Annotated in this window: 54 protein-coding genes and 1 tRNA gene (2 of these 55 cut by a window edge); 19 read left to right on the forward strand and 36 right to left on the reverse strand. The window is 66.7% G+C overall.

What is annotated here, in order from left to right; genetic code table 11:
- Positions 1 to 538 carry the 5' portion of a hypothetical protein gene (locus OH768_RS45125; protein ID WP_406462565.1) on the reverse strand. Its footprint begins 158 nt before the window's first position, so 538 of the gene's 696 nt are visible here — the first part of the coding sequence; the start codon lies at positions 536 to 538; its stop codon lies off the left edge, out of view.
- Positions 539 to 726: 188 nt separating this feature from the next.
- On the opposite strand from OH768_RS45125, the gene OH768_RS45130 reads away from it, so the two are divergent.
- Together OH768_RS45130 and OH768_RS45135 are read left to right on the forward strand one after the other, a co-directional pair.
- On the forward strand, positions 727 to 1,653 hold the full coding sequence (locus OH768_RS45130; protein WP_406462567.1) for a LacI family DNA-binding transcriptional regulator: 927 nt from the start codon (positions 727 to 729) through the stop codon (positions 1,651 to 1,653).
- A 161-nt stretch (positions 1,654 to 1,814) separates the two neighbouring features.
- Complete coding sequence (locus OH768_RS45135) at positions 1,815 to 2,147, forward strand: DUF2218 domain-containing protein (protein ID WP_200711347.1); 333 nt, start codon at positions 1,815 to 1,817, stop codon at positions 2,145 to 2,147.
- A gap of 19 nt (positions 2,148 to 2,166) precedes the next feature.
- Here OH768_RS45135 and OH768_RS45140 read toward each other — a convergent pair whose 3' ends face one another.
- The 6 genes from OH768_RS45140 to OH768_RS45165 form a co-directional block, all read right to left on the reverse strand.
- A complete protein-coding gene (locus OH768_RS45140) occupies positions 2,167 to 2,703 on the reverse strand; it encodes an NUDIX hydrolase family protein (RefSeq protein ID WP_200711346.1) in 537 nt (178 codons plus the stop codon).
- 15 nt (positions 2,704 to 2,718) lie between these two features.
- A complete protein-coding gene (locus tag OH768_RS45145; protein ID WP_406462569.1) occupies positions 2,719 to 3,858 on the reverse strand; it encodes an amidohydrolase family protein in 1,140 nt (379 codons plus the stop codon).
- Positions 3,859 to 3,860: 2 nt separating this feature from the next.
- Positions 3,861 to 5,264, reverse strand: a complete 1,404-nt coding sequence (locus tag OH768_RS45150; protein ID WP_406462571.1) for a glutamine synthetase family protein — start codon at positions 5,262 to 5,264, stop codon at positions 3,861 to 3,863.
- Positions 5,265 to 5,300: 36 nt separating this feature from the next.
- On the reverse strand, positions 5,301 to 6,113 hold the full coding sequence (locus tag OH768_RS45155; protein ID WP_406462573.1) for an SAM-dependent methyltransferase: 813 nt from the start codon (positions 6,111 to 6,113) through the stop codon (positions 5,301 to 5,303).
- 112 nt (positions 6,114 to 6,225) lie between these two features.
- Positions 6,226 to 7,071: a hypothetical protein gene (locus OH768_RS45160; RefSeq protein ID WP_406462575.1), complete on the reverse strand. Its 846-nt coding sequence runs from the start codon at positions 7,069 to 7,071 to the stop codon at positions 6,226 to 6,228.
- A gap of 96 nt (positions 7,072 to 7,167) precedes the next feature.
- Positions 7,168 to 7,515 carry a hypothetical protein gene (locus OH768_RS45165; protein WP_406462577.1) on the reverse strand — a complete coding sequence of 116 codons (348 nt, stop codon included), beginning with the start codon at positions 7,513 to 7,515 and terminating at the stop codon, positions 7,168 to 7,170.
- A gap of 170 nt (positions 7,516 to 7,685) precedes the next feature.
- On the opposite strand from OH768_RS45165, the gene OH768_RS45170 reads away from it, so the two are divergent.
- On the forward strand, positions 7,686 to 8,153 hold the full coding sequence (locus OH768_RS45170) for a potassium channel family protein (protein ID WP_406462578.1): 468 nt from the start codon (positions 7,686 to 7,688) through the stop codon (positions 8,151 to 8,153).
- Between the two features lie 28 nt (positions 8,154 to 8,181).
- Here the strand turns inward: OH768_RS45170 and OH768_RS45175 are convergent, their stop codons facing one another.
- The 4 genes from OH768_RS45175 to OH768_RS45190 form a co-directional block, all read right to left on the reverse strand.
- Entirely contained in the window at positions 8,182 to 9,735 is a 1,554-nt protein-coding gene (locus OH768_RS45175; RefSeq protein ID WP_406462580.1) for a carboxylesterase/lipase family protein, read from the reverse strand.
- A gap of 115 nt (positions 9,736 to 9,850) precedes the next feature.
- Entirely contained in the window at positions 9,851 to 11,332 is a 1,482-nt protein-coding gene (locus OH768_RS45180) for an MFS transporter (RefSeq protein ID WP_406462581.1), read from the reverse strand.
- Positions 11,333 to 11,418: 86 nt separating this feature from the next.
- A complete protein-coding gene (locus tag OH768_RS45185; RefSeq protein WP_406462583.1) occupies positions 11,419 to 12,630 on the reverse strand; it encodes a sensor histidine kinase in 1,212 nt (403 codons plus the stop codon).
- A gap of 91 nt (positions 12,631 to 12,721) precedes the next feature.
- Positions 12,722 to 13,759, reverse strand: a complete 1,038-nt coding sequence (locus OH768_RS45190) for a zinc-binding dehydrogenase (protein WP_406462584.1) — start codon at positions 13,757 to 13,759, stop codon at positions 12,722 to 12,724.
- Between the two features lie 251 nt (positions 13,760 to 14,010).
- Between OH768_RS45190 and OH768_RS45195 the strand changes: the two genes are divergently transcribed.
- The gene (locus OH768_RS45195) at positions 14,011 to 14,520 is read left to right on the forward strand and encodes a MarR family winged helix-turn-helix transcriptional regulator (RefSeq protein WP_406462586.1); all 510 of its coding nucleotides are present in this window, start codon (positions 14,011 to 14,013) and stop codon (positions 14,518 to 14,520) included.
- Positions 14,521 to 14,561: 41 nt separating this feature from the next.
- Here the strand turns inward: OH768_RS45195 and OH768_RS45200 are convergent, their stop codons facing one another.
- Positions 14,562 to 15,374: an SAM-dependent methyltransferase gene (locus OH768_RS45200; RefSeq protein ID WP_406462588.1), complete on the reverse strand. Its 813-nt coding sequence runs from the start codon at positions 15,372 to 15,374 to the stop codon at positions 14,562 to 14,564.
- Between the two features lie 67 nt (positions 15,375 to 15,441).
- Positions 15,442 to 16,266 carry an alpha/beta hydrolase gene (locus OH768_RS45205; protein ID WP_406462589.1) on the reverse strand — a complete coding sequence of 275 codons (825 nt, stop codon included), beginning with the start codon at positions 16,264 to 16,266 and terminating at the stop codon, positions 15,442 to 15,444.
- Between the two features lie 120 nt (positions 16,267 to 16,386).
- On the opposite strand from OH768_RS45205, the gene OH768_RS45210 reads away from it, so the two are divergent.
- The gene (locus tag OH768_RS45210) at positions 16,387 to 17,160 is read left to right on the forward strand and encodes a sulfite exporter TauE/SafE family protein (protein ID WP_388110327.1); all 774 of its coding nucleotides are present in this window, start codon (positions 16,387 to 16,389) and stop codon (positions 17,158 to 17,160) included.
- A gap of 33 nt (positions 17,161 to 17,193) precedes the next feature.
- Positions 17,194 to 17,946 (forward strand): cobalt-precorrin-6A reductase, encoded by a 753-nt coding sequence (locus OH768_RS45215; protein WP_406462591.1) that lies wholly within the window; start codon positions 17,194 to 17,196, stop codon positions 17,944 to 17,946.
- Here OH768_RS45215 and OH768_RS45220 read toward each other — a convergent pair.
- From OH768_RS45220 to OH768_RS45235, 4 genes are all read right to left on the reverse strand, one after another.
- Positions 17,930 to 18,394: a hypothetical protein gene (locus tag OH768_RS45220; protein WP_406462593.1), complete on the reverse strand. Its 465-nt coding sequence runs from the start codon at positions 18,392 to 18,394 to the stop codon at positions 17,930 to 17,932. The genes OH768_RS45215 and OH768_RS45220 overlap by 17 nt on opposite strands.
- Positions 18,395 to 18,437: 43 nt before the next feature.
- Positions 18,438 to 20,516: an MDR family MFS transporter gene (locus OH768_RS45225; protein ID WP_406462595.1), complete on the reverse strand. Its 2,079-nt coding sequence runs from the start codon at positions 20,514 to 20,516 to the stop codon at positions 18,438 to 18,440.
- A 67-nt stretch (positions 20,517 to 20,583) separates the two neighbouring features.
- Complete coding sequence (cobF, locus tag OH768_RS45230; protein WP_406462597.1) at positions 20,584 to 21,357, reverse strand: precorrin-6A synthase (deacetylating); 774 nt, start codon at positions 21,355 to 21,357, stop codon at positions 20,584 to 20,586.
- Positions 21,358 to 21,414: 57 nt separating this feature from the next.
- A complete protein-coding gene (locus tag OH768_RS45235; RefSeq protein WP_406462598.1) occupies positions 21,415 to 21,936 on the reverse strand; it encodes a DUF309 domain-containing protein in 522 nt (173 codons plus the stop codon).
- Positions 21,937 to 22,036: 100 nt separating this feature from the next.
- Here OH768_RS45235 and OH768_RS45240 point away from each other — a divergent pair.
- A tRNA-Pro gene (locus tag OH768_RS45240) sits at positions 22,037 to 22,110 on the forward strand.
- A 116-nt stretch (positions 22,111 to 22,226) separates the two neighbouring features.
- Here OH768_RS45240 and OH768_RS45245 read toward each other — a convergent pair.
- From OH768_RS45245 to OH768_RS45265, 5 genes are all read right to left on the reverse strand, one after another.
- Complete coding sequence (locus OH768_RS45245) at positions 22,227 to 23,429, reverse strand: tyrosine-type recombinase/integrase (protein ID WP_406462600.1); 1,203 nt, start codon at positions 23,427 to 23,429, stop codon at positions 22,227 to 22,229.
- A 91-nt stretch (positions 23,430 to 23,520) separates the two neighbouring features.
- Entirely contained in the window at positions 23,521 to 23,811 is a 291-nt protein-coding gene (locus tag OH768_RS45250) for a helix-turn-helix domain-containing protein (protein WP_406462601.1), read from the reverse strand.
- A 1,448-nt stretch (positions 23,812 to 25,259) separates the two neighbouring features.
- Positions 25,260 to 26,012, reverse strand: a complete 753-nt coding sequence (locus OH768_RS45255) for a ParA family protein (protein ID WP_406462603.1) — start codon at positions 26,010 to 26,012, stop codon at positions 25,260 to 25,262.
- Positions 26,013 to 26,142: 130 nt separating this feature from the next.
- The gene (locus OH768_RS45260) at positions 26,143 to 26,994 is read right to left on the reverse strand and encodes a helix-turn-helix domain-containing protein (RefSeq protein WP_406462604.1); all 852 of its coding nucleotides are present in this window, start codon (positions 26,992 to 26,994) and stop codon (positions 26,143 to 26,145) included.
- Between the two features lie 12 nt (positions 26,995 to 27,006).
- The gene (locus OH768_RS45265; RefSeq protein ID WP_406462605.1) at positions 27,007 to 27,759 is read right to left on the reverse strand and encodes a DUF6879 family protein; all 753 of its coding nucleotides are present in this window, start codon (positions 27,757 to 27,759) and stop codon (positions 27,007 to 27,009) included.
- Positions 27,760 to 27,933: 174 nt separating this feature from the next.
- On the opposite strand from OH768_RS45265, the gene OH768_RS45270 reads away from it, so the two are divergent.
- Positions 27,934 to 28,140 (forward strand): hypothetical protein, encoded by a 207-nt coding sequence (locus OH768_RS45270; protein ID WP_406462607.1) that lies wholly within the window; start codon positions 27,934 to 27,936, stop codon positions 28,138 to 28,140.
- A gap of 576 nt (positions 28,141 to 28,716) precedes the next feature.
- Here the strand turns inward: OH768_RS45270 and OH768_RS45275 are convergent.
- The 7 genes from OH768_RS45275 to OH768_RS45305 all read right to left on the reverse strand — a co-directional run bounded on the left by OH768_RS45275 (position 28,717) and on the right by OH768_RS45305 (position 39,035).
- Entirely contained in the window at positions 28,717 to 29,130 is a 414-nt protein-coding gene (locus OH768_RS45275) for a hypothetical protein (RefSeq protein ID WP_406462608.1), read from the reverse strand.
- A 731-nt stretch (positions 29,131 to 29,861) separates the two neighbouring features.
- Entirely contained in the window at positions 29,862 to 31,259 is a 1,398-nt protein-coding gene (locus OH768_RS45280; protein WP_406462610.1) for a type IV secretory system conjugative DNA transfer family protein, read from the reverse strand.
- A gap of 98 nt (positions 31,260 to 31,357) precedes the next feature.
- Positions 31,358 to 32,299, reverse strand: coding sequence for a replication-relaxation family protein (locus OH768_RS45285; protein ID WP_406462612.1), 942 nt, complete (start codon positions 32,297 to 32,299; stop codon positions 31,358 to 31,360).
- Positions 32,300 to 32,429: 130 nt separating this feature from the next.
- Entirely contained in the window at positions 32,430 to 34,778 is a 2,349-nt protein-coding gene (locus OH768_RS45290) for a type IV secretory system conjugative DNA transfer family protein (RefSeq protein ID WP_406462614.1), read from the reverse strand.
- 880 nt (positions 34,779 to 35,658) lie between these two features.
- Positions 35,659 to 36,606, reverse strand: a complete 948-nt coding sequence (locus OH768_RS45295; protein ID WP_406462616.1) for a single-stranded DNA-binding protein — start codon at positions 36,604 to 36,606, stop codon at positions 35,659 to 35,661.
- A 101-nt stretch (positions 36,607 to 36,707) separates the two neighbouring features.
- Positions 36,708 to 37,124 carry a hypothetical protein gene (locus OH768_RS45300; protein ID WP_406462618.1) on the reverse strand — a complete coding sequence of 139 codons (417 nt, stop codon included), beginning with the start codon at positions 37,122 to 37,124 and terminating at the stop codon, positions 36,708 to 36,710.
- 12 nt (positions 37,125 to 37,136) lie between these two features.
- Entirely contained in the window at positions 37,137 to 39,035 is a 1,899-nt protein-coding gene (locus OH768_RS45305; RefSeq protein ID WP_406462620.1) for a hypothetical protein, read from the reverse strand.
- A 186-nt stretch (positions 39,036 to 39,221) separates the two neighbouring features.
- Between OH768_RS45305 and OH768_RS45310 the strand changes: the two genes are divergently transcribed.
- The 4 genes from OH768_RS45310 (at position 39,222) to OH768_RS45325 (ending at position 42,268) form a co-directional block, all read left to right on the forward strand.
- Positions 39,222 to 39,899, forward strand: coding sequence for a DUF5677 domain-containing protein (locus OH768_RS45310; RefSeq protein WP_406462622.1), 678 nt, complete (start codon positions 39,222 to 39,224; stop codon positions 39,897 to 39,899).
- Positions 39,900 to 40,458: 559 nt separating this feature from the next.
- The gene (locus tag OH768_RS45315) at positions 40,459 to 41,130 is read left to right on the forward strand and encodes a hypothetical protein (protein ID WP_406465698.1); all 672 of its coding nucleotides are present in this window, start codon (positions 40,459 to 40,461) and stop codon (positions 41,128 to 41,130) included.
- 56 nt (positions 41,131 to 41,186) lie between these two features.
- On the forward strand, positions 41,187 to 41,600 hold the full coding sequence (locus OH768_RS45320; protein WP_406462624.1) for a DUF6153 family protein: 414 nt from the start codon (positions 41,187 to 41,189) through the stop codon (positions 41,598 to 41,600).
- Positions 41,601 to 41,668: 68 nt separating this feature from the next.
- Entirely contained in the window at positions 41,669 to 42,268 is a 600-nt protein-coding gene (locus OH768_RS45325; RefSeq protein WP_406462626.1) for a DUF305 domain-containing protein, read from the forward strand.
- Between the two features lie 53 nt (positions 42,269 to 42,321).
- On the opposite strand, the gene OH768_RS45330 is transcribed toward OH768_RS45325, so the two are convergent.
- Positions 42,322 to 43,449: a DUF5954 family protein gene (locus tag OH768_RS45330; protein WP_406462628.1), complete on the reverse strand. Its 1,128-nt coding sequence runs from the start codon at positions 43,447 to 43,449 to the stop codon at positions 42,322 to 42,324.
- A gap of 165 nt (positions 43,450 to 43,614) precedes the next feature.
- On the opposite strand from OH768_RS45330, the gene OH768_RS45335 reads away from it, so the two are divergent.
- Positions 43,615 to 44,277: an NUDIX domain-containing protein gene (locus OH768_RS45335; protein ID WP_200714301.1), complete on the forward strand. Its 663-nt coding sequence runs from the start codon at positions 43,615 to 43,617 to the stop codon at positions 44,275 to 44,277.
- Between the two features lie 87 nt (positions 44,278 to 44,364).
- Positions 44,365 to 45,363: an aldo/keto reductase gene (locus OH768_RS45340; protein ID WP_406462630.1), complete on the forward strand. Its 999-nt coding sequence runs from the start codon at positions 44,365 to 44,367 to the stop codon at positions 45,361 to 45,363.
- Here the strand turns inward: OH768_RS45340 and OH768_RS45345 are convergent.
- From OH768_RS45345 to iolC, 6 genes are read right to left on the reverse strand one after another with little or no spacing between them, the layout of a single operon-like run.
- Positions 45,353 to 46,138: a GntR family transcriptional regulator gene (locus OH768_RS45345; protein ID WP_307783379.1), complete on the reverse strand. Its 786-nt coding sequence runs from the start codon at positions 46,136 to 46,138 to the stop codon at positions 45,353 to 45,355. The genes OH768_RS45340 and OH768_RS45345 overlap by 11 nt on opposite strands.
- Before the next feature lie 33 nt (positions 46,139 to 46,171).
- Entirely contained in the window at positions 46,172 to 47,665 is a 1,494-nt protein-coding gene (locus OH768_RS45350) for a CoA-acylating methylmalonate-semialdehyde dehydrogenase (RefSeq protein WP_406462633.1), read from the reverse strand.
- Between the two features lie 29 nt (positions 47,666 to 47,694).
- A complete protein-coding gene (gene iolD, locus OH768_RS45355) occupies positions 47,695 to 49,572 on the reverse strand; it encodes a 3D-(3,5/4)-trihydroxycyclohexane-1,2-dione acylhydrolase (decyclizing) (protein ID WP_406462635.1) in 1,878 nt (625 codons plus the stop codon).
- Positions 49,572 to 50,468, reverse strand: a complete 897-nt coding sequence (gene iolB / locus OH768_RS45360) for a 5-deoxy-glucuronate isomerase (RefSeq protein ID WP_406462637.1) — start codon at positions 50,466 to 50,468, stop codon at positions 49,572 to 49,574. Before iolB ends, iolD begins: the two co-directional genes overlap by 1 nt.
- A 14-nt stretch (positions 50,469 to 50,482) precedes the next feature.
- Positions 50,483 to 51,361: a deoxyribose-phosphate aldolase gene (locus OH768_RS45365; protein ID WP_406462639.1), complete on the reverse strand. Its 879-nt coding sequence runs from the start codon at positions 51,359 to 51,361 to the stop codon at positions 50,483 to 50,485.
- A gap of 39 nt (positions 51,362 to 51,400) precedes the next feature.
- Positions 51,401 to 52,369 carry a 5-dehydro-2-deoxygluconokinase gene (gene iolC, locus OH768_RS45370; RefSeq protein WP_406462641.1) on the reverse strand — a complete coding sequence of 323 codons (969 nt, stop codon included), beginning with the start codon at positions 52,367 to 52,369 and terminating at the stop codon, positions 51,401 to 51,403.
- 289 nt (positions 52,370 to 52,658) lie between these two features.
- Here iolC and OH768_RS45375 point away from each other — a divergent pair, with 289 nt between their 5' ends.
- The 5 genes in view from OH768_RS45375 to OH768_RS45395 are tightly spaced (at most 53 nt apart) and all read left to right on the forward strand, a layout consistent with a single transcriptional unit that may run on beyond the window.
- A complete protein-coding gene (locus OH768_RS45375; protein WP_406462643.1) occupies positions 52,659 to 53,678 on the forward strand; it encodes a sugar ABC transporter substrate-binding protein in 1,020 nt (339 codons plus the stop codon).
- Complete coding sequence (locus tag OH768_RS45380) at positions 53,678 to 54,754, forward strand: ABC transporter permease (RefSeq protein WP_406462645.1); 1,077 nt, start codon at positions 53,678 to 53,680, stop codon at positions 54,752 to 54,754. Before OH768_RS45375 ends, OH768_RS45380 begins: the two co-directional genes overlap by 1 nt.
- Before the next feature lie 5 nt (positions 54,755 to 54,759).
- On the forward strand, positions 54,760 to 55,674 hold the full coding sequence (locus OH768_RS45385) for an ATP-binding cassette domain-containing protein (RefSeq protein WP_406462647.1): 915 nt from the start codon (positions 54,760 to 54,762) through the stop codon (positions 55,672 to 55,674).
- Between the two features lies 1 nt (position 55,675).
- Entirely contained in the window at positions 55,676 to 56,584 is a 909-nt protein-coding gene (locus tag OH768_RS45390; protein ID WP_406462649.1) for a sugar phosphate isomerase/epimerase family protein, read from the forward strand.
- A gap of 53 nt (positions 56,585 to 56,637) precedes the next feature.
- Positions 56,638 to 56,809, forward strand: partial view of a Gfo/Idh/MocA family protein gene (locus OH768_RS45395; RefSeq protein WP_406465700.1) — the 5' portion only. It continues 848 nt past the right edge of the window; 172 of the gene's 1,020 nt are visible here — the first part of the coding sequence; its start codon is at positions 56,638 to 56,640; its stop codon lies beyond the right edge, outside the window.

Consider the following 56,809-nt stretch of genomic DNA (forward strand, 5'->3'; position numbering starts at 1 on the left):
CCAGGCGGTTGGCCTGTGCGCGGGCCGGGTCGCTGACCCGGTGTCCCAGGGAGGCGGCCCTGGGCAGGCGGTCGAGCTGATGTCGACGGAACCCGGGTGTCGGCACCATGACGACCATCCGACGCGGCGAGTCGACGACGGACGCGACGAGTTCGGGACGCAGGTCCCAGCCCTCGGCGAGGATCGGGCGGCCCGAGACGAGCGCGCGCAGGTCGTCCAGGGCCCATGCGAACCGCGCCGGGAACTGCGCCAGGGTCTCGGCGGCCATCTCCTCGGGGGTGGTGCGGACCCACACCTTGTCCGGGCCGGGGTCGGTGACCGGCTCACCGAGGGCGAGACGGCGGGCGATCCTGCGGTCGTTGTGACCGCGGGCGTCGTGGAAGTCGTAGTGATACGCGGTGATGCCGTATCGGACGGCCAGCAGGCGGGCCACGGCCGACTTGCCGGCCCACTGGCCGCCACCGATCCACAACGCGCGGCTCAGAGTGCCGAAGGGGTCCCAGATCCCGCTGTCGGCAGCGGAGTCGGGGCTGGTCATCCGATGCCCTCCTCGGGTCAGCGGCGGCAGGGGTGGCGGGGACGATCGGGATCAGGCGTTGCGACGGTACCGGACGCCGGTAGAGGCGCTCCGGCATCGGCGAGAGTCGTGCGGCGATGACCCGGAACGAACCGGGGTGCGCTGGATTAGGGTGCGCACATGCGAGGTTTCGGCAGCGGGGAGTGGTGATGGGCGGCGCGCGGCGGGTGACGCTGAACGATGTCGCCGCGGCGACCGGGGTGTCGCGGGCCACCGTCAGTTTCGTCCTGAACGACGACCCGAATCAGACGATCTCGGCGGCGACCCGCGAGCGGGTGAAGGGTGCGGCCCGCGACCTCGGCTACGTCCCGCACGGCATCGCGCGCGCCCTGCGCGAGGGCTCCTCGCGGATCGTCGTGCTGAACATCGACTGGGGTCTTGAGGGCAACTACTCGCGCAGCTACGTCCGCGGTCTGGACGACGAACTCGCCGCGCACGACCACGTGTTGCTCGTGCGGCACGGCCACTCGGCGCCGCACTCGACCCAGCAGGTCCTGGACACCATCGCGCCCCGTGCCGTACTCCGGTTCGCCGAGGCCTACTTGAGCGGCCACGAGCCCGACGAGGAGGACTGGAAGAACGGCTTCGCCGCCCATGCCGCCCTGCAGATCCGGTACTTGGCGGGCCGCGGCCACATCCATATGGCGATGGCCCTGCCCGGCGACGACACGCAACTGACCGAACTGCGCCTGCGCTTCGCCCGCGCGACCACGGACCGGCTCGGGCTGCCCCCGCTGATCCCGTTCGCCGTACCCCGGCCGAGGGACGCCGGAACCGCGGCCGTCAGGGCGTTCCTCGCCGCGCACGACGAGGTGACGGCGGTCGCCGCCTTCGACGACGACATCGCCCTGCGCACCCTGACCGCCCTGCTCGACCTGGGGCTGAGCGTCCCCTCCGACGTGGCCGTCATCGGTTACGACGACACCGAGTACGGCGCCCTGGTCACGCCCGCGCTCACCACCGTCCGCATCGACGCCGAGGCCCACGGCCGGCTCGCCGCACGCGTCGCGCTCGGTCTCGGCACGGGCGGGATCACCAGGGCGCCGGGGCATGTGATCGAGCGCGGATCGGCCTGACGGATGGACGGGGCGGAGGCGGGGCGATCGCGTCCGGCCCGCGAAGGCGACCGGGACGGCATCCATACGTTGCGGATCGTGCCGGGTGTCGTGTGCGTGCGGTCGGTCCGACTCTCCGGCACCATCGAGTCGTTGCGCACCCCCGTCACCCTGGAGCCGTCATGTCCCGATCGGAAGCACGCGTCGTCACCGACCGACCGCAGCGCTACGCCAAACAACTCGCCTCCCACCTGGGCCGGCGCAGCGAGACCAGCTGGGACGAGGAGACCGGGGAGGGGCGTCTCGTCTTCCAGGACGGCACAGGATCGCTGACCGCCACCGAGGGGGCGTTGCTGCTCGCGGTGGAGGCGGAGCCCGAGTTCCTCGATCGGCTGGAAGACGTGGTGGGCCGGCATCTGGTCCGCTTCGGTACCAAGGACGAGCTGGTCGTCGAGTGGCGGCGCGACAACGGCGAACCCGGCAGCAGTCAGCGCAGCCCGGGCGACACTGCCTGAGCCGCGGTGGCCGTCCCGGTCAGGACACGCAGCCCACGTGCGCCAGCGCCTGCTTGAGCAACACCCCGTGCCCGCCCGGCATCTCGCTGCGCAGCGCCTCCGAGGCGGCCTCCTCCGGGCTGAACCACACCAGGTCGAGGGCGTCCTGCCGGGGCCGGCAGTCACCGGTGACCGGTACGACGTAGGCGAGGGACACCGCGTGCTGCCGGGGGTCGTGGTACGGGGTGACCCCGTGGGTGGGGAAGTACTCGGCGACGGTGAACGGCTGCAGCGAGGCCGGGATGCGGGGCAGCGCGACCGGGCCGAGGTCCTTCTCCAGGTGGCGCAGCAGCGCGTCGCGGACCCGCTCGTGGTGCAGTACGCGGCCGGAGACGAGGGTGCGGTTGACCGTGCCGTCGGGGCCGATGCGCAGCAGCAGGCCGATGCTGGTCACCTCGCCGCTGTCGTCTACGCGGACGGGCACCGCCTCGACGTACAGGATCGGCATGCGGGCGCGTGCCTGTTCGAGATCGTCGGCGGACAGCCAACCGGGCGTGGTATCGGTCATGTCAGACATTGCTTGATCATACTTTCAGTGTCCGTCGGATAGCCGGTAGACCCGGCGGGCGTTGTCCGCTCCCGCCCAGCGCGCCAGTCGCAGCGCGTCGGGCAGGCCCAGTTCGCCGGCGTCCACCCGGTCCTGGAGAAGATCCCCCAGACCCCGGCGGAACGCCAGCGCGCCGAGCCCGTAGAACTCGGCCAGACCATAGGCGTCGGAGCTGTACAGCAGTTTGCGGAAGGGTGTGATCTCCAGCGCCTCAGCCAGTACCGCCCGAGCCCGGACCGGACCTACATGATGCAGGGTGAGTCCCACATCCAGGTACACCCGCTCGAAGACGGCCGCCAGGTAGCCGGCCTGGCGCTGGTACGGCCAGCAGTGCAGGAGCAGCACCGGGATGGTGCCGGCGGTCAGGTGCAGCCAGTCCGTCAGCAGGGCGGGGTCCGTGCGGTGCAGCCGGATGTCGTTGTCGCCGAAGCCCGTGTGGAGCTGGAGGGGGAGTCCCAGGTCGACCGCGGTCCACAGCAACTCCCGCGTCAGCACCGGGTCTTCGAGCCGTCCGCCGCGGGCCAGCCAGGCGCGGGCCGCCCGGGTCACCTCCGCCTCCGATGGCCGGGCCGGGTCGAGATCGAACCCGGTCCGGTACGCGGCCACCGACTTCACCCCCACCACCCCCGGCCGCCGCACCGCGTCCAGGGCGGCGGTCCGAAAGGCGTCGGCATACCCGTCCGGCTCGACACCCCGCGCGGCCACACCCTCCGCGACGGTTTCGAGCCGTACGACCTCATGGGCGACCGCGCTCGTGGCCCCGGCGAGTTCGGCGGGTGTCGTGATGGCATGCGGGGCGAACCCCGTGTCGACGCAGAACACCCCGGTCCCGGCCGCGGCGAGGAAGCGCCGGTTGACCTCGACCGGCCCCAACTCGGCGCGCCGGGCGAGGTATTCGTCGGCCGGCGCATGCCGCTCCAGGTCCAACAGGGGTGCGCAGTAACGGCGTACGGCGATCCCGACCGGGCTGTCGAACGGTGAGATCCCGCTGCCGGGCCAGACGTCCCCCTCCGTGAGCAGTGACTCGAAGGCCGTCCGGTCCAGGTCCTCGGTGACGACCCCGTGGCAGTGGTGGTCCACCAACTCCAGTGCGGCGAGCGCCTCGTGGACCGGTCCGGTGCCCATCGTCAGTACTTCCAGCGGTAGGCCGCCGCGATCCGCTCGTCGTCCAGCTCGGCCACGGCCGCGATCTCGCCCTGCCGTACGGCGATCACCGCGTCGGCGAGCACCGTGCCCAGCGCGGCCCGCAGCAGCTCGTCCTTGCGGAACTCGGCGACCGACTCGGCCAGCGAGGTCGGAAGTCGCCGTACACCACGGGCCGTTGCCTCCGTCGTGCCGAGGTGTGCGGGGTCTCCGGTGGTCTCCTCGGGGAGGGCGGTCGAGGAGGTGAGGCCGTCGAGTCCTGCGGTGATCAGGCAGCCGAGGGCGAGATAGGGGTTGGCGGCCAGGTCGACCGGCTTCACCTCCAGGTTCGCCGCCTGGGCGCGCAGCCCGGCCGTACCGGTGACGACACGCACCGCGGCCTCGCGGGTCTCCCGGCCCCAGGCGGTGAACACTCCGGCCCACTGGGAGGGTTGGAGGCGGAAGTAGCTGGCCGGGCTCGGCGCGGTTACGGCGGTGAGGGCCGGGAGGTGGGCGAGGACACCGGCCGCGAACGACTCGGCCCCGGCCGTCATGCCGTAGCGCCGGTCGCCCCCGGTGTGCAGGTTCGCGCCGTCGCGCCAGGCCGAGAGGTGGATGTGCCCGCCGTTGCCGACGCCCTGCGCGAGGACGGCCGGCGTGAACGAGGCGCGCAGGCCGTGCCGTTGGGAGACCGCGCGTACGGTCTGCCGTACGAGGACACTGCGGTCGGCCGCCGCGACCGGGTCGAGCGCGCCGACCGACAGCTCGAACTGCCCGGCCGCGTACTCGGGGTGGAACTGGTCCACGTCCACGCTCTGCGCCGCCAGCGCCGACAGCAACTCGGCGCCGTAGTCGCTCAGTTCGACCTGCCGGGTCGCGCCGTACGCCGGACCCGTCGTGGCGGGGACGAACGCGCCGTCGGGTGCCGTGTCCAGGCCGAGGGCCCACTCGATCTCGATGCCCGCCCGGAAGGTGATCCCGTGCCGCCGCTCCGCGTCCGTGACGACACGGCGCAGGAACGTGCGGCTGCAGCCGGGGTGCCGCTCGCCCTCCTGGGTGATCCTGTCGACCGGGGCCCAGGCCCAGCCGGGCTGGCCGGAGAGGACGGCCAGGTGGTCGAGGTCGGGGTACAGGCGCAGGTCGCCGTCCGGTGAGCCGAGGACGTCGGTGGTGACGATGGAGTCGTTCGCCAGGAAGGTGTCGAACACCGGTGACATGCCGACGCCCCAGGCCGCGGCAGAGGCGAGCTTCGCGGTCGGGACCGTCTTCACCCGGCCAACGCCCGCGGTGTCGACGTAGGCCAGGACGATCCCGTGCACCCCCCGCCCGGTCAGCTCCGTGGCCAGTGCGGTGGCGCGCTCGACCTCGCCGGGGCGTCCGCCGGGCAGTGGGTCGGCAAGGGTGGTCATACGTCCTCCACGGTCGCGTCCTGGTCGGCTGCGCCGTCAGGGTTTCACGGCCACCGCTCCGAACTGCGGTACCACGGCCGGGGAGTCGGCGTCCGGGCGCCACCGGGAGCACGGCACCAGACCGGGGTCGAGGAGGTCGAGGCCCTCGAAGAAGGCGGCGACGTCGGCGCGGCTGCGGGCGGTGATCGGGGGAGTGGCGTTCTCGTTCCAGAACGCCATCGCCGGGACGTTGCCCTCGCCGCCGAGGTCGGCGTCGAAGGTGGGGTGGGTGAGGACCAGGAAACTCCCGGAGGGGACCGAGGCCATGACACTGCGCACGACCTCCCGGGCCACCTCGGTGCCGAGGATGAAGTTCAGGATGCCCAGCATCATCACCGCGACGGGACGCTCGAAGTCCAGTGTGTCGGCGGCTCGTTGAACGATCGTCTCCGGGGCGTGCACATCGGCGTCGATGTAGTCGGTGACGCCCTCGGGGGTGCTGGTCAGCAGCGTGCGGGCGTGGATCAGCACCAGCGGGTCGTTGTCGACGTACACGATCCGCGCGTCCGGTGCGACGCGCTGGGCGATCTCGTGGGTGTTGTCGACCGTCGGCAGTCCGGTGCCGATGTCGAGGAACTGCCGTACTCCGAGCTCACCGGCCAGGAACCGCACCGCCCGGCCGAGGAAGTCCCGGTCGGCGCGGGCCACTTCACGGATCACCGGGAACATGCCGGCCACGTGCTCGCCGACCCGCTGGTCGATCTCGTAGTTGTCCTTGCCGCCGATCCAGTAGTTCCACACGCGCGCGTTGTGCGCCACACCGGTGTTGAGCCGGGTCGGTTCCTCTGCCGGGGTGTCGCTGTCACTCACGTCTTGACTCCTTGTCGCCCGCGTCGCCGTCCCCGCCATTGTGCCGCGAGTTGATCACCGGGCCCAAGGGTTCGCGACGATCGGGCACATGTTCTTCGGGGACGGCGAACCGTCAGTCCAGGTTGCCGGGTTGGGCGGGCGGTGTCTTCCCGGCCAGTACGTCCTTCAGGTGCGAGGTGCCCTGCTGCACGGCGGCCTTGGTCGTGCCGGACTCCGTGCCGTTGAGGCCGCCGGACGTCACGGTGATCGCGTCGGTGCCGACCCGGACGACCGCCAACTCCAGGGTGAGCGTGGTGGGTTGGGCGGCGCCCGCGCTCGTGACGGTCACCTGGAGACCCTGCCGTGCGTCGCCCACGGCCGGCACCTCGTCCTCGATGACCTGGACCGTGCGCCGGCCGCCCTTGGAGTCGGTCGCGGTGAACTGGTCGCACTTCACCGGCAGCGTCTTCAGCCAGTTCAGGGAGGCGCCGAGCCGGGCACGGTCGTAGGCGGCGACCTGGTACAGCAGCCGGGACTCGCTCTGCTCGAACCCGGTCAGCGCGGACGCGCCGGACGGCCTGCCGAGGAGATCGTCGCCGTAGAGCGCGTCGAGCAGTTTCTGGCAGTCGGCGGCGTTCGTCTTGGCGGTGAGGAAGGCGCCGACGTCGACCTTGCCGATGACGAGCTTGTCGCCCCAGCCGGCGGCGTCCTTGACCTGCGTCCAGTTGTCCTCCAGGTCGGCCTCGGTGATCAACGCGGCCCTGGCTCCGGCCTCAGTGAGGACGGGGGCGGCGGACTTGCCGGTACGGGGCGAGGCGAGCGGGGACTTCGCGGCGAGCGGGGAGGCGGCGACGTCCGAGGCGCTGTCACCGCCCGCGCCACCGCTGCCGCCGGAGCAGGCCGCGCAGGTCAGCAGCGTGCCCGCCGCGAGGGCTGCGGCGAGGACGCGGACGGGGCGGGAGGACGGGCGACGGTGCATGGCGGGGCCTCCAGGGGGAGCGGCGGTCCCCCTCAGGGCACCATCGCGCCGCCCGGCCCTCCAGCGCAGGGGGCCGTTCGGGTGAGAGGCGTGGTGTCAGGGTGCGCTGTCCGGCGGCTGCTCCTGCGGCCCGGAGTGCCGGTGCGGCAGATGCAGATGGTGCTCATGCGGTGGATGGGGTTCGCGTTCCGCGCGGCGCGCCCGTTCGGCGAGCCCGGCCTCCAGCACATCCACCGTCCGCCCGCCGCACTTCGGGCAGACCGCGTCGGTGAGCGGCGACCTCATGGCCCTGCCCTCCTCGTCGACGTACTCCTGCGTGGTCAGGCCGGAGGCGTCGGTCGGATCGGTGAAGAACATGACCTGAAAGGTAGCCTCCCAGAAGTGGCCGCAGTCACCGCAGGTGAACGCGAAGGTCTCCGGAACGGCTCGGGGTTGCGCCGTCATGGCACGGTCCTCCCTCTGGTGGGGCGGGCGGTCGGAGCAGGCAGCAGTGCCCTCCAGCGCACAACGCCGCACGTCGTACGGCAACTCGAACGCCCCGTCCGGCATGCCCGCACCCGTCCCCGCCCCGACACTGGCCCCAGGCCCCGGCACCGTGACGCCAAGGAGTGACCATGCTGCCCGGATTCCTCACCAGGGCGGTCGAGTTGCTGCTCGGCCGGGAGGGCCGCTCCCTCCATCTGAAGGCGGCGGGCGCGGCGACGGCGGTCCTCGGCGTGGTGATGCTCGTCGGCTCGTGGGCCGTGGTCGCCGTCGAACACGGAGCCCGCGGCGCCAATCTGACGACATACCCGAGGGCCCTGTGGTGGTCGATCGAGACGGCGACGACGGTCGGGTACGGCGACTTCTATCCGGTCACCCTGTGGGGCCGCGTCGTCGGCTCGGTGGTGATGGTCGTCGGCATCACCACCTACGGCCTGGTCACCGCGGCCCTGGCCACCTGGTTCGTCGGCCGCGAACAGCGCCGCCGCCACCATCTCGCCCACGGAGCCAAGGAGTTGAGCGAGGAGACCGCCCGCGCCCTGCACGAACGCTTCGACCGGCTGGAGCGGTTGCTCGCCGGGAAGGGGGAGAACCCGTGACGGTACGCGGCCCGGTTTCTCCCCTCGGCTACTCGGCCAGCGGCAGCGCGCGGAAGGCGTAGCCCTCCCACAGCCGCCGTGAGGTCTCCTCGGGGTAGGCGGCGACCACGGGGTGGGCGTCCAGGATCTGCACCCACCGGTGCTCGGTGTCGTAGGCGGGCCAGCCCGGGTCGCCCGTTCGCGCGAACTCCGCCCACGACGACCGGAACCGGGACGACAGCGCCAGGGCCTCGGTGGACGGCTCGACGTCGGCGAACAGCAGATTTCCCAGGTCGGCGGTGAACGTGCCGAACAGCAGCGGGATGTCGAGGCCGTGGCAGGCGCCCAGTACACCGCCCAACCCCGGGGCCGGCCAGGTGAGTTCGTAGACGTGCGCGCGACCGCCCGCGCCGACCTGCGCCTCGGCCAGATGCAGACAGGGCATGCGGAACACCCGGTCGCAGCGGACGAGTTCGTCCAACTCGCCCGGCGAGGCACCGGGGAAGGCGGCGCGATAGGCCTGTTCGGTGTCGGGCCCCGGCCCGAACCGGCGCAGGCTCGCCACCGCGTCCTCCTCGGTGATCTTCCCGAGCTGTCCGCCGAGCGCGGTGAACAGACGGGTCTCGTCCCGGTTGTGACCGAGGATCAGCTCCACGTCCCGGGCCGCGCCGGCCGCGAGGCCCTCCCAGGGGGTGGTGGGCAGCACCTCGCCGTCCACGACCGGCGCGAAGGGCGTCAGCGTGTGGGCGACCGACCCCCACCGGGCCGCGTGCTGGTGCATCTTGTCGGTCAACGTCTCGCCCGCGACGGTCAGTTGACGCGGGTCCACGGTCGCGAGGTCGGCGGCCGTGGGGCGCAGCCCCGCCTCCCCGGCGATCGCGGACGCGATGTCCTTGGCCAGCGCGTCCGAAAAGTAGGAGTCCGGCGCACTCTGCACGATCGCCCGCCGGAACAGTCCGGACGCGCTCGGCATGACCAGCAGCGCGGCCACCGACCCGGCACCGGCCGACTCACCGAAGACCGTGACCTGCTCCGGGTCACCGCCGAACGCGGTGATGTTGTCCCGCACCCACTCCAGGGCGGCGACCTGGTCGAGCAGCCCCCGGTTGGCGGGCGCTCCGTCGATGCGCGCGAACCCCTCAATGCCGACACGGTAGTTGAGGCTCACGACCACGACGTCGCCGTCACGCGCGATGTGCTGGGCGTCGTAGCCGGGGCTGCCCGAGTGCCCCAGCTTGTAGGCCCCGCCGTAGATCCACACCATGACCGGGAGGCGGGCCGCCGGATCGGGTGCGGGTGTCCACACGTTGACGGTCAGCCAGTCGTCGCCCATCGGCCCCGTCAGCACGTTCCGGCGGCCCTGGAAGCCGGACTCCTGCGGGGGCGGCGGCCCGAAGTCGAGGGCGTCGCGCACGCCGTCCCAGGCGGGTACCGGGCGCGGTGCCTGGAAGCGGGCCTCTCCGACGGGCGGTTCGGCGAACGGGATGCCGCGGAAGACCGCGAGCCCGTCCTCCAGCCGTCCGCGCACCGCGCCGGCGGTGCACCGCACCACCGGCGCGGCGGCCGAACCGGCCTCTGTGCCACGGGAGTTGGGTGTTGTCATGAGGTACTCCTCGCTCTGTGCCGGGCAACGACGGGGCGGGTGGGAAAGCAGTGGGCGGTCACCGTCCCGTGAAACGCGGGACGGTGACCGCCGTGGTCCCGGTGGCCAGGATGCCCTACGCCTTGGCCTCGGAGACCTCCTCGGCGACGGCCGGTGCCGCGGCCGGCGCGTCGGTGGCCGGGATGCGCCGGGCCGGGATGAGGGTGGCGAGGAAGAAGGCCAGCAGCGCGGCGCCCGCACCGATCGCCATGACCGCCTTGAAGCCGTTCTCCGACGGAAGGGCGGAGCCGCCGAAGTCGGTGGTCATCTGGGCCAGGATCACACCGGCGATGGCGCTGGCGAAGCTGGTGCCCAGGGACCGCATCAGGGTGTTGAGGCTGTTGGCGGCACCGGTCTGGGACGGGTCGACCGCGCCCATGATCAGGGCGGGCAGGGCGCCGTAGGTGAAGCCGACACCGGCGCCGATGATGCAGGAGACCAGGATGAGGTGCCAGACCTCGGACATCAGCAGGATGTTCAGGGCGTAGCCGGAGGCCACGATCAGCGCGCCGATCATCAGGGTGACCTTGGGGCCCTTGGCCTTGGTGACGCCCGCCGACACCGCGGACATGGCCATCATGACCAGACCCTGCGGGGCCAGCACCAGGCCGACCGTCAGCATCGACTTGCCCAGGCCGTAGCCGGTCTGGGCGGGCAGCTGCAGCAGCTGGGGGAGTACCAGGGACATCGCGAACATCGAGAAACCGAGGGCGATCGAGGCCAGGTTGGTGAACAGCACCTGCGGCTTCGCGGTCGTCCGCAGGTCGACCAGCGGCTGCGGGCTGCGCAGCTCGTACCAGCCCCAGGAGAGCAGGATCACTACGGCGGCGACACCGAGCACCAGGGTGGTCGCGCTGGTCCAGCCCCAGTCGGAGCCCTTGGAGATCGCGAGCAGCAGGGAGACCAGTCCGGCGGACAGTCCGAGCGAGCCGACCAGGTCGAAGCGGCCCCCGGTGCGGACCTTGGACTCGGGCACGATCAGCAGGACCAGCAGGAAGGACACGGCGCCGAGGACGGCGGACGTCCAGAACAGGATGTGCCAGTTGTAGTGGTCGGCGATGAAGGCGGCCGAGGGCAGACCAAGGGCGCCGCCGACGCCGAGCGAGGCGCTCATCAGGGCGGTGGAGCCGGCCAGCCGGTCGCTGGGCAGGACGTCCCGCATGATGCTGATGCCGAGCGGGACGACCGCGGCGGCCAGCCCCTGCAGCGCGCGGCCGATGACCATCGGGACCAGCGAGTCGGCCAGGGCGCACACGATCGAGCCGGACACCAGCAGCACGATGCTGGTCAGCAGCATCCGGCGCTTGCCGAACATGTCGCCGAGCCGGCCCACGACCGGGGTGGCCACGGCGGCGGCCAGCAGGGTGGCGGTGACCGCCCACGCGGTGTTCGACGCGGAGGCGTTCAGGTACTTCGGCAGCTCCGGGATGATCGGGATGACCAGCGTCTGCATCAGCGAGACGACGATTCCCGCGAAGGCCAGCACCGCGACGACGGCGTTCGACCTCGGCGGAGCGGAGGAGCCCGCTTCGGCGGGTCGGGCAAGGGCGTCGGACATGGCGGAGCCTCCATCGGGAACGAGCGGCGACGATCAGGGACAAGCGGACTTGCTTGACTCACTCAACCATAATGAGATTGATTGAGTTACGCAAGTAAATTCTGGGTGTGGGCCGGTGAACGGGGGAGCAACGGCAGTTCGGTGACGACTTCGAACCCGCCTTCCGGGCGGTGCCCCACCGCGAACCGCCCGCCGACGGAGAGGGCCCGCTCCCGCATGCCGATGACGCCGTACCCGCCACCGGCGGCGGGGAAGGGGGGCGCTGCCGTACCTCCGTGGTCGGTGACCGTGATGCCCAGCCGGTCGTGCGAGTAGCTGAGCCGCACCTCGGCCGAGCCCGTTCCCGCGTGCTTGGTCACGTTGGTGAGCGCCTCCTGCACGATGCGGTACGCCGTGAGATCCGTACCGGCGGACAGCGGCTGCGGTCTGCCCTCCGTGCTGACGCTGACGACGAGCCCGACGGGTTCGAACGAGGCGGCCAGCTCGGCGAGTTGGCCCAGTCCGGGCGCAGGGCCCGAAGGAGTCTCCGAGTCGTCCGCGTGCCGCAAAAGGCCTACGGTGGCCTTGAGTTCGCGGACGGCCGACAGCGTGGTGCCCGCGAGTTCACCGGCGATCCGCTCGGCCTCCTCGGGGCGGCTGCGCATCAGCCGTACGACGGTGCCGGCTTGGAGGTTGGCCAGTACGAGGTGATGGGCGACGACGTCGTGCAGATCGCGGGCGATCCGCATGCGTTCCTCGGTGACACGGTGCCGGGCCTCCTGCTCGCGGGTGCGTTCCGCGTGCTCGGCGCGGGCCTGCACCGCTTCCAGACAGGCCGCGCGGAGCCGGGTCGTGGTGCCGAGCGAGGTGGGCGGCAGCAGCCAGAAGGCCGGGCCGAGCAGTTTCAGGATCAGCGGTTCGCTGTTGGGGCCCACGATCACGGCCGTGCCCACCAGCAGGGTGATGCCGGAGGCGGTGAAGAGGTTCGCGGTGGTCCGCTCGGAGCGCAGGGCCAGCGTGTACAGCGCGACCATGAGCGGCCCGATCGCCAGGACCGTGACGACGTAGCCGAGCGCGGCCACGGCCATGGCGCAGCAGAGGGTGACCACCACGGTGGTGCGCGGCAGGGTGCGTCGCCACAGCAGGGCGAGCGAGGAGAGACCCGAGACCAACACGCCCGGCCACCAAGGGACTTCGAGGTCACGGCCCGGGATCGTCAGCACGCTGCCGGGGAAGGCGCAGGCGAGGAGTACGGCGGCGAGGACCAGGTCGACGGTACGGGGATGGCGGCGCAGCACCCGCTGCAGGCGGTGGATCATGGTGTGGGGGCCTGTCCGAGGCGGCCGGGCGTGCGCCGGTGCCCGCCGGGGGCGGTGGGACCGGCGCGCCGTCCGCTGCTCGTCTACTCGTCTACTCGTCGAAGGTGACGACGATCTTCTCGGCCGCGCCCGGCGTCAGCGCGAGCTCGAAGGCGTGCTCGACCTCGCCGAAGGGCACCCGGTGACTGATCAGCTTGGCGAACCGCTCGTGGTGCTCGACGATCTCCTGGGTGACCTCGAAGATCTCGGTGGGGTAGCCCTGCGAGGCGATCAGCGTCAGCTCGCTGCGCAGCATGCCGCCGAGGTCGATGTCGGCGCCCTTCTTCTGTACGGCGACCATGACCAGCTTGGCGCCCCACTTCGCGGAGTCGACCGTGGTGTTGACGACGGCGGCGACACCGGCGGCGTCGATGTAGATGTCGGTGCCGGCGCGCGGCTGGCCGAGCGCGTTGGCGGCCTGCCCGTGCAACTCGGTCAGGCGTGAAGTCACGTCCTCCTCGGCGGAGTTGATGACGGCGTCCGCGCCGACCGCGAGCGCGGTCTCCAGGCGGGAGGCGATGACGTCGGCGACGACGACGTGCTCGACCCCGCGCAGCTTCAGCCAGATCGCCGCGCCGAGACCGATCGGCCCGGCACCGAAGATGACGACCTTGTCGCCGAGCTTCGCCCCGGAACGGTTCACGGCGTGCCGGGCCACCGCCATCGGCTCGTTGAGGGCGGCGACGTCGAAGGGCACGGCGTCGGGGAAGACGGTGACGCTCTTGCCGATCTCGCAGTCCTCCAGCAGGAGGTAGTCGCTCATGGCGCCGTGCTTGCCGCCGCAGCCGATGATCCCGGAGGGGGAGCCCTGCGGGTTGACGACCACCCGGTCCCCGGCCTTCAGACCCGTCACCTCGGCGCCGACCTCGACGATCTCGCCGGCCGGCTCGTGCCCGAGGGGGACCGGCACCATGGTGCCGCCCGCGCCGAACGGGCCGCCGCCGATGTGCAGGAAGAAGGTGTCGGTGCCGCAGATCCCGCAGGCGCGGATCTTCATGAGGGCGTCCTTGGGGCCGGGCACCGGACGCTCGACGTCCACCACGTCGATCTTGTCGACGGCACCGGTCTGTACGGACTTCATCATGGCCATGGGGGACTCGCTTTCGATGTGCGTGAGGGGTGTCACCGGCCCCGGCGGCGGACGGGGGAGTGCTCCGGCCGCCGGGTCCGGTGACTGCGCCGTACTCCGTCCCCACGGCGTACGGCGCGACGGGGACACCTCCGCTTCGGTGCCCCCCGCTCTGGACTTGCTTGAGTTAGGCAACCATAAATGCGTTACTTAAGTCAAGCAACCGTCTCGGATCTTGCTTAACTCAGGCAAGTACCTGTTACGGTGGGCGCATGTCCACACCGCCACCCGCAACAGCGCCCGTCCCGGCGGACGTAGTCGAGATCGAGCGGGTCCTGACCCGGATCGCCTATCTGGCCGGGCGGGCCCGGCAGCACGAGCGTCTGATGGCGATGGTCGGGCTGCCCCTGGACCGGGCCGCCGTGGCGATCCTGCGCTACATCGCCGAGAGCGAGCCGCTGCGCCCCGGGGTCCTGGCGGTCCGGATGTCGGTGGAGGCCTCCCATGTCACCCGCCAGCTACGGCAGTTGGAGCAACTCGGCCACGTGGTCCGCATCCCGGACCCCGACGACGGCCGCGCCCAGCGCATCCAGCTCACCGACAGCGGACTGGCCGCCGTCAACCGCATCCGGGACGTGAGCCGCCGGGGCATGGAGATGGCGCTGGCGGACTGGTCCTCGGAGGACCTGCGGCAACTCGCGGCGCTCTTCCACCGGTTGGTCGACGACTTCGTCACGCACGCGGAGGCGGCCGTGGACGTGTCCGTGGACGCCTCCGCCTGACCGTTCGGTGGATGTCCCGGGGCCGGCTCCCGGGCGCTTTGTCAGGCCTTGAAGCCGATTCCGCCGTACAGCGAGATCGGTCCCTCGCCGAGCGGTGTCTCGCCCTCCGCGAGTTCCGGGTGCCAGTCGGCCACGGACACGATCCCCGGTTCGATCGGCTCAAGTCCCTTGAAGAAACCGCTCACTTCGGTGTGAGAGCGGGCCACCAGGGTCACCCCGCCCGCCGCGTAGGCGGCGATGCCCCGCTCCACCTTCTCCCGCTCGAAGTCGGCGGTCATCGCGGACAGCACCAGACAACTGCCCGGCGCCAGCGCGCCGATCAGGGTGTCCACCAGCTCGTGGGCGCCGTCCTCGTCCGCGACGAAGTGCAGCAGGGCGATCAGCGAGAGGGCTATCGGCCGGTCGAAGTCCAGGACGCTGGCGGCCTGTTCGAGGATCGTGAGCGGTTCGCGGGCGTCGGCCTGGAGGTACTCCGTCGCACCCTCGGGCGTGCCGCGCAGCAGCGCCGCAGCGTGCGCGAGCACGATCGGGTCGTTGTCGACGTACACGATCCGCGCGTCCGGCGCGGTGGACTGGGCGATCTGGTGGAGGTTGGGCGCGGTCGGTATCCCGGTGCCGACGTCCAGGAACTGCCGGATGCCCGACTGCTGGACCAGCAGCCGCGTCGCCCGCTGCATGAACCAGCGGTTGGCCCGCGCGGTGCGGGGGGCGCCCGGGTCAAGTGCCGTGATGTGACGGCCCAGTTGCTCGTCGACCGGGTAGTTGTCCTTGCCGCCGAGGAACCAGTCGTACACCCGGGCCGGATGCGGCTTCGACGTGTCGATCCGCTGGACGGCGGGTCCTGTCCCGGTCACGCGAGGCTCCTCTGCTCGACTCTGTTCCACGACGACCCCGACGAGGTGTGCGAGCAGTTTGGCACGGTCATGCTGACCGCGTGCCGCCGGCCAACACGCCGTCCAGGAAACGGATCAGGTCCGCGAAGACCTCCGTCCGGTTCGTCTCGTGGAACACCTCGTGCCGGGCGCCCGGATACACGTGCTCGGTCAACTCGCCGCCGCTCAGCCGCTCGACGCCCACGCGACTGCCGGGGAGCGGGACGAGCCGGTCGTCGCCGCCGTGCAGCCAGAGCAGCGGCACCCGGCCGATACCGCCCGCGTCGGCGACCGTCGTCAGGGTGCGGGCGAAGGCCTCCAGCGTCGGCCGCTTCATCGGACCGTGCCAGACCAGCGGATCTGCGGCGTACTCCGCACCGACCTCCGGGTCTCGGGAGAGCGCGGCCGGGCTGATCGGGACGTCGGGGATCTCGTCGAGGGCGAGCAGTCGGCCCGGCAGCTCCCAGGCACCGATCACCGGCCCGGACAGCACCAGCGCGATGAGCTCGTCGCCGTGGCGCTGCGCGAAACGGGACGCGATCAGGCCGCCCATGGAGTGGCCGATCAGGACGAGGGGGACACCCGGGTACGTGGCGCGGGCCAGATCGGCGACGGAGTGCAGGTCCGTGACCACGTCCTCGAAGTCGCCGATCAGCACCCGCTCGCCGGCCGATCCGCCGTGACCCCGGTGGTCGGGCCCGAGGACGGCGGCGCCGTGCGCGACGAGTACGGCGGCCAGCCCGGCGTACCGGCCGATGTGTTCGCCGTAGCCGTGCGCCACGAGGGCGACGTACCGCGGGCGCTCGTGCGGCCACTCACGTGCGGTGATCGTGCTCCGGGTGCCGGGGAGGACATGCTCGCGGGTGTCGGCCACAGCCAGAAACTAGCATCGCCGGACGGACGTCATGGTCCGCCGATGCGCGGCAGTGGCAGGGGCCACCTGGCGAGACACTCCTTACGCGGGCAGATGTAAGGACATACGATCGGTCCTCGCATGAACACGATGACGCTCTGGCACATATCCGGCTGGGAATTCGCCGCGCTCGCCGCCGCGGCCCTGCTCGTCGGCTTCTCCAAGACCGCCGTGAGCGGGGCCAACACGGTCAGCCTGGCGATCTTCGCGGCCGTCCTGCCCGCCCGCGCCTCCACCGGCGTACTGCTCCCGATCCTGATCGTCGGAGACGTGCTCGCCGTCCTCACCTACCGGCGGCACGCCCACTGGCCCACCCTGTGGCGGCTGTTCCCGGCGGTCGCGGCGGGAGTCGTGATCGGGACCCTGTTCCTGGTGTGGGCCGACGACGCGGTCGTACGGACGTCGATCGGCGCGATCCTACTGCTCATGGCCGGTGTCACCCTGTGGCGCCGCCGCAAGGCGGAGGCCGACGACGAACCGGACTCGGTGGCCACCAGGTCCGGGCGGGTGAAGGCCCGCTCCTACGGGGTGCTCGGCGGTTTCACCACGATGGTCGCCAACGCCGGCGGCCCGGTCATGTCGATGTACCTGCTCTCCGCCGGCTTCCGGAAGCTCGGCTTCCTCGGCACATCGGCCTTCTTCTTCCTGATCGTCAACGTGACCAAGGTGCCCTTCAGCGTCGGGCTCGGCCTGATCGACGGCCACTCGCTGCTGCTCGACGCGGCACTGGCGGCGTTCGTCGTGCCCGGTGCGCTGATCGGCAAATGGGCCGTGAACCGCATCAACCAGCGACTGTTCGAGCAACTGGTGATCGCGGCGACGATCATCGGCGGCCTGCAACTGCTCCTGCGCTGACCTCCCGGCCCCGTGACCTCGTACGCTCGCCCCATGCCCCCGCACATCCTGATCCTCGGCGGCACCATCGAGGCACGAGAGCTGGCCGCCGAGCTGGCGGTACGGCATCCCGAGGTCCGGGTGACGACGTCGCTCGCCGGGCGGGTGTCGCGGCCCGGGGCGCTCGTCGGGGACGTACGGATCGGCGGGTTCGGCGGCGCCGAGGGGCTGGCCGAGTGGCTGCGCGAACACCGCGTGGACGCGGTCGTCGACGCCACGCACCCCTTCGCCGAGTCGATCACCGCGAACGCGGCGCGTGCCGCGACGGACACCGGGCTGCCCGTCGTGGTGCTGCGCAGGCCCGGCTGGCGGCCGGTCCCCGGAGACCGCTGGCACCCGGTCGCCTCACTGCCCGAGGCCGCCGACGCACTGCCCGCACTCGGGCGCCGCATCCTCCTCACCACCGGCCGCCTCGGCCTCGCCGCCTTCGCTCACCTGCCCCAACTGCACTTCGTCGTACGGTCGGTGGACCCGCCCGAGCCCCCGATGCCACCGGACGCCGTGGTACTGCTCGCACGCGGACCCTTCACCGTGGCCGGCGAGGCGGCGCTGCTCCGCGAGCACCGGATCGACGTGGTCGTGACGAAGGACAGCGGGGGAGCGGCGACGGCGGCCAAACTCACGGCCGCGCGGGAGGCCGGCGTCCCGGTGGTGGTCGTACGACGGCCGCCGCTGCCGGACGGGGTGAGCGCGGTGCCCGATGCTGCCGGGGTACTGGAGCGGCTGGGGCTCAGCCCGGGGCGATGACCGTGGCCCGGAGGCGGTCCACCGCGCGCAGCATCTCGTCCCGGTTCTTGGCGTTCTTCATCCAGGCCGGGAGCCGGGCGACCAGCGTCATCTTCTGCCCGGTGTCGTACCAGGGCGCGCGTTCGCGCAGGTCGGCGGCGACGAACCGCCTGATCAGGTCCAGGTGTTGGAGGTTGTACGCCCACAACTCTCCGTGTCTGGTCCCGGTCCGCAGCCACAGGGTCGGCCAGCGGCGGTCAGAGGGACCCGTGTTGATCCGGCACAGGCCGCAGGACCGGCAGACCAGGCGGGTGTGCGGATACCTCCTGCCGTTGGCGTCCGGCGGGGTGCACGGGCGCCGCTCGAAGTGGGCGGTCCGCTCGCAGCGCGGGCATCGCACCAGCGTCGACGACGCGAAGTCGGCGACCGTGGCGCGAGGGTCGTGGAAGCGCACGGGCGTCGGGGTCATGCCGTGAGTATGACCATGGCTCCGCTGGCCCGGCACCCGGTTTTCAGGAGGTGGAGCTCTCCGCCAACTCCGCCGGGCGCTGCGGGAGTCCGGAGCTCAGGTCTTCCACCAGGAGGCGCTTGGCGATGGTGTCGACCGCGGCGCGCAGGTCGGCGTTCGAGGGGCGGCCGATGTCCTGCTGGACCCGGGCCTCCAGCCAGTTGCCCCATGCTCTGCCGATGATCTCGGCCTCGCGTTCGCCCGCCGCGGTGTGGGAGAGGAGGGAGCCGGTGCGGGTGAGGTAGCCCTCCTCGACCATGCGGTCGAAGACCGGGAGAAGCACCTCCGGGGGCATGTGCCGACGGGCGGCGATCAGGCCGAGGCTCGCATGGCCGACCATCCTGCCGAACAGTTCGACCTGCATCACGGCCCAGGCCCCGGCGATGTCCAGCCGGGTGTCGGAGTCCGTGATGATCCGCCGGGCGGTGTCGAGGTCCGTGCTGCCGATGACCTTGCCGACGGCCGCTTCGAGGAGCCGTTGCGAGTCCGCGCCGCGTGGTGACGCGAAGCCCTCGCCCATGTCGGTGGAGCCCATCCGCGCGCTGTCGCGCAGCTCGACCTGCTTGAGGAACAGGGCGACGACGAAACCGATCACCGCGACCGGGACCGTCCATCGGAACACCGTCTGGATGGTGTCGGCGTACGCGTTGATGATCGGCGCGGCGGCAGCGTGCGGCAGCTTGTGCAGGCCCTCGGGGCTGGTCGCCGCCTTGGTGATGACGGCGGGGTTCAGCGTGCTCGTCCTCGCGGCGGACGCGATTCCGTCCTTGAGGTTGGGGGCCAGGCTGTTGGCGTAGATCGTGCCGAAGACAGCGGTGCCGAACGAGCTGCCCAGCGTACGGAAGAAGGTGACGCCGGAGGTCGCCGTGCCGAGGTCGGTGTAATCGACGGTGTTCTGCACGGCGATCGTCAGCACCTGCATGCACAGCCCGATGCCGGTGCCGAGCACGAACATGTACACCGATTCCAGGAACGCGCCGGTGCCCGGACCCATGAGGGACATCAGATACAGCCCGACGCCCATCACCGCGGAACCGATGATCGGGAAGAGACGGTACTGGCCGGTCTTGCTGACCACGTTGCCGCTGAAGACGGACGCGATCAGCAGCCCGATCACCATCGGCAGTGTCCGCACACCGGAGACGGTGGCCGAGTCGCCGTCGACGTACTGCAGATAGGTCGGCAGATACGTGAGCGCGCCGAGCATCGCGAAACCGACGATGAAGCTGAGGATCGAGCAGACCGCGAACACCGGGTTGCCGAACAGCCGCATGGGCAGCATGGGTTGCTCGGCCCGCGTCTCCACCCAGCAGAACAGTCCGAGCGCGATCGCGCCGCCCACGAACAGGCCGATGATGGTCGCCGAGCCCCACGCGTACTCGTTGCCGCCCCAACTCGTCGCCAGGATCAGGGAGCTCGCGCCGACCGCGACCAGCGCGATGCCCAGATAGTCGATGACGGGCCGCACCGCCGACTTGACCACGGGGATGGTGCGGGCCGCCGCGATGACGACGACGATCGCGATGGGCACGTTGACGTAGAACGCCCAGCGCCAGGTCAGATGGTCGGTGAACAGGCCGCCCAGCAGCGGTCCGATGACGGTGGCCACGCCGAACACCGCGCCGATCGCGCCCTGGTACTTGCCGCGCTCCCGCAGCGGGATGACATCGGCGATCAGCGCCATCGCCGTCACCATCAGACCGCCCGCGCCGATGCCCTGCACCGCACGCCAGGCGATCAGCAGCGTCATGTTGGTGGAGAAACCGCACAGGAACGAGCCCGTGATGAACACGATCGCCGAGACCTGGAAGACCACCTTGCGGCCGAACAGGTCACCGAACTTGCCGACCAGCACGGTCGCCACGGTCTCCGCCAGCAGATAGGCGGTGACCACCCACGACATGTGCGCGGCGCCGCCCAGGTCCGACACGATCGTCGGCAGGGCCGTGCCCACGATGGTCTGGTCGAGGGCCGCCAGCAGCGTGCCGAGCATGATCGTCACGAAGACGACGTTGCGGCGGCGGGGGTCCAGCACGGGGGGCTGCTGCGCGGAGGGTAGCGCGGTTTCCTCGGCGACTGTCACGAGGTCACCTTCACACCGACGGACCCTCCCTGCACAGTGGGCGGGTCCGCTCGGGCGCTTTCCCGCGCTACTCCGCCGCCGGGTGCCGGCGCAGCAGATACGTGTCCATGATCCAGCCCTTGCGCTCACGGGCCTCCGCGCGCAGCCGCTCGATGCGCGGGGCGGCCTCGGCTATCGGTCCGGAGGCGAGGATCTCGTCCGGGGTGCCGATGTAGGCGCCCCAGTAGATGTCGATGTCCTGGTCGGCGTACTGCCGGAAGGTCTGCTGCGCGTCGAGCATCACGACCACGTCGTCCACCCCCTCCGGGAAGCCCTCGGACAGCCGCCGGCCCGTGGTGATCTGCACCGGCCTGGCCACCCGGTTCAGCCCCGTGCGGTGCCGGGCGACAAGCGCCGAGACACTGCTGATGCCGGGCACGACGTCGTACTCGAACGCCACCGCGCCCCGCTCCAGGATCTCCTCCAGGATGCCGAGCGTGCTGTCGTACAGCGACGGATCCCCCCACACCAGGAACGCGCCGCTCTCGTCCTCGCCCAACTCCTCGGTGATCAGCCGCTCGTAGATGTCCGCGCGGGCGCTGCGCCAGTCCCCGACCGCAGGGGAGTACGCGGCACCCCCGGCCTTCCGGTCCCGCTCCGGGTCGCGCGCCTCGACCAGGCGGTACGCCCCCTCCGGTATGTGCGCATCGAGCATGTCCCGGCGCAGCCCGGTGAGGTCGGACTTCACCTCGCCCTTGTCGAGAATGAAGAACACGTCCGTGCTCCGCAGCGCCCTGACCGCCTGCAGGGTCAGCTGCTCGGGGTCGCCCGCGCCGATACCGATGACATGAATCTTTCGCACGCCCCCGAGTCTGCCCCACGCCACTGACAGTCCGTACACCGCACCGGCACCGACCGGTTACGACGTCCCCCGTAGCCGGGGCGCCCGCACCCGTGCGTCGACATCCCCGCCACTTCGCTCCACGTCGTCGCCGAGCCCCCGCGCCCAGGCGGCGACCCCCGCGAGATCCATCCCGTACGGCCGCTCCCGCCCGGTCAGGGACACCCACTCCTCCACGCCGCCGGCCCCGCGCCGCAGCAGCCGGGCGCCGCCGGTGACGTTCCCCCGGGCCGCGTGCGTGAGCCCCACCGCGAGCTGGGCGAGCCCGCGCCACAGGGCACACTCCTCGTCCGGCCCCGACTTCCAGGCGTCCTCGAAGACCTCGTGCGCATGGAACGGTTTCCCCTCGTCGAGCAGCGCCTGCGCCTCGACGACGGTCTCCTCCGGCGCCCGCACGACGCCCTCGGGCTGCCGCGCCACGCCGTCCGCGCCGTACGGCAGCGGTCGCCCGAGGCCGTCCCGGGGCCGGGCGTTGCGCGCCCGCCCCGCACCGTCCCGGTCCCGCACACTGTCCGCACCGTCCGAGGATGTGTCGCTCATACGACGATTGTCCCGCGCCCGGCACCGGCTTCGGCGCACCCCCGGGCGTGGGGTAGGCTGCTGTTCGCGCGATCACGCGGTTCACCGCAGGAAAGCGCACCGGGACGTGGCGCAGCTTGGTAGCGCACTTGACTGGGGGTCAAGGGGTCGCAGGTTCAAATCCTGTCGTCCCGACTAGAGATTCACTCATAGTCGCAGATCAGAGCCCTGTTTCACTTCGGTGAGGCAGGGCTCTTGATCATTTCCTGGGCTGGCGTGTCACATTTGGTCACAAGCCTGGTGGATCTTCCTCACGCGGCGAACAGCTCACCAAGCTTGTCCGAACCGGCCTTGAGGCTCTGCGGGTCAGGGTGCACATAGACCCGCTTGGTGAAGGACAGGTCGCTGTGCCCGGCCCAAGCGGACACCACCGTGTCAGGGACGCCGTTGTTGGCCATCCACGAGAGACACGCGTGACGGGCGTCGTAGAGACGGACCTTGCGAACGCCGGCCTGGGCCATCAGCCGGTGGGCCTCACGGCGTAGCTTGTCCGTCTTGAAGGGGCGTCCCATCTCGTCAACGACGACATAACCGCTTTCCTCGTAGGCTTCTCCCGCAGCGAGTTTCTCCTCCGCCTGCCGGGCGCGGAAGGACACAAGCGCTGCTTGCAAGAGCTTGGGCAGCGGCAGGACTCGCTTGCCGTTTTGGGTCTTAGGATCTTTCTCAACGACCCTGTTCCGCTGCCCCTTCGGCAGGCTTCGGTCATACACGATGGTGCGTGTATTCCCCACGGCGATGGTGCCATTGCCGATGAGGTCAACATCCTGTTCCCAGCGGGTACCGCACACCTCGGCGGGGCGCTCGGCGATAAGCGTCAAAAGCATCACGCCAAAGAGACGGTCACCCTTGGTCGCCTCGATAAACGCCTTGACCTCTGATGCGTCCCAGGGACGGCGCTTCGCGTCCGCCTGGGCGGCTTTGCGCACGGCGTCACGCGACACCCGAACGTGTTCGGCGACATTACGCACCACCCACCCACGACGAACCGCAAGGTGCAAGGCAGAACGCAGCCGACCGAGGGTAAGCCGCACAGAACGAAGGCTCAGACCCGTACCCGGCTTTCCACCGCGCTGCCGACCATGGGTGAGCATCCAGTCGACAAACGCCTCAACGTCCTCCTCGGTCAGCAGCTGAAGCCGCTTGTCTCCGAGAAACAGTCGAACAGGGCGGATAGCATTGTCGTAGTTGGAGGCGGTTGCGTCTTCGACGCCTCGGATCGCGCTCTTGAGCCACAGATCGAGAAGCTCGTCAACGGTGACCTTCGTCGGCACCACAAACGTCCCGGTCGTGGATTGATGCCGAATGCGGGCCAGCTCTGCGCGAGCCTCTTTCTTGGTGTCGAAGGTCTTTCTGATCTGGCGTCTTTTGCCACTGGCCTGACGCGGACCATCTGTGACGAAGCGGTATCGCACCGTACCGTCAGCAAGCGTGATCTTCTTGATTGGGTCACCCACCGTGTCACCTGCTCCTTAGGTTGACCCCCCAAGGTGGTGCTCAGATTGTGAGCCTGACGCGGGACAAAAAGCAACAGGCTCCCCCACTCTCTTAGAAAGCTTCGAGGTACCGGAGCAAGGAGGCAGTCAGCACCCGGTAACGGTTGCCAAACGCCACAACCCGAAACGGCACCTCACCCCGCTTGATCAACTCGTACAAGTGCGACTTGGAAATCCCCAAGGCCAAAGCGGCCTGACACACATCAACCGTGGCTGCCCACGAGCGAATCTCATCAAGAGTGGTTTGCAAAGTGATCACTTCTCGGCGACACCGCCCGTGCTTATGCGACGGCGAACATTCCCAACAGACCGTTGGTGGAGATATGAGGATGCTCGGCTGCACAAGAAGAGTCAGCCTGCTCCCTCTATTTTATCTGGCCAACTGCCAAAACCCAAGCAATATCGGGCGAAAAAGGGCACGGGGCAAGATTCTTTTGCCCTTGGGTCTCTCCCCGTTTTTGGCCGGGCACGGGATAATCCCACAGAGGCGACAGCAATGACCCATGCACCCCCCGGCAGGCCGTCAACCAATCAGTCCCCTACTCGGGTACCGAGTCCCCCTGTATTCTCGCGAAGCGACCAATCCTGTAATCGCGACGCGATCCGTTCTACCGCGTTAGCGGCCTATTGCCACCCGACGGAAGGAAGGTCTGGAAGGAATGCCGTCGGTGGCCACTGTGGCCCCCCTTGGGGGGTGGACTCGGAGCCGGCACACACCCGAAGGGCTGGTCGTAGACCTTGTGTGCTGGTGGAGAGGACGGGGGGAGTCAGCCGCGCCACCGACCGCAGGAAGGTTGGAATCCCCTCGCAGCGCGGCTGACTCCCCCCGTCCGATGACCACCCCGAACCCGCTGGTCAGCGGGCCGTTCCTTCCAGCTACAACCGGCCGCAGGACGCTTCCACTGACCCGCTTCCCGTGTACCGCCTGTCATACCGGCCTGAGGCGGTACGACACCCGACCTGCTCAAAACGAGTACCGAAGATAAACGATCAATCTTGTGACTCACTACGAACCAGGCTCGTAGCCACGCATGCCGTTTTTGGGTACGACGAACCAACCCCCTAAGGTCCCCCTTGGTGGCTCCCCTATTCCCCGTTCTCTTGGCTCTCTCGTTCCCTTCGCTTGCCTATCGAGGCTCCGCCTCGCTTTTTTCAAAGACAAGACGAGAGCCGTTTCTCGATGAGGTAACTCAGATTAACTGGTAGTGAACCAGCGTCCTAGAAAGATCCAGTACTTACTGGATCGGTCGTGTTTGCTTTGGTCAGTCGGTCACTTCGATCACGGCAGGCTAGTCCGTCTTTAGTCGCAAACCCCATTTGTGCGGGGGAGACGGCGGCTGCCTGGTCTGCTCTTTGATATAAGCAAATTGACATGACTCTTGCCTAGTTCCGTACGGGACGTACGACCCGTACGGGCCGACCCGTGCTAGGGGTACGGGGTACTAGGGGTACGGGTAGTACGGGGTAAGGGAACTATTTAGGTAAGTTATTTGGGCGATTGGCGTCTTTCAAGGAGAAGCTTGTCGATTGCCTCGCGAACAAAAGCGGACATGCTACCCACCTCACCCTGCCTTCTCTCTTCTAGAGAAAGCTGCTGTAGGGACTCATACTGATCTCGCCAGATATCAAAGGGATGCCGTTGTTTCATCACCCGTCTGACAGGGGGTACGGGTAGTACCGGGGGTACCTCCCGTACGGGGGGTACGGGTAGTACGGGATCGTTTTTCCTCTGGCGGAAGAACGCCGATTCTTCCAGATCGTTTGTTATCGCACGAGTGTTAAGAATCTTGTTCATATATCAAAAAGTTCGCCGATCAATTTATTGTAGGCGAGTGCTGCTGTCGAGCGGGGATTGAACGAAAAGACGTCCTGGCGGTTGAAATGCGCGTCACGAAGATCGGTATTGCGAGGGATCACCGTATTGAACACAGAGCCGGTGTAGGTCTGGCGCAAGATCTGTAGTGAGGTTTTGCTGTTAACGGTTGGATCGCTCATGGTAAACAAGAAACCGGCGAGCTCAAGGTGCGGATTAAAGTACTCCTTCACTTCTTTGATCGTCTTGCTGATCTGAACAATCGAATCAAGCTCGAAGTATCCGGGTGAAACAACGACGATCACTTTGTCTGAGGCAGTAAAGGCGTTGATGGTTAGCCACGAGAGAGTAGGAGGACAATCAATAAAAACGTAGTCGTAGTTCCCTTTGAGTGCATCGAGTTCCTTTTTGAGCCGCTCCTCTCGGTGGTCGATGGCCGTTGTCAGCTCGACATCAGTGTTAGAGAGTAGGATGTGCGACGGAACGATATGGAGGTTGGGAACGCTTGTCTCGTGCGTGGGAAGGGGGCTGCGCTCAAGAATCGTCGCAAAAACGGTCTGCTGTTTGGTGACTTGCGGGTAGTTATGAAGCAGCACCTTGCTGCTGTTGGCCTGGGAGTCGATGTCAACGAGCAGGACACGCTTGCCTTTGCGGGCCAGGCCTGCTGCCAACGAGATGGTGGATGATGTCTTTCCGACACCGCCTTTCTGTGATGCGATTGAAATAACCATATGCAAGTTAAATCCACCGAAAACCCGGACGGGTTATTCCGATGCAATTTCTTAAACTGACTTGAGAATAGCGAATTGCGCGCCATTGTGTCAATAAGGAATTGTTCGGGTAATGGCAAAGGCCTGCCGTTCAGTGGGAGTTGAGAGCCCGCCGGGCAGCACTGATGACGTTGTGAGCATCAACGCCGTAGACCGCTGACTCACGCAGCGTGTCCCAGACCCGCAGGTACGTCGTCACAGAGTCAGCGTCGTCAAGCCACAGCTCCGCGTGCCAGTCCTCGGCGATCACAAGCCTGTCATCCAGGATCCAGAAGCCGTTGGCCGCGGGAATCTTGAGTGATGCGCCAAGAGGGATGATCCCCAGCTCCACGGTGTCCATCCCGATCATGCCCATGAGTCGATCAAGCTGGCTTGCAAGAACAGACGGGGGACAGACCAGTGCGTGGAGCGCAGCCTCCCACATCAGGGCGTGAACCTTCCTCCCTGTTCGGTACAGCCACTCCTGGCGTTTCATGCGAGCGCGTACAGCCTCGTCGGTGTCACGCACTGAGTTCTGAAGGTCCGCGTAGCGCAGGAAAATGTGCCGCGCGTAGTCGGCCGTCTGCAGCATGCCCGGGACGACGGCCTCTTCCCATGCATGGATGATCCGAGACCGCTCGACCTCCACGTTCCAGCTGTCCTGTACCGGCCGGTGGCCTGCGGCCAACTGGCGTCGCCACGAGCGAATATGAGACTCGAAGCCCTTGAGACGGGCCTCTAGCTCGTCGATCACCTGAGGCTGATCAACGCCGGCTGCCCAGGCCTGAAGGTCCTCGACGGTGGCGGTCTGCTGGCCGTTCTCCAACTTGTAGATCTTGGAATGCGGCCAGCCGAGCCGCTTGGCAAGTTGTGGTCCGGTGAGTCGACCTCCGGGAGCTGCCAGCCGAAGTTCTCTCAGACGCACGCCGAGAGCCTCCCGAGCCTGCTGAAAGTCTGTGCTCACCGGTTCCGCTCATCAGTCGTTGGCGGCTACCTGTGCCGCGAACTGGTCGTAGGGGATGGATAGATGCCTAGCTGCATCGCGCACCTGGCAGTACCGCAGAACTTCGGCGGGCTCTGTGATCACCTCGACGTCAAGGAGGGTATCTGCATCGTCGAAGTTGAGGAGGGCAACCAGCCGACTATCAAAGATCCAGAAGTCCGCAGCTGGCAGATGGATCCGGTCCGTATCTGAGCGCCACACGTTGCGCACGTCCTCGCCGGTGGCGGCGTTGCACTTGGCGTAATCGAGCAGGAAGAGCTGCCCGGTGGTGGGCGGATTGTCGGTGACACGTACGCGTCCCACGTACTTCCCCCGGGAGGTCTGTTCCCGGATGGTCGTGCACCACTCGCTGTCCAGGTCCCAGGTGGCCGACCCGGTCTCGACGAACGCCGCGTATGAGGCGTCCTCCCGATCCGACGCATAGCCGCGTCGCGTTTCCAGGTGCCAGGCGGAGTGCTCGAAGCTCTGAAAGAGTCGGCCGAACTCCTCCAGGTCGATCAGCTTGGGCACGCGAGTGATCTCCTTAGGGCCGTGGTTGACAAGCAGCTCACGCGGCACGACCACTGCGATGTCTCCTGAGCCAAAGTGCTGGAGCTGGGCGACATCGTCAGGATCAGTGAGCGGAGTCCCTTGTACGACGATCTCGCCCGTGTCGAGGTCTTCATGAACAGCGGGGCATCCGCCGTTCTTGCTGTCAGTGCCGTTGAAGCGCAGGCGTCGCGCCATGGTCGTCTCCCTCGGTTCGGGATGGTGTCGCCTCCAGCATCACCAGGCTCCGTGCCCAGTACTACAGCCCGCTGCCCCCTCTACGAGATCACATGAGAACATTCGGCCGGACTGCGAGAACATTCGAGAACACTCCATGGCAGGTGTCAACTCCGCCTCCCTACCGTCCTGTTCATGGCCAGAACCAAGAAGCCGGACATCGACCCGCACACAGTGCTGGAGACGCTCAGAACAGCCCTTGACGAAGCAGGGATCGTCTTCCCGTCTCTCCGAGTCGACGATGCATCGCCGCAGTTGCAACTGATTGAGCTGGGACGGGTCCGTACTGACGTAGCCGATCGACTGGCAAGGGCTCTTCGGCGAGGGGACCGCGAAGGATGAATGCAAAGCAGCCGATCAATACGCTGGTCGTAGACACATCGCGCGGAGACAAGATCGGATACGTGATGGGACACGAGGGTCCCTACGTGCAACTGCGTCCGCCAGGTGGGGGAGTGGAGTGGGACGCCGCTCCTGAGGAGGTCCGGCCGGCATCCGAGACGGAGCTGCTTCGCGCCCGCGTCTCAGAGCTCAACCATGCTGAGCGTCTCGCGTGAGTACAGCCACCGACGACCTTTCGGCCCGCTCTGCTGAGTGCGCACTCGCTGAGCGACCGGAGTACACCAGCCTCCATGCTGACTGCCGTCAAACCAAGAACATCCCGTTACCGGGGTATGGAGACATCCTTCTCATGCGTCGTTGCACGTGCCCCTGCCACACCGACAAGTCGTAGCGCCAACCCGGCAGGCTCCTCGGCCTGAGACTTTGGCCGGTGTCCTGCATCGTGGTGGGAGCGGGAAGGCCGTACGCTCGCCAGCGGATCGGGCAGCAGTACAGCTGCCCTTTAGTGTCCGATATGGTCTTCCCGCGTCGGGCCCCACCACGAGGGAGGTGGGTAAAGCCTCGGGGCCACGCTTCTTATGCTTGGGCCGCCGCGTTCCACAATGGCCAGTCCTGCGCAGCTTGGCGCAACGCGCGGACAACATCCTCAGCCGTAGTATCCCGGTTGTCATTCCACGTTGAGACATCCCAGATGGCGCAGTTACGCCTCACCCAGCGAAGGAAGTAGTTCTGGGCCTGAAGGCAATGGTCGTACTGCTGATCGAAATTGGGGGTCGAGAGCGCAAACTCCATGGCCGTGCCCCAGACGGCACGCTCAATCGCTCCCATGGCGGAGACCGGAGTAGACCTGCCGGCCTCCTGGAGTGGGTCGGCGCAGACGGCCTCAGCGAGCAGATGCTCGGAATGAGGCCAAGCAAACCAACCGAACTGGTTGTGTCCATCGCGATCGATGATCGCAGCTGCCTTACGCAGCACCTCGTCAGGATCCACAGGTCTCCCCTCTGAGAAGCTGGCACTCAACGATACGCCTTATGGGCCAGATGAGAAGGGGAAGGGAAGGGCCCCGCCTTACTTGCGGCTGTGTAACTCCGTCGAGGTTATGAAAATGACGGCTTCGCAACTACGGGCCTTGGTCTCACGCGCTACATCTCCAACAGCCTCAAAACCCCGCCGTGGAACATTTCTTCTGCGACATAGATCTCCTGAGAGCGTCCCAGCTATGGGATGCCCCTCTTCCTTCCTTTGACGCCATGATGACGCGGTTTGCCTGCGTGTCAAGGACTTCGCAAGCCGGCTCCGCCGGTCCTTGACCCGAGAGCCAAGCCCGCAAGAGACCGTCAATTAAGGGAGGAAAGGGGAAAATGGTTAGGGGTACTACTCCAGCGGAGGGAGGTCCAAGCGCTTCTCGGTACGAGTAATGCGCTGATCCTGATGCTCGAAAGTAACCTTCATTCGATTCGTCAACACCTGCACTGTCTTCTGCTGTGCGGCGTCTACGACCGTGTCCGTGTGCTCGGCCAGTCCGGATATGAGTCCACCTATCTCTTCATGCTCCTTCTTGGACTCTTGTCTGTGCTGATCCTGACCCTGCTCTATAGCGGTTAACCGGTTCTCGATGGGGGACAGCAGTGCGCGCAGTTGATTCAATTGTTCCTCAGTAAACATAAGCTGCCCTATTTATATCAAATCCGCACAACGGATTCAATGGGCAAAATAGGTTCTCACCTGGGCGCCTTTACCCTGACCGGAGAGCGATAGACAGTTGCTCCGGTCTTACCCAGTGGAGTCCTGCGACGTCGGGTTATGGAGGCTGTTGGAGCCCCGGCCTGGGTGGTGGTCACGAGAGGGGCCTCGGCGCTGGGCGGCTCGAAGTAACGGTCAAGGTAGTACTGCTCGACCTCGGCCAGAGCCTGAGGTGGCTCGGTGAGGTTGGGGAGCGTCGGGGTTGTGACCTTGCGGACCTCGTCGCTTGGAAGCCTGACGAATGCCTGGCCGACGTGCAGCTGTTGGATGGACTGGACTTGGCGCTCCCACTGCTCCTGGAGGGCGTAGTACGTCGGATGGGTACGCTCCTCGGCGGCGTGGTCGGTGACGATGTGCTTGACGGCGTCTGGATCGACGGTGCCGAAGAGGCGGGCCGAATGCTCGGCGTCTGGTCGGCCTGCTTTGAGGATGACCTCCATGCCGACGTTCTGAAGGGCTCCCTTGAGCCGGTCTGATGCCTGGCTCCAGTTCTGGTGCGCCATGACGCAGAACAGGTTGTACTTGCGGGTCTCCGAGAGCATCCGGGTGAGACTCTCCTCGCTCTGGGCCATGAACTGTGAGAACTCGTCCAGGATCAAAAAGTGTGGGGCCCTGCCCGACCCGGCTGCCCGGACGTTGGCCCGGCTAAGTGCCGCGGTTTCCATGCCCACGGTGAGCAGGCATCCAAAGAGCCGGCGGGCGTCGGGTGAGGCGACTGCCAGGTTGACGATGAGGGACGTACCCGAGTCGATGAGACCCCGGAAGTCCAGGACGTTTCGCTTGTGTCCGAGGGCGTAGCGGAGGATGGGGGAGAGGGTCAGAAGATCCGCCCGGTTGAGTGTTGACTCCTTCATCCGGGGTGCATCCCGTCCCCACTGATCCATGCGCAGCTTGAAGAAGCGGATCACCTGCGGGTCGTGAACGTGGGTCAAGAGCTCGTCGCGCAGTGCCTTGTCCGTCAGAAGGTCCGACAGGCGAGTGAGTGGAAGTCCAGCTTCGCGCAGGGCCACGACCGAGTGCTTGAGGATGTTCTCAAAGGTCGGTGCGCCATGGGCCAGCTCGGGCCAGGCACGACGGGCTGCCTCGGCGACGTGCTCGGCCATCGCATGATCGTCGTAGGGCTGGGCGAGGAAGTTAAACGGCAGGTACCGCCCCTCAACGGCTGCCGCCGGTACATCCAGATACATGAGCCGAGCTCGCTGCTCCGGGGTGGCAAGCTGCCCGGCCTGCACGAGATGAGCCAGAACTAACTGGGCCAGATCGCCGTGCGGATCGATGAGAGTGACGGGCTGGCCAGCCAGGAAGAGGGAGAGAAAGAGGGAGGCGAGGAAGTAGCTCTTGCCCGATCCCGTCTTGCCCAGCACGTGCATGTGCACGCGGGCCTCATTGAGCGGCAAAAACAGCGTTCGCGGGAGAAGCCACCTGCGGTAGGTGCCAAGCGCGATGCGCGGGACTCGTTGGGCAGGAAAGAGTCTCATTCCGCCTCGCGCTCCACCCCATTCGACAGGTTGTAGTTGTACCTGGGGCTGTCCAGGGGACCGACGCTCACCTCCTCCTCGGCAGATTCAGGCGCATCGAGCAGACTCACGGGGTGATCCTGGCCAGCGGGGTACCAGAGCAAATCGAAGAACAACTCAAACGGATCGGTTGCAACCGGGGACGCATCGGTGAAGAGAAAGATGTCTGCCAGCTGGTCCCGGCCGATGCTCTCAAGCTCCTGAGCCGTCCACTCGGAGAGCTGGACACGACGGGCCATCGTGGGGACAGCGACCGCGACGGTGAGATTGTCAGTCTCAAAGGCCCGGCGATACGGGCCCTCGGCCCAGGCCGTGAGAGAGGCGACCTTGCGGCGCCAGTGCTTCTGCCCCTCCGTACCTCGGTCGAGCTCCAGGGCAATGGAGACGGGATCGCATCCGACTGCGGTGAGCTGGAACCATGCATCGGGAATCACCGCCATGCGCGGCGCTTCAGGACGTCCAACTGGTTGCACCCGGATACTGCTTCGCTTGAGCTGGCGCTCGTTGAGCAGGCGGGGCAAGGACACCTGAAACTTGCGGCACAGGCGTTCTGCAGCAACCAACACATCGACGGCAGCAAGCGTGTGTTCCATGAAGGGGTTGTCCTCGGCCTTGGCCCGCTCCTCTGAAGGGCGATAGTACGAGCTGGCGAGTATGTCGCCGCGACCGGCGACAAAGCGCCGTCCCTTGTCAGCCAGGGTGAAGACGTGCGGGGCTGAGCCGATGCGAGGGGCGGGCAGCTCTCGGAGTCTGAGGAGGTAGCCGGCCTCGGTCAGGCTACGGAGGCGGCGCTGCACGTAGCGGTTCTGATCATGCGCCTGCGGATACAGCAGCCGGCCGATCTGGGCTGCGGTCATGTACTGGAGTCGGTTGATAGCGCGGAGAATCTCCTCGTCCACGGCCCCGATCCGAAGTGGGCCGCGTGGCGTAACGCTGGGGGTATGAAGCGATTCGTTCATTGCGTCACTTTGCCAAACGGGCGTGAGAACTCGAACGTCAAGGCCGTAAGACTCCCGTAAGAGAACCAGATTACGGCTTCTTCTTCGGGGATCTACGGCTGATTGTTCCCTCCCGAGAAGGCGCATCAAGAGGCGTAGGACTTATGACTCCAGGAGGTCGATACCGCTCAACCCGGAGAAGCGAATATCTTCGCAAAAGAGTCTTCTCTGGGATCCAATCAGCAGGAATGCCGAACTGCTCACGACTCTGCTCCCGCGCTTCGCGTAGTTTCTTTTCAGGTGAGGGCAGAACCTCCACAATGAGTGCAGGCGATGAAGTCTGAATCTTATGCTCCTGAGCCCTCCCGTCTGCATCTGTAGCCTTGCAATACGCCACGTAGCGAGGAAGCTGCGTCAGTATGTTGGCGATTTCGTCTCGTCGACCCGCAGTACTCTGGTCAAGCTCGTCAACAAGGTCATACCACGTAACGCCCCGGCCAAGATCTTGAACGGGCTGCTCGCCGAGATACTCCTTATGGTGAATCGTAGGGCGATGTTTCTCAAGAAATTTGTCCGCCTCCTCACGAGCAGCCCAACGCTTCAGATCGAGCTTAACGGCTGGGGTGTTCCATCGTCTCCAGTCGGTGTCGAGTTGCGAGACCTTTTTTCTAAGCCAAACTACCGCCTCCGGAAAAGCTGTGATTGGCCAGCATCCTCCCCGCGTCCAATTATGTGATGCTCGTTCCCCGCCAAGTGGTGGTGTCGGCTCGCAGAGAGCCCAGTTGTTCGTCGGTCGGAAGTAGAAATCTCTATCCCAATATAGGGGCCAGAGCATTCTTTCGAGTTCCCCGGCAAGGGATTTCGCTATATCGCGACGATAACTCCACACTCCAAAATCATGGTTGCTGAACCAGGTCAACACATAGGTGTGTTCAACGGGAACCGAAGCCAGGCGGTAACGTTCATAAACAGCCTGGTCTTCTTGTTCTCCCCAATGGCTGCTTGGATAAGGAAGGCGAGCGACGCCAAGGTATTCAAACCTGCCGCTCGGTGGTGGGTCGAATTTCTTCAAAAGGGGCACTGTGCTGGTGAAATAGGAATCCATGAGGTTGAACGGGACATGCAGGGAGCGTCGATCTGGAGGACGTATCCACTTACGTAGGACGTCGATAGGAACATGACCTTGATGTGAGTCTTCGCCAGGGTGGTTTAGGCAGGCTTCAAGGTATTTGATTCGGAACAGTGGATCATCGGCTTTTGTAAGTAGACCCTCGACTTGGCTCGCGAGCAATTGATAAGATTCTTCGAGCTCCTCATACCGCTTCTTCGATTTCTCGCTATCCCAAACCTCTTCATCCCACTCCCTATACCGGGGTTCCGTACGCTGCCTAGCAACCTTCTTCGTCCGGGTAGGCGTGCAGTCAAACTCTTTAGCCACGCTCTGCGCATCCTCGCCTGACATTTGGAAAGCAATGAGGGTCTCAACGTGCAGTGCTTCCCGCTCGGGAGTTTGCGACAGGTTCTGATGCGCGATGGTCACTCCAAGCCCGTACTTGCCACCCTCCTCAAGGAGACGGCGAGTCGTGGGGGTGGCGAACCTGCCGTATTCGTCAAGGTAGAGGTGGACTCGCTTACGATCCCTCTCGGCGATGCGCTCACGCTGGTGCACAAGGTTGCTGAACGCAGAGAGAAAGACCATACCGAGGAAAGATACGGTATCGCGATCCAAGCCGGCGAGATTGAGGATAAGGGTGCCTCCACCATCCATCACCTCATTGAATGGAATAGTCGTCTTACGCTGACTAACCATCAACGAGACGAGCCCATCCTCAAGAAACCGAGCAATCTTATTGAGAACAGGGTCGCACTTTTCACGCTGCTCACGAGGACTACTCAACTCATATTCCCGCCAGTAGCCGCTGGGAATGGGCAGTGCACTAAGTGCTGCACTGCGAAACTCGCGGTCACTGTACAAAAGCGGTATGTCGGCCATTGTGAGCCCGTTGGCGATGAGCACCTGGGCAGTGCTCCGCAGTCCCCCCTCGATGACCGGGCGATAGCCGGGACTCTCCGAACCCATCAGCTTGTTGAAGATATCGACCACATGTCCGACTGTCGTAGTAACTGTCGTGGCATCAGACGGATCAGCACATTCATAGAGATTGAGGCCAAAGGGGCGGTCACCGTTAGCCTCAACCAAGACAATCTTGTCCCGTGCAGCAGGGGGAGCAAGGGAGATGAGGCGCTTGGTAAGGTCACCGTGGGCGTCTATAACAATGACCGCGATGCCGTCTCCCATGTCCTGCAAGACAAGGTGCTCAAGCAGGGTGGTCTTGCCGAAACGGGACTTGCCCAAAATGGCCACGTGAGCCGTGCGGTGATCGAAGCGCAGGTAGACAGGGGTAGTGCCGTCGTGGCCGAGTAGAACATTGGAGCCCATGTATGTGCCTCCTCGCCCGGGTGTTCAACGGGAGGACCCAACTACGGTCAAGCCTACGCAGTCGAGGGCGAGGATGCCTCTAGCGTCTCTCTATGCGCTCTGCTGGCTGCGGTGTGTTACCGCCCTGGCGGGCCAAGGCCTCGAAGAACGGGGCAGCTGAAATGAAACGTCGCGAAGGGTCGTAGGGGATGTTAGCTCGATCGGTGAGCCTTGCGAGAAGATCGGCTTGCTTGGCGATTACTTCTACGCCGATACCAACTTCCTTAACTCTTGCGCGGTCACCAACCCCCTCCTCCTTGAGACCAACCCACGTGCCGGCAGCGTTCTCAAGCTGTTCCCGCTCAGGCGTAAAGTGCGGATAGGCCAACAGCTCGTAAGCAGTCTGGACGCGTCGGACGTCTCCCAAGGCAGCCCACCGGTCAGCGTAAGCCTGTGGATCTTCACGAGGGTTCTCGGGAAGCGTCTGAGTCAGGTTGTGCCGAATCGAGGACAAGTACTCATCGAGAACCCCAGCAAGTGAACGCTGAGACTCATTAGCTCCTCGATCCTCCAAGGATCCATGCTCCGCTCCAGATGGGAAATCTCGCCGAGCACAAAGGGAATTAAATTCGCATCAGCCAGCTCCCGTGTCTGAACGGACTCAACAGGAAGTCGCTCAACCTGGTTGGATTTCACCTCTTTGCTGTCTGATTGTTGCCCTTCTCCTCCTTCTGGCATATTATAGATTTTTTCTCATATTGACACGTAGGTGTCAAGACGCAAAAAAGGGACGACGGGGTTACGTCGTCCCAAAAGAGCGCGCAGGGAAACCTGGCTGTTTCCTGGTAGAAAATTACAGAGGCGCCGACGCGCATCCACGGCCAAGCCCGAAAGGGCCCCCTCAATGTCGTGTTACCGCAACTGAGTAGATCTCCTGTGCCGTCTTGGTCGTGCCGTCTCTGCCCTGGTACTCCCGCTCGTGCAGGTAGCCCACGACCTCAATCTCGTTTCCCTTGACCAACTCACCGGCTTCGGTGCGCGTCTGCAGTGCTGCGGCGCGCTCGCCGAAGGCCAGGATGTTGTGCCACTTGGTTGTGCCGTCGTCGAGATGCACGGCCAGGGGGAACTTGCCAACGAGCTTGCCGCCCGCGGTTTCCCGCACGGTTGGGGTACGCCCGAGCCGGCCAACGAGCTTGACTCGCTGGCGCTCGGCCTCGCCGGCCTCTGTGGCCTGGCCGGCTTGCTCTTGCTGCGGGGCTTCTTCCATGGGCTTGGCTGGCTCTGGCGTGGACGTCGTGGGTTCGACCTGCACCTGCTGGATCATCGGGCGTGCGTCAGGGAAAGCACCGGGCATTCGCTCAAGGCCGGTCTTCTCTGGCGGCTTGGGAGCAGCGACCACCACGGACGGTGCTTCAGGCTCCGGGCTCTGCGCGGCCGGTGTCTGCTCGGCCTCATGACGCGCGATGATCTGCTCGGTGTCTTCCAGGTCCTGTGGGAGGCCATCGACTGCAACGGGGCCCGCATCGACCTGGTAGCCAAACGTCAGGCCGCCATCGGGGTGCAGGGCCATCGAGGCGTGCTCATGGTCTGAGTCCTTGCGCAGAAAGACGATTCCCTCGTCCTCGACACGGGGCAGCATGTCACCGAAGAGCTCGATGCGAGCGCCCTTGGTGGTGATGCGGGAAACGCCACGCTCGGGGAAGGTATCGAGACTCAGAAAGGTGCCATTGCTGGCCACCTGGAAGTGCTGGCCCTGCCCGTAGGCGGGATCGGTCACCTCTTGGGCCTGGGTGCCAAGCGCCTTCGCGACGGCTTGTGTATCAAATGTGGGTCTTGTTCGTTCTGTCATATGAGGACGGATTATACGAAGCAAGAACGAAAAGAGATGTAAGATGTGTTACAAAGAATTAAAGATCCAACCTAAGAGGCCCAGAAGCCAGATTCTTCTTCTCACTCCGTTTCGGGCGAGCCCAAGTTCTGCTGCTCAATTCGATCCTTAATTCGTTGAATCTCATAATCGAGCGTTCGCCTGAGAGCCAAGGACTCTTTGAATCGCTCCTGGTCATCAAGCTCAAAATATTCTGGCCCAATATTTTCTGGAGTAACAAGAAGGCGACCAGGAGGAGATCCCCCTGTGTCAGCAATGTACAAATTTCTAGTACCACCCGGTACGTCCGCCGAAAGAATTTCCCAGACGTCAGGGGACACCCCGAGCTCCTTAGCAGCGCGGTCGCGCTCCTCTTCGGTCATAGGTTTTGGACCCCGTTCTTGTTCAGGTTGGTCACGTTTTCGTTTCCACCAATGTAATTGCTCTTTACTTATACAACCTCCTCTTTCTTCAGGATATATTATATGGAATTCGCCCATTTGTCAATTAAGTCAGATCCCTTCGTGCTGTGATCGATTCTTAACGTCTCTCACATATCGATGAACTCGCACACTGAAGACCACCGCCAATGCAATGAAGAGTAGGATCGAGGCCACGCTCGTAGCAACCCACCAAACATTCAGGTGATCCCATTGCCAAAGATTTCCAAAGAACGAGAGAGACTTGATTGTGGGTTTATTCACCCAGCTCCTATTTACATACAGAAGAGCGCTCCCGAACAACACCACCACGACGCCAATAAGACCTCCACGCGTACTCATAGACGACCGAAGCACGCTTTCTCTTTCTGGAGAAAAGCCAAGCCAAGTAACCCCAAGAGCTAGAACTCCCAAAAAGAGAGCAGGCGGCACCGCAGCTTGGGAATTCAATAGATTCTTGTGATTGGGGCTCATGACAGTGAAGAGCGTAATGAACAACGCAAGAAAAAAGCTAACAATCGTAGCTAGGCCCAGCAACCCCGGTGGCACCTCAGAGAACTGTATTACTGCCAAAAGTCGATTGGCTGGCGAGGCTTTAGTGAGGCCGCGAATATACATCTGGGTGTAGGGGAGGCCTGCTGGTTCTTGGATCCAGACGGATGCTTTCGCACCAAAATTGTCGGCGCCGCGAAGCGTCTTATCCGCTCGATCCCACTTCCGATCATCTGTTTCAGAAAGCAGAGAATGGGAGATCACATATTCATCCGAACTCGTGTTAACCCTAAGGCGATATGTTCTTGCCATGAAGGGAAGCCACACGAGGACACCAATTCTTTGCGGTCTAGCTCCAAGAAGCATTCGAAGCCGGACATAAGACTTACTCTCAGCCGGTCCCGGTTGTGAGGCTTGAGAAGCCCCTTCAGTTCTCCATACAAGCGGTATCGTCTTTCGGTATTGAATTATGCACCGAGAAAACGCTTTAGTCTCAACGAGAATTAGGTAATAGCCAGCCATGAGTTCACAGAGCCGTTCAAGTCGTCTATGCGCTTCTTCATCTAGCTTCGCGCCTGCACGTACTGAGGTACTGCGCAGCACCTCTTTTGCTTTTGCTTCACTTCCCTCAAGCTTCACCTCCCATACCAAATCCGCTAGTTGGTTCATAGCTTGGTCATCTTCATCGCCAGGTGATGGCATGAATCCTTCCAGATAGGCTTTACAAAAGAGTCGCTCCAACACAATCCGTAGAGCCACGCCGGTCTGAACTTGACTCAACCGAGGAATAGGATTCCCCTCTCGATCTACGAGATCTAAATTATGCACGAGAAAACCCTTCTTGGCCCACAATGCCGGGATAATCACGGTCTGGCCGTGACTGACATCGGGAATATTTATCGTCAATGACAGATGGGCTTGCAACGTATGATGCGCCATCTCTATATTTGTCTCCGCGCGTTCTATATACCTGTCGGGCGCGCTAAGGATTCCAAAAAGGGCAGCAAAAGGATCAAGCAGTTTCCCTTCCTCTCTCCACGCTTCCTCCAGCTGTCGATCATCGCTGCCGTCACCGGGTTCAACTGCGTAGAGCTTTAGCGATTCCGCGGCTCGAAGTTGCGATTGAAGAGAAGGCGGCAATGAGGGTAGTGAAAAGTCCTCTAGATCGGATTGCGCAAGTTCGCGCCTCCTCTTGCTTACGCAAACAAATCCTACCCCGAGAAGAGCTGCCAAATCGGCCACCCAGAAACGAATAACCATTGAGTTCTTCATAAACTGAAGGTTGTCAAGCATAATAAATGGAATCAAAAGAAGGAAAATCAGAGAAAGTGACACTTTAACTCGCAGCAATTTAGCTTGATTTTCCCATAGTTTTGCTTTTTTGCGCCTCGGATTTCCTCCCGCGCGTATTGCTGGGTGGCGAAACAGATAGGTCGTAAATAGAATTACGGTGGTATAAAATATCAGGTTAAACCACATCGCCTTCTCCGTTCGCTCGGGGCAACACAAGCTTGAAATAGCTTGCTCGAAACCGCTCGGCGAGCAGCGCCTACATGGCGTATCGCGACGCGTCGCGACATCCTCTAAGCAGACGCTTCGCTCTGGTATCAACGGAGCTCACCAAATCCTGTAGCGCCGCCCTCACGAGTTCGCGATGATGCTCCGGTGACTGAGCCCGACCCCGGAGCCGGTCTCATCCGTCTCGAAAACTTGATCACCAGTGACCTGCACGCGCACATTGACCCCATGAACAGAGCCGCCGTGATCGGCTGGGGGCTCTTCTTCAACGTGGCCCACCAGGTCCGAGCGGTGCTCACGCTCCACCAGGCCGGCGCGTGTGGCGCGGCGTCCCCCAACCGAAGAAGCGCACTTGAGTACGCGATCACCCTGCGGTGGTGTATCGACCAAGGCGATCGGATAGGCGATATCTACAACCGCAAGCTGCGAGGCGATCAGATCCAGTTGGCAAACGCGCTGAAGGCGGACGGCACGAAGGACCGCTACAAGGACGCCTACGAGGTCATGGTGCAGACCGTGAAGACGGTGAAAGAGACCATCCCGCCAGACCCGAATGAGCGCCTGGCCAAAATCGAGCACCTGATGAAGGGCTACGGCCTCACCAAGGAGTGGAGCTTCTACACGGTGGATTCGCGCTTCACGCACCCGACGCTCACCGGGGCCCAGATGTTCTTCAAGACCGAGGGGGAGGCGTTCCACGTCAGCCAGGCACCGATCCACGAAGAGATCGTGCCGTGCCAGCTGTACTGCCTGTGGATCTTCCACATCGCGATGCTGGCCTTCAACGAGGTGCTCAACCGGCAAGCCGTGGACCACGGAGCTTGAGCAGGTGACCAAGGAGTACGGGTTCGCCACGACGCTCCCGCAGTGGCAGGGCCCCGAAGACCTGAACGTGCAGTAAGCGAGGACGGCTGACGTAGCGCCGCGTAGACCCACTAAGCGGGCGCTTCGCGCTCCGTGATCAAGTAGTCGACTGACGCCCGCGCCCGGCTTCCTAGAGCCTCAGGTGCCCTCGTAGGGCACGCCCGGACTGAGCCCCGGCGTGTCACCGATGTGTCACACACCCAAAGCTCGCGCCCCGGAGCGCAGTCCCCTGACCTGGACGTTTGCCGCACTGTGTGGACTGGACGGACGGAGAAGACTGGGCGTCAGCCACTGGGGGTCAAGGGGTCGCAGGTTCAAATCCTGTCGTCCCGACTTTTCGAAGTCGCAGATCAGAGGCCGTGTCGGAGTGATCCGATGCGGTCTCTGACGTTTTTCCGGACTGGTGGGGTGTCGGTAGGAACACCCCCGATCCGGTCCTCAGGCCCAGGGACTGTGTGTGCCGTCGGCGGCAGGATTCAAGGCGTACCGAATCCACCACACGGAAATTCCGGGGGACCCCATGAACGAAATGTCGGCCAGGCGTCTTGCGGGCGGTGCGGGAATCGCCGCCGCCGTCGCTCTCATCGTCGAAGTTCCGCTGTACTTCATCTATTCGGGGCCGCCGCCGGACGCGAATGTTCTCTCCCGGCTGCTGATCGGGATCGTCGCGCTGGCGTTTCTGCTGGTGTTCCTGACGGCCTTCCGTGAATTGGTGAAGCGGGTGAATCCCGCGTACGAGTGGGCCGGTTCCATGGCCTTCACCGCGGGGCTGGTCTACACGACGATCACGCTGGTCTCCAGCGGTCTGGAAGCCGGTGCCGTCATCGCCGCCGACCATCCGATCGACCCGACCATCGACGTCAGCGGCACCTACATTCTCTACGGGTCGATCTCCCGGCTCATGCTCGCGTTCTTTCTGACCGCGCTGGGATTCGTCGTCTCCCGCACGGAACTCCTGCCGCGCTGGACCAGCAGGTCGGCCTATGTCCTGGCCGGGATCAATCTGGCTTTCGTGCCGTCCCTGTTCTTCGGGAACTCTCCCGCGAATTTCTACGCGGCGAACGGCTGGGGCACCACCGCTCTCATGGGCGCGATTCTCAGCTATTGGCTGCTGGCGCTGGGTATCTCCACCTACCGCAGCGCGAAAGCACCGGCAGTGCCGACGGCACCGGCACCGGCAGTGCGGAACTGACCTCGCGGAGCCACCCCTTGTGCGGTCGCCATACCCAGGGAGGGTATGGTGACCGCATGGCCCGTCCCGGACATCCCGTAGCGCCGCACCCGAGGGTGCGGCGCTACGGGATGCTCGTCGCCACGCTGCTTCTGGGCCTCCTGGGCATGCACGGACTCGGGCCCGTTCCCCTGGCCCATCCCGCGCCGGGGCACGCCGTGACCATCATGACCGCGGCCAGGGGTGAGCAGGCGTCGACACCTGACGCCTGCGATCACGACGCGGGCGACTGCGGCAGCCACATGACCCACGCGGACGCGACCTGCGCCTCCGCCTCCGTCGCCGGTACTCCGGCCATGGTTCCGCTGCTGCTGCCCGATGTGGCCGCCTGGGCCCAACTGCCGGACACGCGCGGGTCCTTGACCGGTGGCGGCCCCGACGGCGGCCGGGCCCCGCCCTCCCTCTCCGAACTCCAACTCCTGCGGATCTAGAGCAGCCTGCGCGTGCACCCGCGCGCTTCGGTATGCCCTGCACAGACAACCGTTCCAGGAGTACCACCATGACCGCACAACGCGGGTTCGCCCGTCGTACCGTCGCTCTCGCCGTCACCGCCTCGGTGGCCGCGCTCGCGCTCGCCGCCTGTGGCGACAACAGCGACAGCAAGGGAAGCGGCGGGACCAAGACCGGCGGGCACAACGCCGCCGACGTCTCCTTCTCGAGGGAGATGATCCAGCACCACCGGCAGGCCGTGGAGATGGCCCAACTCGCCGCCGACCACGCCTCCTCGACCCAGGTCAAGAGCCTCGCCACGAAGATCAAGGGCGCCCAGGACCCCGAGATCAAGACCATGTCCGGCTGGCTCACGTCGTGGGGCGAGAAGGTGCCCCAGGACATGGCCGGCATGGGCCATGACATGTCGTCCTCGGCGCCCGGCATGATGACCGGCGCCGACATGGGCAAGCTGGAGAAGGCCTCCGGTGCCATGTTCGACACCATGTTCCTCAACATGATGGTCGAACACCACAAGGGTGCCGTGGCCATGGCCAAGACCGAGAAGGCGGACGGCAGTTACCGACCCGCCACCGAACTCGCGGCCGATGTGATCACGGCGCAGAGTGCCGAGATCGAGCAGATGGACAAGATGCTCGGCAAGGGCTGACACCACCGGCGGACAGGGTGGGGCCGGCCGCGCGGTCGGCCCCACCCCCGCGCTCAGGAACCCTCCGCCGCCTCGCGCCGCCGGCGCTGCTCCTCGAACAGCCGCAGGAACTCCTTCGCCTGCTCCTCCGCCACCCGCTGCTGCTCTGCCTCCTCCTCGCTCACCACCCGGTTCTCGTCGAACAGCCCCTCCGCACGCAGCTGTTGCTCCTGGACGGCGGTCGGCAGCTCCGGGTCGTGGTCGGAGGGGCGCGGGCCCTCGGGACCGTCGGGGCCGATCCGGACGAGCCGTTCGACCCGCACGATCCGCGTCCGGCACCCGTCGATCACGATCTCGTCGCAGCGCTCGGCGTCGATCCGGTCGGCCGCCCGCGCGTACTCGGCCCGTGTCTCCTCGTCGAGCTGCTCCATGGCCGGCGCCATCACCCGCAGATAGGTGGTGAGCGTGTCCCGCGCCCCCTGCGGGCTCTGGTTCGTCATCTGGGTCGGCTGCCAGCCGCCGTCCGCGTACTCCGCCGCGGTGAACTCGGCGGGCAGCAGCACACCCCCGGGGTGCGTCTTCAGGGCGCGCACCGAGTCCTTGCGCACGGGGGCGGGAGCCGTGCCCGGGGCGCGGACCAGCGAGAGCAGTTCCATCCGCAGGATGCCCTCGGACATGCCGGTCGCGGTGAACGGGTCGATCACGAATCCCGTGGTGCGGCTGGGGAGTTCGTGGGCGTGCCCGACCTTCGCCGGGTCGGGGTCGGACGGCCGGGGCGGCTCCGGTCCGGTCGGTCCCATCCGGATGAACTGGTCGGCCCGCACGACCCGGAACCGCCGGCCGAGCACCGTCAGCTCGTCCACCTTCTCCCAGTCCAGCCGCTCCGCGCCCCGCAGCCACTCCTGCTGAGTCGCCGTGTCGCCCGCGTCGCCGGCCGCCCGCGCGCGTTGGCGGAAGGTCATCGCCAGGGCGTCGCGGGAGCCCTGCGGGGCCATGTTGCCGAACCGGGAGAGGACCCGCCAGCCGCCGGAATCCAGCTCCTCGGCCACTCCGAACACCGGGCCGCCGCCGGCCAGGACGTTCGGGTAGGCCTCGCGGGCCTGCCACGCCTCCACGTCCGCGAGGGCGGCTGCCGGGGCGTCCTGCAGCGCTTCCATCCTGATCACCCGGTACCCGGGAACCTGATCACCGTGCTCAGACATGCTCCCAGCATGCCCAGCCGACGGGACGGCAGGCGACGAATCAACGCAACCGGCACATCAGTTGGGCTTGCGGCTCACCGGTTTCGGCCACACGTTCCACACCCCGGGGTGATAGACGTCGGGCATGAACAACTCGATCGTCTCCTCCTCTCCGGCCGGCACCCGATGACCGCGGGCGCCGACACCCCCGACCGCCGGGGCCGCACCGGCCTGGACCGCACCGGCCTCGACCTGACCGGCAACCCCCGGGTCAGGGTCCGCGACGTGAAGCTGCTCTCCAGCCACTGGTACGTCGAGCGCACCACTACCTTCGACTTCCGGCACGCCGACGGCACCTGGACCACCCAGGAACGCGAGACCCACGACCGCGGTAACGGCGCGACCCTGCTCCTCTACGACGCCGAGCGCGAAATGGTCCTGCTCACCCGCCAGTTCCGCTTCCCCGTCTACGTCAACGGCCACCCCGACGGCATGCTCGTCGAGACCCCGGGCGGACTCCTCGACGACGAGGACGAGCACCCCGAGGAGGCCGTACGGCGCGAGGTGGTCGAGGAGACCGGGCACACCGTCGGCGAGGTGGAGCACGTCTTCGACGTCTACATGAGTCCCGGCTCGGTCACCGAACGCATCGGTTTCTACGCCGCCTCCTACGGCCCCTCGACCCGCACCCACGAGGGCGGGGGCCTCCAGGAGGAGGGCGAGGACATCGAGATCCTCGAACTGCCCTTCCGCAGCGCCCTGGAGATGATCCGCACCGGGGAGATCGCCGACGCCAAGACCATCATGCTGCTCCAATGGGCGGCGCTGGACGGGCCGTTCGCCAAGTAGGCGCCCGGAAGCTTGACTTGAAGTGCGCTTCAAGGGCGAGACTCCCGTTCGTGCCCGGAGGACCGGGTGCGAACGGGAGGGATCATCATGAAGTACCGCACCATCGGCACCGATCCGGCCCACCGCCGCGAGGTGAGCGTGCTCGCGCTCGGGGCCATGCTGTTCGGTTCCCGCACCGACGAGGCGACCTCCTTCGCCGTGCTCGACCGCTATGTCGAGGCCGGCGGGAACTTCATCGACACGTCCGACAACTACGCGTTCTGGACCGACGGCGGTCAGGGCGGCCAGAGCGAGAAGCTGCTCGGACGCTGGCGGCGCAGCCGCGGCATCGGCGACGAGATCGTGATCGCGACCAAGCTGGGGGCCCGCCCGCTGGCACCCGGTACGGGATTCGTCGACAACCCGGAGGGCCTGTCCGCGAAGGTCGTCCGCGAGTCGGCCGAACGCAGCCGCGAACGCCTCGGCGTGGACAAACTGGACCTGTTGTACGCCCACATCGAGGATCAGAACGTTCCGCTGCGGGAGACCGTCGAGGGATTCGCCGAACTGGTCGCCGAGGGCACCGTCGGTCTCCTCGGCGTCAGCAACCACGCGGCCTGGCGGGTGGAACGGGCCCGCGCGATCGCCGCCGCGGCCGGACTGCCCGGCTACGAGGTCCTCCAGTACCAGCACAGCTATCTGCGCCCCCGCACCGACGTACCGTCCGGCCTCTTCCCCGACGGCAGCCTCGGCAGCGCGGGACCGGACCTGCTCGGCTATCTGCGCGCCGAGCCCGCCCTCACCCTGGTCGCCTACTCACCCCTGCTGGCCGGCGCCTACACCCGCCAAGACAAACCCCTGCCCGCCGACTACGACCACCCGGGCACCCCCGCCCGCCTCGCCGCGCTGCGGGAGGTGGCGAAGGACACCGGGGCGAGCGTCAACCAGGTGGTACTCGCCTGGCAGTTGGGCGGTTCGCTGCCGATCGTCCCGCTCGCGGGGGCCTCGTCGGTGGCCCAGCTGGAGGAGAACCTCGCGGCCGTGGACCTGGAGCTGACGGCGGAGCAGCGCGAACGCCTGGACTCCACCGTCCCGGTCAGGGCCTGACCAGCAACTGGAAGTCGAACGCGTACCGGGACGCCCGGTAGATGTGCGTCCCGTACTCGACCGGCCGCCCCGTGTCGTCGTACGCCGTGCGCTGCATCGTGAGCAGTGCCGCGTTCTCCTTCTCGTCGAGCCGGGCGGCCTCCTCGGGGGTGGCCGAGCGGGCGCCTATCGTCTGGCGGGCGCTGTGGAGGGTGATGCCGGCGGTGCGCAGCATCCGGTACAGGCCCGTCGACTCCAGCCGGGCGGTGTCGAGTTCGAGCAGATTGGCCGGAAGGTAGTTGCACAGGAACGCCACCGGCTGACCGTGCGTGGAGCGTAGCCGTTCCAGGAGCGTGACCTCGCTGCCCTCCGCGACCCCGAGGGCCGCCGCGACATCCGCGGTCGCGGGCACGCCCTCGTTGCGCAGCACCTCCGTGGTCGGTCCCTGCCCGGCCGACTCCAGGTCGTCGTAGAGGCTGCTGAGTTCCAGCGGTCTCTTGACCTGACTGTGCACCACCTGGGTGCCGACCCCCCGCCGCCGGACCAACAGTCCCTTGTCGACAAGGGACTGGATGGCCTGGCGGACGGTGGGGCGGGACAGGCCGAGGCGGACCGACAGGTCGATCTCGTTGCCCAGGAGGTTGCCCGGCGCGAGGGTGCCGTGCTCGATCGCCGCCTCCAGCTGCTGTGCGAGCTGGTAGTACAGCGGCACCGGACTGTTGCGGTCCAGGGCGAAATGCAGGCCGTCGAGCGGGGAACCGGTCACGGCACGCGAGTAGCCACCGGTCTTCGCCACAGAGGGCACCTCCTCACGGATCGTGACGGATGGTCAGGAGTTGCTGGGGAAACCGAGGTTGATGCCACCGTCGGCCGGGTCCGGCCAGCGGGTGGTGATCACCTTGCCCTGCGTGTAGAAGGCGATGCCGTCGTTGCCGTAGATGTGGAGGTCCCCGAAGAGGGAGTCCTTCCAGCCGCCGAAGGAGTGGTAGCCGACGGGCACCGGGATCGGCACGTTCACGCCGACCATGCCCGCCTTGACCTCCATCTGGAAGCGGCGGGCGGCGCCGCCGTCCCGGGTGAAGATCGCGGTGCCGTTGCCCCAACGGGAGCTGTTGATAAGGGTGATGGCCTCGTCGTACGACTCGGCGCGCACGACGACGAGCACCGGGCCGAAGATCTCGTCCTTGTACGCGTCCGCCGTCAGCGGCACCTTGTCGAGGAGGGAGACACCGAGGAAGAAGCCGTCCTCGTGGCCCTCGACCGAGAAGCCGGTGCCGTCGACGACGACCTCGGCGCCCTGTGCGGCGGCCGAGGCGACGTAGGACGCCACCTTGTCGCGGTGCTCGCGGGTGATGAGCGGGCCCATCTCGCTCGCCGGGTCGTTGCCGGGACCGATGCGCAGGTTGCCGGCGCGCTCGGCGATCTTGGTGACCAGTTCGTCGCCGGTGTCGCCGACCGCGACCACGACGGAGACGGCCATGCAGCGCTCGCCGGCCGAGCCGTAGGCCGCGTTGATCGCCTGGTCGGCCGCGAAGTCCAGGTCCGCGTCCGGGAGGACCAGCATGTGGTTCTTGGCGCCGCCGAGGGCCTGCACGCGCTTGCCGTGCTCAACCGCCTTGAGCTGGATGTACTTCGCGATCGGCGTCGAGCCGACGAAGGACACGGCCTCGATGTCCGGGTGCTCCAGGATGCGGTCGACGGCCACCTTGTCGCCCTGCACGACGTTCAGCACGCCCTGCGGCAGGCCCGCCTCGGAGGCGAGTTCGGCCAGGCGGTAGGACGCCGACGGGTCCTTCTCGCTCGGCTTCAGGATGAAGGTGTTGCCGGTCGCGACGGCGAGGGGGAACATCCACATCGGCACCATGGCCGGGAAGTTGAACGGCGTGATGCCCGCGACCACGCCCAGCGGCTGGCGGATCGAGGCCACGTCGACGCGGGTCGAGACCTGCGTCGACAGCTCGCCCTTCAGCTGCACGCTGATCCCGCAGGCGAGTTCGACGATCTCCATGCCGCGCGCGACCTCGCCGAGCGCGTCCGAGTGCACCTTGCCGTGCTCGGCGGTGATCAGTTCGGCGATCTCGTCGCGGTGCGCGTCCAGCAGCTCGCGGTACTTGAACAGGATCGCGGTGCGCTTGGCGAGCGAGGAGGTGCCCCAGCTCTCGAACGCGGCCTTCGCGGAGGCGACGGCGGCGTCCACCTCGTCGACGGTCGCGAAGCCGACCTGCTTCTCCTGAGCGCCGGTCGCCGGGTTGTATACGGGACCGAAGCGGCCGGACGTGCTCTCGACGGGCTTGCCGTCGATCCAGTGGGTGATCGTCTTCATGGTGCAAGTGCCTTTCGGGGGAGGGGAGTTCAGAGGTGGCGGCGACGGTCTACGACCTGGCGGTCGTACTCCTCACGGGCCTGTACGGCCGATGCCCGCGAGGCGGTCTCGGCGACCGGTACGTCCCACCAGGCCTCGGCCGGGGGAGCGGTCGGGGTGGCGATGTCGGTCTCGACGTAGACGCACGTCGGCCGGTCGGAGGCGCGGGCCGCGGCCAGTGCCTCGCGCAGTTCGCGCACGGTCTTGGGGCGCAGGACGTCCATGCCGAGGCTGGCCGCGTTGGCGGCGAGGTCGACCGGGAGCGGGGCGCCGGAGAAGGTGCCGTCGGCGGCCCGGTAGCGGTAGGCGGTGCCGAAGCGCTCGCCGCCGACCGACTCGGAGAGGCCGCCGATGGAGGCGTAGCCGTGGTTCTGGATCAGCACCAGGTTGACCGGCAGGCCCTCCTGGACGGCCGTGACGATCTCGGTCGGCATCATCAGGTAGGTGCCGTCGCCGACCAGCGACCACACGGCGGTGTCGGGGGCGGCCTGCTGGACACCGATGCCGGCCGGGATCTCGTAGCCCATGCAGGAGTAGCCGTACTCCAGGTGGTACTGGCGCGGGCTGCGCGCCCGCCACAGCTTGTGCAGGTCGCCCGGGAGCGAGCCGGCCGCGTTGATCACCACGTCGTCGTCGCCCACAACTGAGTCGAGGGCGCCGAGGAGTTGGGTCTGCGTCGGTACGGCGTTCTCGTCCGGGGCGGTGAACGCGGTGTCGACCACCCGCTCCCAACTCTCCTTGCCCGCGCGGTACTCGGCCTCGTAGGCCGCGTCCACCCGGTGGCCGGAGAGCGCCTCCGTCAGCGCGGTGAGTCCCTCCCTCGCGTCCGCGACCAGCGTGTGTGCGGCCAGCTTGTGGGCGTCGAAGGCGGTGATGTTGAGGTTGACGAACCGGACGGCCGGGTTCTGGAAGAGCGTGTTGGAGGCCGTCGTGAAGTCCGTGTAGCGGGTACCGACGCCGATGATCAGGTCTGCGGCGCGCGCGATGTCGTCGCTGACCGCGGTGCCGGTGTGGCCGATGCCGCCCAGGTCGGCCGGGTGGTCGTGGCGGAGGGAGCCCTTGCCCGCCTGCGTGGAGGCGACCGGGATACCGGTGGTGTCGACCAGGGCCTTCAGCGCCTCCTCGGCGCGGCTGTGGTGGATGCCGCCGCCCGCGACGATCAGCGGGCGCCCGGCGGACCGGATCGCCCGGGCGGCCTCCGCCAGCTCGGCGAGGTCCGGCGCGGGACGCCGTACGTGCCACACGCGGTCTGCGAAGAACTCCTCCGGCCAGTCGTGGGCCTCGGCCTGAACGTCCTGCGGGAGAGCGAGAGTCACAGCCCCGGTCTCCACCGGGTCGGCCAGCACGCGCATCGCGTTCAGGGCGGCCGGGATCAGGGCCTCGGGGCGGGAGATCCGGTCGAAGTAGCGGGAGACCGGGCGCAGGGTGTCGTTGACCGAGAGGTCGGCCTCGACCGGGTGCTCGAGCTGCTGGAGCAGCGGGTCGGCGGCGCGGGTCGCGAAGTAGTCGCCGGGGAGGAGCAGGACCGGCAGACGGTTGATGGTGGCGAGCGCGGCGCCCGTGACCAGGTTGGTGGCGCCCGGTCCGATGGACGTCGTGACGGCCTGCGCGGAGAGCCGGTCGAGCTGACGGGCGTAGCCAACTGCCGCATGCACCATGGCCTGTTCGTTGCGGCCCTGGTGGAACGGCATCGTGTCCTCGCCCGCCTCCAGGAGCGCCTGACCGAGTCCGGCGACGTTGCCGTGGCCGAAGATGCCCCAGGTACCGGCGATCAGCCGCTGCCGCACGCCGTCGCGCTCGGTGTACTGCGCCGACAGGAACTGCACCAGGGCCTGGGCGACGGTCAGGCGGCGGGTGGGGGTGCTCATCAGGACTTCTCCGGTGCCGTGTAGAGAGGGAGGCGGGGGTCGACGGGCTGCTCGGACCAGGTGTCGCGGACCCACGTGTGATCGGGGTGGTCGCAGATCAGCCAGGAGCGGTCGTCCTCGGGACCCGCCATGACGTTGAGGTAGTACATGTGGTGACCGGGCACCGCGATCGAGGGCCCGTGCCAGCCGTCCGGGACCAACACGACGTCTCCGCCCCGCACTTCGGCCAGGACGTCGGTGTTGCGGCCCTGTCCGGACGGCGAGACGCGCTGGTAGCCGAGACCGGGGGTGCCCTCGTGGTCGGCGAACTCGAAGTAGTAGACCTCTTCGAGGACGGACTCCTCGCCGGGCCGGTGCTCGTCGTGCTTGTGCGGTGGGAACGAGGACCAGTTGCCGCCGGGTGTGATCACCTCGACCGCGATGAGCTTGTCGCACTCGAAGACCCCGGCCGCGCCGAAGTTGTTGACCTGCCGCGAGCTGTTGCCGCTGCCGCGCAGCTCCACCGGAACCGAGGAGGCCGGGCCGTAGCGGGCGGGCAGCCGGCGGGTGCAGCGGGCGCCGTTGAGCGCGAAGCGACCGCCGCCGGCGGACGAGATCGTCGTACGGGAATCCCGGGGGACATACGCGAAGTCGCTCACGGAGGTGAACACGCTCTCGCGGCCGTCGAGTTCGAAGGTGTCATGGCCGAAGTCGTCGGAGGCGGAGACCGTGCAGCCACCGGTGAGCGGGAGGACGATCCACTCGCTGTCCTCGGTGTCGAAGGTGTGCGTGCCGCCCGGCGGCAGCTCCAGGACCCGCAGGCTGGAGTAGCCCCAGGCCGCCGACTCGGGGGTGACGTCCACGACGTAGGGGCCGCCGAGAGCCTTGCCCGCGGGAAGGTGGTACGCGCTCGTCATCGTGTGCCTCCTGTTCACAACAGACCCACGGCGGTGTCCACCGCCGCTTCCACGCCGCCGTCGGCGGGGTACAGCAGGGAACGGCCCACGACCAGGCCCTGGACGGTGGGCAGCCGCAGCGCCTTGCGCCACTTCTCGTACGCGCCCTCCTGGTCGTCGCCGACCTCGCCGCCGAGCAGCACGGCGGGCAGCGTCGAGGTATCCATGACCTCGGCCATGTCGTCCGGGTCTTCGGTGACGGGCAGCTTCAGCCAGGTGTAGGCCGAAGTGCCGCCCAGGCCGGAGGAGATGGCGATCGAGCGGGTCACGGCCTCGGCGGACAGGTCGTTGCGGACCTTGCCGTCGATCCGGCGGGATATGAACGGCTCGACGAACAGGGGGAGTCGGCGTGCCGCCATGTCGTCGATGGCGCGGGCGGTGGACTCCAGGGTGGTGAGGGAGCCCGGGTCGTCGTAGTCGATGCGCAGCAGCAGCTTGCCCGCGTCGAAGCGGAGCCGCTCGATGTCCTCGGCGCGGTGGCCGGTGAAGCGGTCGTCCATCTCGAACGCGGCGCCGGAGAGGCCGCCGCGGTTCATCGAACCCATCACGACCTTGCCGTCCAGGACCCCGAGCAGGAGCAGGTCCTCGAGTATGTCGGCGGTGGCCAGCACTCCGTCGACGCCCGGCCGGGACAGCGCGACGCACAGGCGTTCCAGCAGGTCGGCGCGGTTCGCCATGGCTGTACGGCGGTCGCCGACGCCGAGCGCGCCGCGCGCCGGGTGGTCGGCGGCCACGATCATCAGGCGACCGCCGTCGCCGAGCAGCGGCCGACGCACCCGGCGGGCCGCCGCCTCCGCGATCGCCTCCGGATGGCGGGCTCTGACCGTGACCAGGTCGGGGATGCTGATGCTCAAGAGAAGCTCCGTTCAGGGAAGACTCGGGCGGTCACGGGGTCAGCCGCCCACGCGGGCGCCGGCGAGCAGGTCCTCGACCTCGGACTCGGTGGGCATCGCGGTGGAGCAGGCGAGACGGGAGGCGACGAGGGCACCGGCCGCGTTGGCGAACCGCATGGTTTTGGCCAACTCCCAGCCGGCCAGCAGTCCGTGGCAGAGCGAGCCGCCGAACGCGTCGCCCGCGCCGAGACCGTTGAGCACCTCGACCGGGACCGGCGGCACCTCGGCGGTCGTGCCGTCGCGGTGCACGGCCAGCACACCCTTGGGGCCCTGCTTGACGACGGCCAGCTCCACACCCGCGTCCAGCAGCGCCTGGGCACAGGCGTGCGGCTCGCGGACACCAGTGGCGATCTCGCATTCGTCGAGGTTGCCGACCGCGACCGTCGTGTGGCGCAGCGCCTCCGCGTAGTACGGGCGGGCCTCCTCCGGGTCCTTCCAGAACATCGGGCGCCAGTCCAGGTCGAAGACCGTGGTGCCCGCCTTGTCGCGCGCCTTGAGGGCGGCGAGCGTGGCGGAGCGGCTCGGCTCCTCGCTCAGACCGGTGCCGGTGATCCAGAAGACGCGGGCCTGGCGGATCGCGAAGTAGTCCAGCTCGTCGGTGCGGATCTCCAGGTCCGGCGCCTTGGGCTGCCGGTAGAAGTACAGCGGGAAGTCGTCCGGCGGGAAGATCTCGCAGAACGTGACCGGGGTGGGGTACTCGGCGACCGGGGTGACCCAGCGGTCGTCCACGCCGAAGTCCTTGAGCGCCTCGTGCAGGTACGCCCCGAAGGGATCGTCGCCGGTGCGGGTGATCACCGCGGTGCCGCGGCCCAGCCGGGCGGCGGCCACGGCCACGTTGCTCGCCGAACCTCCGAGGAACTTCCCGAAGGTCTCCACCTGCGCCAGCGGCACGCCGGACTGCAAGGGGTAGAGATCGACCCCGATACGGCCCATGGTGATGAGATCGAAGGGCTGGGCTGACTCGGCCATGCGCGGCACTCCTCTGAGCTACTGGGGGGTGGGCGGGTCCCGAGGGCCTGCCGACTCCCAGGTGTAGGACTCCGAGGGGCGCTCTGTCAATAGTTTGTACTTACATTCGGACCTGCTTGTGAAATGATGTCTTAACAAAGTATTGACAGCGGGCGCGACCGGGGATTGGATTCCGTCCCAGCGCAACAGCCGTGTTTCACGGCGTACGACCCGGGGTCGACAGACCCCGAGCCCGGATCTCTGCGATCATTGCTCCCTTTCCCCTGAAGCACAGTGAGGTGCAGGAAAGATGGACCGTTCTTCCCACTCCCGTTCGCGCAGAATGGCCCCCTTCGTGGCGGTTGCCGCGGCAGCGGCACTGACCCTCGCCGGCTGCTCCAGCAGCTCGGGCGGCAAGAAGTCCACGGAGGACACCTCCGGCGCCTCCGCGGGCAAGGCCAGCACTCCGCGTATGACGGTCGCCCTGGTCACGCACCAGGCGCCCGGAGACACCTTCTGGGACATCGTCCGCAAGGGCGCCCAGGCCGCCGCGGCCAAGGACAACATCAAGCTCATCTACTCGGCCGACCCGAACGCGGGCAACCAGGCGAACCTGGTGCAGAACGCGATCGACCAGAAGGTCGACGGCATCGCGGTCACCCTCGCCAAGCCCGACGCCCTCAAGGACGTCATCAACAAGGCGAAGACCGCGAACATACCCGTGGTCGGCCTCAACTCCGGTCTCAGCGACTGGAAGAAGCTCGGACTGCTGGAGTTCTTCGGCCAGGACGAGACGGTCGCCGGCGAGGCGCTCGGCAAGCGGCTGAACACGGAAGGCGCCAAGAAGGTCGTCTGTGTCATCCAGGAGCAGGGCAACATCGGTCTGACCCAGCGCTGCGACGGCGTGAAGAAGACCTTCACCGGCACCACCGAGGTCCTCAACGTCAACGGCACGGACATGCCGTCGGTGAAGTCGACGATCACCGCCAAGCTCACGCAGGACAAGGCCATCGACTACGTGGTCACGCTGGGCGCTCCGTTCGCCATGACGGCCGTGCAGTCGCTGTCCGACGCGGGCAGCAAGGCGAAGGTCGCCACCTTCGACCTCAACAGCACCCTGACGGGCGCCATCCAGAAGGGCACCGTCCAGTTCGCGGTCGACCAGCAGCCGTACCTCCAGGGCTACTTGGCCGTCGACTCGCTGTGGCTCTACAAGACGAACGGCAACTACAGCGGCGGCGGTGAGCAGCCCGTACTGACCGGCCCGGCCTTCGTCGACAAGACCAACGTCGCAGCCGTCGCCAAGTACGCCGCCAACGGAACCCGGTGATGAGCATGACCCAGCACGCCGAGCCGGCGGTGACCTCACCGCCGGCCCCCGGCCCCAAGCCCACCGACGGCCGGACCGCCGAACGCCCCCTGGCCATCCGGCTGTTGGCCCGCCCCGAGGTGGGTGTCTTCCTCGGTGCGGCCGCGGTGTACGTGTTCTTCCTGATCGCGGCTCCGCCGGTGCGTGAGGGCGCGTCGATGGCGAACATCCTCTACGGTTCGTCGACCATCGGGATCATGGCCCTGCCGGTGGCGCTGCTGATGATCGGCGGCGAGTTCGACCTCTCCGCCGGTGTCGCCGTCATCACCTCCGCGCTGACCGCGAGCATGCTCAGCTACCAGCTGACCATGAACGTGTGGGTCGGTGTGATCGTCGCTCTGCTGGTGTCGCTGGGGATCGGATTCCTCAACGGCTGGCTCGTGGTCAAGACCGGTCTGCCGAGCTTCCTGATCACGCTGGGCAGCTTCCTGATCCTGCAGGGCGTCAACCTCGCGGTCACCAAACTGGTCACCGGGAATGTGGCGACCGACGACATCAGCACCATGGACGGCTTCGGCCAGGCCAAGAAGGTCTTCGCCTCCTCGTTCGACGTCGGCGGCGTCCAGGTGAAGATCACCATCGTGTGGTGGCTGGTGTTCGCCGCCATCGCGACCTGGGTTTTGCTGCGGACGAAGTACGGCAACTGGATCTTCGCGGTGGGCGGCAACAAGGACTCCGCCCGTGCGGTGGGTGTGCCGGTGGCGTTCACGAAGATCTCGCTGTTCATGCTGGTCGGGTTCGGTGCCTGGTTCATCGGGATGCACCAGCTGTTCTCCTTCAACACCGTGCAGTCCGGCGAGGGCGTCGGGCAGGAGCTGATCTACATCTCGGCGGCCGTGATCGGCGGGTGTCTGCTGACCGGTGGTGCGGGTTCGGCGATCGGGCCGGTGTTCGGGGCGTTCATGTTCGGCATGGTCCAGCAGGGCATCGTCTACGCCGGCTGGAACCCCGACTGGTTCAAGGCGTTCCTGGGCGTGATGCTGCTGGGCGCCGTCATGATCAATCTGTGGGTGCAGCGCACCGCGACCCGGAGGTGACCTCGATGACCGACCACAAGAGCGGCACCCACGGCGCGGTCCTGACCGACACGCCGCCCGGGGACGGGGACCATCCCCTCGTCCAGCTCCGCAACGCGGGCAAGTCCTACGGCAACGTGCGTGCCCTGCACGGCGTGGACCTCGCGGTCCGCCCCGGCCAGGTCACCTGCGTGCTGGGCGACAACGGCGCGGGCAAGTCCACCCTGATCAAAATCATCTCCGGCCTGCACCAGCATTCGGAGGGCGAGTTCCTCGTCGACGGGGAACCGGTGCACTTCACCACCCCCCGCCAGGCGTTGGACCGGGGCATCGCGACGGTCTACCAGGACCTGGCCGTCGTCCCGCTGATGCCGGTGTGGCGCAACTTCTTCCTCGGCTCCGAGATGACCCGCGGCCCCTGGCCCGTGCGCCGTCTCGACATCGAGAAGATGAAGCAGACCGCCGACGAGGAACTGCGCAACATGGGCATCGTCCTGGACAACCTCGACCAGCCCATCGGCACCCTCTCCGGCGGCCAGCGCCAGTGCGTGGCCATCGCCCGCGCCGTCTACTTCGGCGCCCGCGTCCTCATCCTCGACGAGCCGACCGCAGCCCTCGGCGTCAAGCAGTCCGGCGTCGTCCTGAAGTACGTCGCCGCGGCCCGCGAACGCGGTCTGGGCGTCATCTTCATCACCCACAACCCCCACCACGCCTACATGGTCGGCGACCACTTCAGCGTCCTGCGCCTGGGCACCATGGAACTCTCCGCCGAACGCAGCGAGATCACCCTCGAAGAGCTGACCAACCACATGGCCGGCGGCACCGAACTCGCCGCACTCAAGCACGAGTTGTCCCAGGTCCGCGGCGTCGACGTCGAAGAACTCCCCGAAGAGAAGGACCTCAAGGCTTCGGCGGCCGCATCACCTGAAGGGACGTCCTGACATGCCCGACCGTCCCTCTCTGGACCGCATCCGGGTGGGCTCGGCCCCCGACTCCTGGGGCGTGTGGTTCCCCGACGACCCCCAACAGGTGCCGTGGCAACGGTTCCTGGACGAGGTCGCCCAGGCCGGCTACTCCTGGATCGAGCTGGGGCCGTACGGCTATCTGCCGACGGACCCCGCCCGGCTCACGGACGAGATCGCGCGGCGCGACCTGAAGGTCTCCGCGGGCACGGTCTTCACCGGCCTGCACCGCGGCCCCTCCGTCTGGGACGCCACCTGGGAGCATGTGAGCCAAGTGGCCGCGCTCACCCAGGCGACGGGAGCCAAGCACCTCGTGGTCATCCCCTCCTTCTGGCGGGACGACAAGACCGCCGAGATCCTGGAGCCGCCGGAGCTGACCGGCGAGCAGTGGGCCCACCTCACCAAGGGCATGGAACGCCTCGGGCACGAGGTCAAGGAGGCGTACGGACTCGACATCGTCGTCCACCCGCACGCCGACACCCACCTCGACACCGAGGACCACGTCGAGCACTTCCTCGACTCGACCGACTCCGAACTGGTCAACCTCTGCCTGGACACGGGGCATTACGCCTACTGCGGCGGCGACAGCGTCAAGCTGATCGAGGCCTACGGCGAACGCATCGGCTATCTGCACCTCAAGCAGGTCGACCCGGAGATCCTCGCCGACGTCGTCAAGAACGAGATCCCGTTCGGACCGGCCGTGCAGCGTGGCGTGATGTGCGAACCGCCGTCCGGCGTACCGGAGTTGGAGCCGGTGCTGGTCGCGGCGCAGCGCCTGGGCGTGGAGTTGTTCGCGATCGTCGAGCAGGACATGTACCCGTGCGAGCCGGACAAGCCCCTCCCCATCGCGGAGCGCACCCGCAAGTTCCTCCGCTCCTGCGGTGCCTGACGAAACGTGAGCAACGTGACGACCCTGACGAGCCGAAAGGACGGCCGATGGCCATGAACCCGCGCGACACGCTCGGAGTGGCAGTGGTCGGAACCGGAAAGATGGGGACGGACCACGTCCGCCGGATCGGGGAAGTGGTCAACGGCGCCCGGGTGAGCGCCGTCGTGGACGTCGACGCCGAGCGCGCCAAACGGATCGCGTCCGGGATCGAGGGCTGCACCGCGT

Origin of the sequence: Streptomyces sp. NBC_01622 (genome assembly GCF_045209635.1) — a bacterium.
Classification (GTDB): Bacteria; Actinomycetota; Actinomycetes; order Streptomycetales; family Streptomycetaceae; genus Streptomyces.

Coding starts and splice junctions, on each gene's coding strand:
- OH768_RS45130 (WP_406462567.1), top strand. CDS start 727: ATGGGCGGCGCGCGGCGGGTGACGCTGAACGATGTCGCCGCGGCGACC.
- OH768_RS45135 (WP_200711347.1), top strand. CDS start 1,815: ATGTCCCGATCGGAAGCACGCGTCGTCACCGACCGACCGCAGCGCTAC.
- OH768_RS45140 (WP_200711346.1), bottom strand. CDS start 2,703: ATGTCTGACATGACCGATACCACGCCCGGTTGGCTGTCCGCCGACGAT.
- OH768_RS45145 (WP_406462569.1), bottom strand. CDS start 3,858: ATGGGCACCGGACCGGTCCACGAGGCGCTCGCCGCACTGGAGTTGGTG.
- OH768_RS45150 (WP_406462571.1), bottom strand. CDS start 5,264: ATGACCACCCTTGCCGACCCACTGCCCGGCGGACGCCCCGGCGAGGTC.
- OH768_RS45160 (WP_406462575.1), bottom strand. CDS start 7,071: ATGCACCGTCGCCCGTCCTCCCGCCCCGTCCGCGTCCTCGCCGCAGCC.
- OH768_RS45165 (WP_406462577.1), bottom strand. CDS start 7,515: ATGACGGCGCAACCCCGAGCCGTTCCGGAGACCTTCGCGTTCACCTGC.
- OH768_RS45170 (WP_406462578.1), top strand. CDS start 7,686: ATGCTGCCCGGATTCCTCACCAGGGCGGTCGAGTTGCTGCTCGGCCGG.
- OH768_RS45175 (WP_406462580.1), bottom strand. CDS start 9,735: ATGACAACACCCAACTCCCGTGGCACAGAGGCCGGTTCGGCCGCCGCG.
- OH768_RS45180 (WP_406462581.1), bottom strand. CDS start 11,332: ATGTCCGACGCCCTTGCCCGACCCGCCGAAGCGGGCTCCTCCGCTCCG.
- OH768_RS45185 (WP_406462583.1), bottom strand. CDS start 12,630: ATGATCCACCGCCTGCAGCGGGTGCTGCGCCGCCATCCCCGTACCGTC.
- OH768_RS45190 (WP_406462584.1), bottom strand. CDS start 13,759: ATGGCCATGATGAAGTCCGTACAGACCGGTGCCGTCGACAAGATCGAC.
- OH768_RS45195 (WP_406462586.1), top strand. CDS start 14,011: ATGTCCACACCGCCACCCGCAACAGCGCCCGTCCCGGCGGACGTAGTC.
- OH768_RS45210 (WP_388110327.1), top strand. CDS start 16,387: ATGAACACGATGACGCTCTGGCACATATCCGGCTGGGAATTCGCCGCG.
- OH768_RS45215 (WP_406462591.1), top strand. CDS start 17,194: ATGCCCCCGCACATCCTGATCCTCGGCGGCACCATCGAGGCACGAGAG.
- OH768_RS45220 (WP_406462593.1), bottom strand. CDS start 18,394: ATGACCCCGACGCCCGTGCGCTTCCACGACCCTCGCGCCACGGTCGCC.
- OH768_RS45235 (WP_406462598.1), bottom strand. CDS start 21,936: ATGAGCGACACATCCTCGGACGGTGCGGACAGTGTGCGGGACCGGGAC.
- OH768_RS45255 (WP_406462603.1), bottom strand. CDS start 26,012: ATGGTTATTTCAATCGCATCACAGAAAGGCGGTGTCGGAAAGACATCA.
- OH768_RS45265 (WP_406462605.1), bottom strand. CDS start 27,759: ATGGCGCGACGCCTGCGCTTCAACGGCACTGACAGCAAGAACGGCGGA.
- OH768_RS45270 (WP_406462607.1), top strand. CDS start 27,934: ATGGCCAGAACCAAGAAGCCGGACATCGACCCGCACACAGTGCTGGAG.
- OH768_RS45290 (WP_406462614.1), bottom strand. CDS start 34,778: ATGGGCTCCAATGTTCTACTCGGCCACGACGGCACTACCCCTGTCTAC.
- OH768_RS45295 (WP_406462616.1), bottom strand. CDS start 36,606: ATGACAGAACGAACAAGACCCACATTTGATACACAAGCCGTCGCGAAG.
- OH768_RS45300 (WP_406462618.1), bottom strand. CDS start 37,124: ATGGGCGAATTCCATATAATATATCCTGAAGAAAGAGGAGGTTGTATA.
- OH768_RS45305 (WP_406462620.1), bottom strand. CDS start 39,035: ATGTGGTTTAACCTGATATTTTATACCACCGTAATTCTATTTACGACC.
- OH768_RS45315 (WP_406465698.1), top strand. CDS start 40,459: ATGAACGAAATGTCGGCCAGGCGTCTTGCGGGCGGTGCGGGAATCGCC.
- OH768_RS45320 (WP_406462624.1), top strand. CDS start 41,187: ATGGCCCGTCCCGGACATCCCGTAGCGCCGCACCCGAGGGTGCGGCGC.
- OH768_RS45325 (WP_406462626.1), top strand. CDS start 41,669: ATGACCGCACAACGCGGGTTCGCCCGTCGTACCGTCGCTCTCGCCGTC.
- OH768_RS45330 (WP_406462628.1), bottom strand. CDS start 43,449: ATGTCTGAGCACGGTGATCAGGTTCCCGGGTACCGGGTGATCAGGATG.
- OH768_RS45335 (WP_200714301.1), top strand. CDS start 43,615: ATGACCGCGGGCGCCGACACCCCCGACCGCCGGGGCCGCACCGGCCTG.
- OH768_RS45340 (WP_406462630.1), top strand. CDS start 44,365: ATGAAGTACCGCACCATCGGCACCGATCCGGCCCACCGCCGCGAGGTG.
- OH768_RS45350 (WP_406462633.1), bottom strand. CDS start 47,665: ATGAAGACGATCACCCACTGGATCGACGGCAAGCCCGTCGAGAGCACG.
- iolD (WP_406462635.1), bottom strand. CDS start 49,572: ATGAGCACCCCCACCCGCCGCCTGACCGTCGCCCAGGCCCTGGTGCAG.
- iolB (WP_406462637.1), bottom strand. CDS start 50,468: ATGACGAGCGCGTACCACCTTCCCGCGGGCAAGGCTCTCGGCGGCCCC.
- iolC (WP_406462641.1), bottom strand. CDS start 52,369: ATGGCCGAGTCAGCCCAGCCCTTCGATCTCATCACCATGGGCCGTATC.
- OH768_RS45375 (WP_406462643.1), top strand. CDS start 52,659: ATGGACCGTTCTTCCCACTCCCGTTCGCGCAGAATGGCCCCCTTCGTG.
- OH768_RS45380 (WP_406462645.1), top strand. CDS start 53,678: ATGAGCATGACCCAGCACGCCGAGCCGGCGGTGACCTCACCGCCGGCC.
- OH768_RS45385 (WP_406462647.1), top strand. CDS start 54,760: ATGACCGACCACAAGAGCGGCACCCACGGCGCGGTCCTGACCGACACG.
- OH768_RS45390 (WP_406462649.1), top strand. CDS start 55,676: ATGCCCGACCGTCCCTCTCTGGACCGCATCCGGGTGGGCTCGGCCCCC.